Annotated in this window: 55 protein-coding genes and 1 pseudogene (1 of these 56 only partly in view); 26 read left to right on the forward strand and 30 right to left on the reverse strand. The window is 63.6% G+C overall.

What is annotated here, in order from left to right; all coding sequences use genetic code 11:
- The 3 genes from X726_RS153800 to X726_RS153790 all read left to right on the forward strand — a co-directional run.
- Positions 1-1,379, forward strand: a 1,379-nt coding sequence (locus X726_RS153800) for a HAMP domain-containing sensor histidine kinase (RefSeq protein WP_023670158.1), incomplete at its 5' end; no start/stop codon positions are given.
- Entirely contained in the window at positions 1,354-2,142 is a 789-nt protein-coding gene (locus X726_RS153795; protein WP_023670159.1) for a peptidoglycan-binding protein, read from the forward strand. The genes X726_RS153800 and X726_RS153795, both read left to right, overlap by 26 nt.
- A 73-nt stretch (positions 2,143-2,215) precedes the next feature.
- A complete protein-coding gene (locus tag X726_RS153790; protein ID WP_023670160.1) occupies positions 2,216-2,563 on the forward strand; it encodes a DUF1491 family protein in 348 nt (115 codons plus the stop codon).
- On the opposite strand, the gene X726_RS153785 is transcribed toward X726_RS153790, so the two are convergent.
- The 4 genes from X726_RS153785 to X726_RS153770 form a co-directional block, all read right to left on the reverse strand.
- Positions 2,550-3,560: a DUF2336 domain-containing protein gene (locus X726_RS153785; protein ID WP_023670161.1), complete on the reverse strand. Its 1,011-nt coding sequence runs from the start codon at positions 3,558-3,560 to the stop codon at positions 2,550-2,552. The two genes, X726_RS153790 and X726_RS153785, sit on opposite strands and share 14 nt — an antisense overlap.
- Positions 3,561-3,956: 396 nt before the next feature.
- Complete coding sequence (locus tag X726_RS153780) at positions 3,957-4,505, reverse strand: DUF1254 domain-containing protein (protein ID WP_023670162.1); 549 nt, start codon at positions 4,503-4,505, stop codon at positions 3,957-3,959.
- A complete protein-coding gene (locus tag X726_RS153775; RefSeq protein WP_023670163.1) occupies positions 4,498-5,082 on the reverse strand; it encodes a DUF1214 domain-containing protein in 585 nt (194 codons plus the stop codon). Before X726_RS153775 ends, X726_RS153780 begins: the two co-directional genes overlap by 8 nt.
- Positions 5,083-5,153: 71 nt before the next feature.
- The gene (locus tag X726_RS153770; RefSeq protein ID WP_023670164.1) at positions 5,154-7,313 is read right to left on the reverse strand and encodes a penicillin-binding protein 1A; all 2,160 of its coding nucleotides are present in this window, start codon (positions 7,311-7,313) and stop codon (positions 5,154-5,156) included.
- A 72-nt stretch (positions 7,314-7,385) separates the two neighbouring features.
- On the opposite strand from X726_RS153770, the gene X726_RS1000000168955 reads away from it, so the two are divergent.
- On the forward strand, positions 7,386-7,745 hold the full coding sequence (locus X726_RS1000000168955; protein ID WP_245272115.1) for a glycine cleavage T C-terminal barrel domain-containing protein: 360 nt from the start codon (positions 7,386-7,388) through the stop codon (positions 7,743-7,745).
- Positions 7,727-9,280, forward strand: coding sequence for a trimethylamine methyltransferase family protein (locus tag X726_RS153765; RefSeq protein ID WP_023670165.1), 1,554 nt, complete (start codon positions 7,727-7,729; stop codon positions 9,278-9,280). The genes X726_RS1000000168955 and X726_RS153765 overlap by 19 nt, the downstream gene beginning before the upstream one ends.
- A gap of 12 nt (positions 9,281-9,292) precedes the next feature.
- Here the strand turns inward: X726_RS153765 and X726_RS1000000171110 are convergent, their stop codons facing one another.
- The 3 genes from X726_RS1000000171110 to X726_RS153755 all read right to left on the reverse strand — a co-directional run bounded on the left by X726_RS1000000171110 (position 9,293) and on the right by X726_RS153755 (position 11,649).
- Positions 9,293-9,457 carry a hypothetical protein gene (locus X726_RS1000000171110; protein WP_023670166.1) on the reverse strand — a complete coding sequence of 55 codons (165 nt, stop codon included), beginning with the start codon at positions 9,455-9,457 and terminating at the stop codon, positions 9,293-9,295.
- A gap of 136 nt (positions 9,458-9,593) precedes the next feature.
- Positions 9,594-11,222, reverse strand: coding sequence for a chaperonin GroEL (gene groL, locus X726_RS153760; RefSeq protein ID WP_023670167.1), 1,629 nt, complete (start codon positions 11,220-11,222; stop codon positions 9,594-9,596).
- A 64-nt stretch (positions 11,223-11,286) separates the two neighbouring features.
- The gene (locus X726_RS153755; protein ID WP_023670168.1) at positions 11,287-11,649 is read right to left on the reverse strand and encodes a co-chaperone GroES; all 363 of its coding nucleotides are present in this window, start codon (positions 11,647-11,649) and stop codon (positions 11,287-11,289) included.
- A gap of 247 nt (positions 11,650-11,896) precedes the next feature.
- Between X726_RS153755 and X726_RS153750 the strand changes: the two genes are divergently transcribed.
- On the forward strand, positions 11,897-12,160 hold the full coding sequence (locus tag X726_RS153750; protein WP_023670169.1) for a hypothetical protein: 264 nt from the start codon (positions 11,897-11,899) through the stop codon (positions 12,158-12,160).
- Complete coding sequence (locus X726_RS153745) at positions 12,157-12,423, forward strand: DUF1488 domain-containing protein (RefSeq protein WP_023670170.1); 267 nt, start codon at positions 12,157-12,159, stop codon at positions 12,421-12,423. The genes X726_RS153750 and X726_RS153745 overlap by 4 nt, the downstream gene beginning before the upstream one ends.
- Before the next feature lie 43 nt (positions 12,424-12,466).
- Here the strand turns inward: X726_RS153745 and X726_RS153740 are convergent, their stop codons facing one another.
- Both X726_RS153740 and X726_RS153735 read right to left on the reverse strand, forming a co-directional pair.
- Entirely contained in the window at positions 12,467-12,658 is a 192-nt protein-coding gene (locus tag X726_RS153740; protein ID WP_023670171.1) for a hypothetical protein, read from the reverse strand.
- 7 nt (positions 12,659-12,665) lie between these two features.
- A complete protein-coding gene (locus X726_RS153735; RefSeq protein ID WP_023670172.1) occupies positions 12,666-12,875 on the reverse strand; it encodes a hypothetical protein in 210 nt (69 codons plus the stop codon).
- A 217-nt stretch (positions 12,876-13,092) separates the two neighbouring features.
- On the opposite strand from X726_RS153735, the gene X726_RS153730 reads away from it, so the two are divergent.
- Positions 13,093-13,500: a DUF3168 domain-containing protein gene (locus tag X726_RS153730; RefSeq protein ID WP_023670173.1), complete on the forward strand. Its 408-nt coding sequence runs from the start codon at positions 13,093-13,095 to the stop codon at positions 13,498-13,500.
- Between the two features lie 6 nt (positions 13,501-13,506).
- Here the strand turns inward: X726_RS153730 and X726_RS01000000166950 are convergent.
- Positions 13,507-13,894: pseudogene (locus tag X726_RS01000000166950) on the reverse strand (ester cyclase).
- A 280-nt stretch (positions 13,895-14,174) separates the two neighbouring features.
- Here X726_RS01000000166950 and X726_RS153725 point away from each other — a divergent pair.
- From X726_RS153725 to X726_RS153690, 8 genes are all read left to right on the forward strand, one after another.
- Positions 14,175-14,435, forward strand: a complete 261-nt coding sequence (locus X726_RS153725; protein ID WP_023670174.1) for a hypothetical protein — start codon at positions 14,175-14,177, stop codon at positions 14,433-14,435.
- Between the two features lie 81 nt (positions 14,436-14,516).
- Positions 14,517-15,182, forward strand: coding sequence for a response regulator transcription factor (locus tag X726_RS153720; RefSeq protein ID WP_023670175.1), 666 nt, complete (start codon positions 14,517-14,519; stop codon positions 15,180-15,182).
- Positions 15,166-16,584, forward strand: coding sequence for an ATP-binding protein (locus X726_RS153715; protein ID WP_023670176.1), 1,419 nt, complete (start codon positions 15,166-15,168; stop codon positions 16,582-16,584). The genes X726_RS153720 and X726_RS153715 overlap by 17 nt, the downstream gene beginning before the upstream one ends.
- Positions 16,585-16,758: 174 nt before the next feature.
- Positions 16,759-17,202: a hypothetical protein gene (locus X726_RS153710; RefSeq protein WP_023670177.1), complete on the forward strand. Its 444-nt coding sequence runs from the start codon at positions 16,759-16,761 to the stop codon at positions 17,200-17,202.
- 85 nt (positions 17,203-17,287) lie between these two features.
- Positions 17,288-18,427, forward strand: coding sequence for a c-type cytochrome biogenesis protein CcmI (ccmI, locus tag X726_RS153705; protein ID WP_023670178.1), 1,140 nt, complete (start codon positions 17,288-17,290; stop codon positions 18,425-18,427).
- 3 nt (positions 18,428-18,430) lie between these two features.
- A complete protein-coding gene (gene ccmE, locus X726_RS153700; protein ID WP_023670179.1) occupies positions 18,431-18,874 on the forward strand; it encodes a cytochrome c maturation protein CcmE in 444 nt (147 codons plus the stop codon).
- On the forward strand, positions 18,874-20,865 hold the full coding sequence (locus tag X726_RS153695; protein WP_023670180.1) for a heme lyase CcmF/NrfE family subunit: 1,992 nt from the start codon (positions 18,874-18,876) through the stop codon (positions 20,863-20,865). The genes ccmE and X726_RS153695 overlap by 1 nt, the downstream gene beginning before the upstream one ends.
- Complete coding sequence (locus X726_RS153690) at positions 20,862-21,326, forward strand: cytochrome c-type biogenesis protein (RefSeq protein ID WP_023670181.1); 465 nt, start codon at positions 20,862-20,864, stop codon at positions 21,324-21,326. Before X726_RS153695 ends, X726_RS153690 begins: the two co-directional genes overlap by 4 nt.
- Here X726_RS153690 and X726_RS153685 read toward each other — a convergent pair.
- Positions 21,323-21,631 (reverse strand): type II toxin-antitoxin system RelE/ParE family toxin, encoded by a 309-nt coding sequence (locus X726_RS153685; protein ID WP_023670182.1) that lies wholly within the window; start codon positions 21,629-21,631, stop codon positions 21,323-21,325. The genes X726_RS153690 and X726_RS153685 overlap by 4 nt on opposite strands.
- On the reverse strand, positions 21,628-21,897 hold the full coding sequence (locus X726_RS153680; RefSeq protein WP_023670183.1) for a CopG family ribbon-helix-helix protein: 270 nt from the start codon (positions 21,895-21,897) through the stop codon (positions 21,628-21,630). The genes X726_RS153685 and X726_RS153680 overlap by 4 nt, the downstream gene beginning before the upstream one ends.
- Before the next feature lie 191 nt (positions 21,898-22,088).
- Between X726_RS153680 and X726_RS153675 the strand changes: the two genes are divergently transcribed.
- The 5 genes from X726_RS153675 (at position 22,089) to X726_RS153655 (ending at position 29,659) form a co-directional block, all read left to right on the forward strand.
- A complete protein-coding gene (locus X726_RS153675; RefSeq protein WP_023670184.1) occupies positions 22,089-23,642 on the forward strand; it encodes a Do family serine endopeptidase in 1,554 nt (517 codons plus the stop codon).
- Positions 23,643-23,896: 254 nt separating this feature from the next.
- Positions 23,897-24,571 (forward strand): response regulator transcription factor, encoded by a 675-nt coding sequence (locus X726_RS153670; RefSeq protein WP_023670185.1) that lies wholly within the window; start codon positions 23,897-23,899, stop codon positions 24,569-24,571.
- A gap of 107 nt (positions 24,572-24,678) precedes the next feature.
- Positions 24,679-26,154, forward strand: a complete 1,476-nt coding sequence (locus X726_RS153665; RefSeq protein ID WP_023670186.1) for a HAMP domain-containing sensor histidine kinase — start codon at positions 24,679-24,681, stop codon at positions 26,152-26,154.
- A complete protein-coding gene (locus X726_RS153660; RefSeq protein WP_031214955.1) occupies positions 26,154-29,120 on the forward strand; it encodes a bifunctional [glutamine synthetase] adenylyltransferase/[glutamine synthetase]-adenylyl-L-tyrosine phosphorylase in 2,967 nt (988 codons plus the stop codon). The genes X726_RS153665 and X726_RS153660 overlap by 1 nt, the downstream gene beginning before the upstream one ends.
- A 65-nt stretch (positions 29,121-29,185) precedes the next feature.
- Positions 29,186-29,659, forward strand: a complete 474-nt coding sequence (locus tag X726_RS153655) for a hypothetical protein (protein ID WP_023670188.1) — start codon at positions 29,186-29,188, stop codon at positions 29,657-29,659.
- Positions 29,660-29,763: 104 nt separating this feature from the next.
- Here the strand turns inward: X726_RS153655 and X726_RS153650 are convergent, their stop codons facing one another.
- Both X726_RS153650 and pepN read right to left on the reverse strand, forming a co-directional pair.
- Positions 29,764-32,085 (reverse strand): PAS domain-containing sensor histidine kinase, encoded by a 2,322-nt coding sequence (locus X726_RS153650; protein WP_023670189.1) that lies wholly within the window; start codon positions 32,083-32,085, stop codon positions 29,764-29,766.
- A 309-nt stretch (positions 32,086-32,394) separates the two neighbouring features.
- On the reverse strand, positions 32,395-35,034 hold the full coding sequence (gene pepN / locus X726_RS153645; RefSeq protein WP_023670190.1) for an aminopeptidase N: 2,640 nt from the start codon (positions 35,032-35,034) through the stop codon (positions 32,395-32,397).
- A 419-nt stretch (positions 35,035-35,453) separates the two neighbouring features.
- On the opposite strand from pepN, the gene X726_RS153640 reads away from it, so the two are divergent.
- Entirely contained in the window at positions 35,454-36,356 is a 903-nt protein-coding gene (locus X726_RS153640; protein WP_023670192.1) for a DMT family transporter, read from the forward strand.
- A gap of 19 nt (positions 36,357-36,375) precedes the next feature.
- On the opposite strand, the gene X726_RS153635 is transcribed toward X726_RS153640, so the two are convergent.
- The 3 genes from X726_RS153635 to X726_RS153625 all read right to left on the reverse strand — a co-directional run bounded on the left by X726_RS153635 (position 36,376) and on the right by X726_RS153625 (position 39,114).
- Positions 36,376-37,188 (reverse strand): helix-turn-helix transcriptional regulator, encoded by an 813-nt coding sequence (locus tag X726_RS153635; protein ID WP_023670193.1) that lies wholly within the window; start codon positions 37,186-37,188, stop codon positions 36,376-36,378.
- Between the two features lie 225 nt (positions 37,189-37,413).
- The gene (locus X726_RS153630; RefSeq protein WP_023670194.1) at positions 37,414-38,292 is read right to left on the reverse strand and encodes a uracil-DNA glycosylase; all 879 of its coding nucleotides are present in this window, start codon (positions 38,290-38,292) and stop codon (positions 37,414-37,416) included.
- Between the two features lie 267 nt (positions 38,293-38,559).
- Positions 38,560-39,114: a hypothetical protein gene (locus X726_RS153625; protein ID WP_023698594.1), complete on the reverse strand. Its 555-nt coding sequence runs from the start codon at positions 39,112-39,114 to the stop codon at positions 38,560-38,562.
- A gap of 303 nt (positions 39,115-39,417) precedes the next feature.
- On the opposite strand from X726_RS153625, the gene X726_RS153620 reads away from it, so the two are divergent.
- Positions 39,418-41,097: an electron transfer flavoprotein-ubiquinone oxidoreductase gene (locus tag X726_RS153620; protein WP_023670196.1), complete on the forward strand. Its 1,680-nt coding sequence runs from the start codon at positions 39,418-39,420 to the stop codon at positions 41,095-41,097.
- Positions 41,094-41,840 carry a DUF922 domain-containing protein gene (locus X726_RS153615; protein ID WP_348625725.1) on the forward strand — a complete coding sequence of 249 codons (747 nt, stop codon included), beginning with the start codon at positions 41,094-41,096 and terminating at the stop codon, positions 41,838-41,840. Before X726_RS153620 ends, X726_RS153615 begins: the two co-directional genes overlap by 4 nt.
- A 25-nt stretch (positions 41,841-41,865) precedes the next feature.
- Here the strand turns inward: X726_RS153615 and X726_RS153610 are convergent, their stop codons facing one another.
- The 5 genes from X726_RS153610 to X726_RS153595 form a co-directional block, all read right to left on the reverse strand.
- Complete coding sequence (locus X726_RS153610) at positions 41,866-42,867, reverse strand: endonuclease/exonuclease/phosphatase family protein (RefSeq protein ID WP_245272113.1); 1,002 nt, start codon at positions 42,865-42,867, stop codon at positions 41,866-41,868.
- Positions 42,868-43,019: 152 nt separating this feature from the next.
- Positions 43,020-44,480 carry an AMP nucleosidase gene (locus X726_RS153605; protein WP_023731828.1) on the reverse strand — a complete coding sequence of 487 codons (1,461 nt, stop codon included), beginning with the start codon at positions 44,478-44,480 and terminating at the stop codon, positions 43,020-43,022.
- A 277-nt stretch (positions 44,481-44,757) separates the two neighbouring features.
- On the reverse strand, positions 44,758-44,952 hold the full coding sequence (locus tag X726_RS153600) for a hypothetical protein (protein WP_023670200.1): 195 nt from the start codon (positions 44,950-44,952) through the stop codon (positions 44,758-44,760).
- Positions 44,953-44,991: 39 nt separating this feature from the next.
- Positions 44,992-45,144 carry a hypothetical protein gene (locus X726_RS1000000171115; protein ID WP_023670201.1) on the reverse strand — a complete coding sequence of 51 codons (153 nt, stop codon included), beginning with the start codon at positions 45,142-45,144 and terminating at the stop codon, positions 44,992-44,994.
- A gap of 226 nt (positions 45,145-45,370) precedes the next feature.
- On the reverse strand, positions 45,371-45,712 hold the full coding sequence (locus X726_RS153595; protein WP_023670202.1) for a DUF2147 domain-containing protein: 342 nt from the start codon (positions 45,710-45,712) through the stop codon (positions 45,371-45,373).
- A gap of 437 nt (positions 45,713-46,149) precedes the next feature.
- Here X726_RS153595 and X726_RS153585 point away from each other — a divergent pair, with 437 nt between their 5' ends.
- Together X726_RS153585 and X726_RS153580 are read left to right on the forward strand one after the other, a co-directional pair.
- Complete coding sequence (locus tag X726_RS153585; RefSeq protein WP_006199745.1) at positions 46,150-46,416, forward strand: sel1 repeat family protein; 267 nt, start codon at positions 46,150-46,152, stop codon at positions 46,414-46,416.
- Between the two features lie 386 nt (positions 46,417-46,802).
- On the forward strand, positions 46,803-47,924 hold the full coding sequence (locus X726_RS153580) for an ABC transporter substrate-binding protein (protein WP_023670204.1): 1,122 nt from the start codon (positions 46,803-46,805) through the stop codon (positions 47,922-47,924).
- Positions 47,925-47,990: 66 nt separating this feature from the next.
- On the opposite strand, the gene X726_RS153575 is transcribed toward X726_RS153580, so the two are convergent.
- From X726_RS153575 to X726_RS153540, 8 genes are all read right to left on the reverse strand, one after another.
- Positions 47,991-49,952, reverse strand: coding sequence for an acetyl/propionyl/methylcrotonyl-CoA carboxylase subunit alpha (locus X726_RS153575; RefSeq protein ID WP_023670205.1), 1,962 nt, complete (start codon positions 49,950-49,952; stop codon positions 47,991-47,993).
- Between the two features lie 49 nt (positions 49,953-50,001).
- Entirely contained in the window at positions 50,002-50,379 is a 378-nt protein-coding gene (locus X726_RS153570; RefSeq protein WP_023670206.1) for a hypothetical protein, read from the reverse strand.
- Positions 50,380-50,424: 45 nt separating this feature from the next.
- On the reverse strand, positions 50,425-50,799 hold the full coding sequence (locus tag X726_RS153565) for a hypothetical protein (protein ID WP_023670207.1): 375 nt from the start codon (positions 50,797-50,799) through the stop codon (positions 50,425-50,427).
- 120 nt (positions 50,800-50,919) lie between these two features.
- On the reverse strand, positions 50,920-51,450 hold the full coding sequence (locus X726_RS153560; RefSeq protein WP_023670208.1) for an O-acetyl-ADP-ribose deacetylase: 531 nt from the start codon (positions 51,448-51,450) through the stop codon (positions 50,920-50,922).
- Positions 51,451-53,058 carry a carboxyl transferase domain-containing protein gene (locus tag X726_RS153555; protein ID WP_023670209.1) on the reverse strand — a complete coding sequence of 536 codons (1,608 nt, stop codon included), beginning with the start codon at positions 53,056-53,058 and terminating at the stop codon, positions 51,451-51,453.
- Positions 53,059-53,109: 51 nt separating this feature from the next.
- On the reverse strand, positions 53,110-53,892 hold the full coding sequence (locus X726_RS153550) for a DUF1444 family protein (protein WP_023670210.1): 783 nt from the start codon (positions 53,890-53,892) through the stop codon (positions 53,110-53,112).
- Between the two features lie 107 nt (positions 53,893-53,999).
- Positions 54,000-55,163 carry an isovaleryl-CoA dehydrogenase gene (locus X726_RS153545; protein ID WP_023670211.1) on the reverse strand — a complete coding sequence of 388 codons (1,164 nt, stop codon included), beginning with the start codon at positions 55,161-55,163 and terminating at the stop codon, positions 54,000-54,002.
- Positions 55,164-55,229: 66 nt separating this feature from the next.
- Positions 55,230-55,473: the 3' portion of a TetR/AcrR family transcriptional regulator gene (locus tag X726_RS153540; RefSeq protein ID WP_023670212.1), read on the reverse strand. The gene runs 413 nt beyond the window's last position; only the last 244 of its 657 coding nucleotides appear in the window; its start codon lies off the right edge, out of view; it ends in the stop codon at positions 55,230-55,232.

A 55,473-nucleotide genomic window follows, 5' to 3' on the forward strand; every position in this document is an offset into this window, starting at 1 on the left:
GCGGCCTCTCGGCCTTGGCCGCAATGCTGCTGCAGCCCTTTGTCGCCTCTGTCGTCCCGCTCGGCGGGGCGCAAGTCGCGGCGTGGCACTGGCTGCTGCCGCTCGCCTGGGGCCTGACGCTGGTTCCCCGGCTCGCAGCCCTCGGCGATGCCGCACGCGCGCAGCCCGCGCTGCTTCCAAACGACCGCCTTGAAGACATGATCGACGCCGTTGTCCTGCATGTCGCCCGGCATGGCGAGGTCCTGGATGCCTCGGCCAAGGCGCGCACCATCCTGAAGCTGCCGCCGGAACTGCTTTTCGGCGCCGGGCTGTTCGACCGCATCCACCTGTCCGATCGCGTCGCTTATCTCAGCGCGCTTGCCGACATGCGCGATGGCGCCCTGGCGCGCCGGCTCGATTTTCGGGTAAGGCTGCCGCAGGACGGCAGCGCCTCGACGGCCGACAATTACCGGCCATTTCAGCTCGAACTGATGCGTGCCGAAGAGCAGCAGGAGACCTTCACTCTGCTGCTGCGCGAGAACGACGAGACTGCCGAATTGCGCGACGAGCTTGCTGCCGCCAATGAGGCCGCAGCGTCGGCCGAGGTGGCGAAGGGCCGCTTCCTGGCGGTCGTCAGCCATGAGCTTCGGACGCCGCTCAACGCCATCATCGGTTTTTCCGACATGCTGCTGCATGAGATGTTCGGCGGCTTCAAGGACCCGCGCCAGAAGGAGTATGTCGGCCTGGTGAAGGAGTCGGGCCAGCATCTGCTTGCCGTCGTCACCTCCATCCTTGATGTCTCGAGGATCGAGGCCGGCGCCTACGCGACCGAGCCCGAACCGTTCCGATTCATCGAAGCGGTCGAGATGTGCCAGTCGATGATGCAGCTGCAGGCGAATGCCAAGAACATCGGTCTCCAGGCGCAGATTGCGCCGGACGCCGGGGAGATCAATGCCGACCGTCGTGCCGTGCAGCAGATCCTGATCAACCTCGTCTCCAATGCGGTCAAGTTCACGCCCGATAGCGGCAATGTCGTCGTCGGCGCCAAGCGGATCGGCTCGCGGCTGCATTTCTGGGTCAGGGACACCGGCATCGGCATCGCCGAGGAAGATTTTGTCAATCTCGGCAAGCCGTTCATGCAGATCCAGAACGACTATACGCGCCGCTTCGAGGGCACCGGGCTCGGCCTGTCGCTGGTCAAGGGCCTGGTGGCGCTGCACGACGGCACGATGTCGATCGAAAGCATGCCGGGCGAGGGGACGACGGTCACGATCAGCCTGCCGGTGAACGGGCCGAAGAGGAGCGCGACCGAGAGGAACGGCGTGCTGCCGATGCCCGCGACCAGGACGAAAGGCGACGCGAAAGGGGACAGGAATGGCTCGCTCCGCAAAACAGCCTAAGGCGGTCAAGCGCCGCAGCGGCGCGTTCGAGGCCGGCGCGATTGCGCTGGGCGGCGCGATCTCGCGCAATCCGGTCCTGGTCGGCGGCTCGACCGCCTTCCTGGTGACGCTGTTCTACGTTTCCGCCAACGCGCTGTGGTACCAGCCGTTTCCGCATGCCGGCGCCTTCTTCGCCACCCGCAGCATCGAGGGTTTTCCGCACCCCGGCGCGGACGAACCCGAAACCACCATCAACATCCTGCGGCCCGGCCCGGCTCCGGTCAAAAGCGATCCGACCGTCGAGCAGGTCCAGGGCATCCTGAAGGATCTCGATTTCTACACGGGAACGGTCGACGGCATTTCCGGGCCGAATACCCAAAAGGCGATCCAGGCATACCAGCAGAAAGTTGGCCTGCCGGCCTCCGGTGAGATCGACGCCGTCCTGCTCGACCAGCTCGGCGCCAAGCAGACAACAGCTGGCATCCCGCATCCTGTGCCGAGGCCCGTGGATATGGCCGCCGCTCGAGTTGCCGCGCCCGAGGCCGCGCCTGCGCCCATCCCGGTTTCCGCGCCGGTATCCGCCCAGGCGCCCGATGCCCGCATCGTCAAGATCCAGGCCGGCCTGAAGGCATTCGGCAATGACGACATGCAGCTCGACGGCGTCGTCGGCGCCCGCACCAAGGCGGCGATCAAGGAATTCCAGTCGCTGTTCGGCCTGCCGGAAACGGGCGAGCCCGACGAGGTCGTCTACGTCAAGATGCGCGAGATCGGCCTGACCAATTGAGTGGTCAAGACGACCGCTCGCGGATAGACGAAAATCCGGCTAAGACGCCGCGCATGTCCTCCGGAGCCTAGTCATGCGCGTAACCACCGAGTTTTGGGTGTCGGCCCTGCTGCGCCGTGTTTTCGGCGCCGGCGGCTTTGCGGCCGTCGTCAAGCGCGGCGCGACCGAGGCCGGCGCTGTCTTCGTGCTCTCCCGCGGCAGGCTGGGCGACGTCTCCCTGTTCGGCCCGGCGCCCCAGACGAGCTACGATTCGGACAAACCGGATGATCGCTTTTTCACGCTGCTCGGCGCCGGCGACGATGCCGCCGCGCTTGACGCCAGGCTTGAGCGGGAGAAAAAATTCGATCCCGACATCTGGGTGGTCGAGATCGAGGCCGCAACGGTTTCCGTCGAGGAGCTTCTCTCCGTCAAGACGCCTTGAGGCTGGCCCCTAGGCTGGCTTTGTCGACGTCCGGCGCTTGGTCGCCATTCGCGGCGACAGGGGTGTTGCCGCGCACCGCTCGCGACAATGTTTCGGCCTTCCAGCCGCGCACCTTGTCGAGCGCCGCCTCGTGGTGCAGCAGCCGGTATCGGTCGAGGAAGATGCGGATCGCCTGCGGGTGCGGAAACTCCCGGGGGTAAACCGCGACCACGATCAGGAATGCCCTGTCCTCGCTGAGGTCGAGCGCCCGCAGCGCGGCGAGCAGCGAGACATAGCTCGAATGCTCGGTCAGCGACCGCGCCGTGGAGAAGTCGATGTCGAGCGCGTCGGCAAGCGCGGTCTGGAAGAAGGCGGCTTTGCCGGTCAGCGCCGTCTCGCGCAGCTTGCTGTAAGTTGCTGAGCCGACGAAGGGATTGACCGATGTCGCCTCGCCCTCGGCGAGCATCATCGAGCGCAGGCGGCGCCTGGCGGTTTCGGCGGCGCTGCCGGGCAGTTTTGGTGCGCTGGGAGCGGCGGCAGTGGCTTCGGCACCGTTGCCCGCCACGTCGGCGATCGGCTCGGGCTGCCGCACGCGCACCAGGGTCGGCTTTTCCAGCGCCTTGATCAACTGCGCGATGGTCGGGTTCAAATCCTTGCGGCGGGCAATGGCGCGCGCATGCGGCAGGCCGTGGCGGCCGATCAACGCGATCAGGTCGATGTCGCCCAGCGCCCGCGAACGGACCAGCAAGGGCGCGCAGACATCGACCGGCTCCTCGCAAAGCCGCCGCACCAGGGCGGCCGGCGCATATTCGCATTCGGACAGGGCGGCGGCGACATAGCGGCGCGATTCGACCGGCACGCTGTCGAACAGCGGCAGCGTCAGATCCTCGAGCTGGGCGATCTCGCGGCGCGACGGGCGGGTCAGCGAGCAGAACGCCGACACGGCGGCGCGAAACAGCCTTTCGGCTTTTCCCGATTCCGTCCGTATGGCGATTTGCCTGAAATCCGAAGCTGACACGGAAGATACGCCCGATACTCGACACAACCCGGACCATGCTCAACCGCAACTGTGTCGGTTTCGCGCAAGGCCTGGAACAAACATCAAATTAGCCGCGATCCGTTAGCGCTCCGTTAACCCTCTGCCGGCCTTAATCACATTTGGAGGCGTTGCGTTGTGCTCCGGGGCAACCGAGAGGAATACGCGAACCATGGGCATGGTACTGTCTTTCGTGCCGCGATCGGCACCAGTCAATCGAGCAGTTCAGGACACCGGTACGCCGGCGGCGGTGATCATTTTTCCCGGCGTCCGCTACGAGCATCCGCCATTGGCGGGCCAGGCGCGACCGGCGGACCAGCCGGGCACACCACGGACGCCTGTTCCGCACCACTGAATTTGCTGGTCGTCGGGGTGAGGTCAGTAGTCCTGCAGTTCGCAGGAGCTCTGGTCCAGGAACTGCGACACAACCGGCTTCCAGCTGTCGTCAGGCACGAAGGCGCGGATGACGAAGATGCCTTCCTCGATCGGGGCCTCGACGAAGATCGCCCCTTGCAGGTCTTCGGGAAGCTCCCTGCGCACGTCGATCATCTGTGCCGGCGTCAGCACCACGGTGTCCAGCTTGCTGCCGGTCGCCGTGCGGTCGTTGAATGAATAGAAATTGTGGCCGTTGCGGTCATAGACCGACACCGACCAGAACGGCACGCTGCCCGGCGCCTTGATCCGCACCATGCCTTCGGCAAGGTCGAAGCGGCAGGCGGCGGCGTAAAACAGCGGATCCACCGACTTCACCACCGGCGCGCCGCCCGCCTCGGCGTCCAGCCTGGTCATCTTGTAGAGGTCGGACGCCATCGCCAGCCGTGACCAGGCATCGCGCTCGGTAAATTCCGGCACCAGCAAAAGCACCACGATGTGGACGATGCCGGCGCCGAGCAGGCCGAGCAGGATGGCGTGCAGCAACCTACGCATTGCAGCCAGCCTTGACGATCCGGGGCAGCGACACGTCGGAAAGGCCGGTGCTTGAGGCAATCGGCGTGTCGTAGAAGGTGAGCACGAAATACATCCGGCCAAAACCTTCGGTCAGAAGCCAGTTGCCGGGGGCCGGACGGTTGCCGACGGCGATGATCACCGAATTGTCGGGCTGACGCAGCACCTGGTAGGATTGCAGCGCCGCCAGCCTCGGCTTGCCGGTGTCGACCACGCCGAGCGATTGATCCGCGGCATAGAGCGTCCAGAACCGGGCGGTCGGGAAACTGCCTTCGATCCTGTAGTCGCATTGCCGCTGAAGCTCATCGCCGGCCGCATCGCGTTCGGCGATGAAGGACAAGCCTTCCGCCTTGCCGAGCGCCAGCACGCCCTCGCGCGCCACGCGCGCCTTCGAATAGGGGTCGGCATCTTGCGTGCCGATCTCGGGGAAGGCGGTCCATTGGCCGATGCTGATCGCGCCGACGCCGCTCTGCGCCTGCAGCGCATACCAGACGCTGCCGCCGCCGAGGCCGATGGCTATGGCAAGCGAAAGCAGCGTGAAAAAGGCGGTCTTGAGCATGAAGAACCGGGACGAGAGAATTATCGTTGGGGATATAGCGGGGCAGGCCACAGAGCAAGCAGCGCTGTGGATCAAAGCGCCGACAGGGTCTCCGGTGTCTGCGGCGAGCCGAGCACGGGCGCTGTCTGGAACACCTTGGTCATCTCGCGCAGCGTCTGTGTCGTGCGGCTGGACAACACCGCCGGGCGCTCGGCCGCGGCATCGGCGGCTGCCTGATCGGCGCTTTTCTTCTCCGCTTCCTCGGCCTTGGCCGCGATCTCTTCGTCGACGAAGGGCTTGTCTAGGCCGGGGATCGGCTTCAGGTCGATATTCTGGTGCGCGTAGACCATCAGCCGCTGCCACACCATCGCCGGCAGCGTGCCGCCGGTCATGTTGCGGGTCGGGGTGAAGTCGTCATTGCCGAGCCAGACGGCAGCCGTGTAATTGCCGGTGAAGCCGACGAACCAGGCGTCGCGGTAGGATTGCGTCGTCCCCGTCTTGCCGGCGACGACGATGTTGGGCAGCTGCGCGCGCCGCGCGGTGCCGATCGCCGGCACCGCAGCCAGCATGGTGTTCATGTATTTCAGAGCCTGTTCCGACAGAACCCGATGCGGCGCCGGCGCATCCTTGGCAAAGTCGTAGACGACATCGCCGGTGCGGGTGACGAGCTGGGTGATGCCGTGCCGCGAGCCGGCGAAGCCGTTCTGCGCGAACACGCTGTAGCCCGTCGCTTGGTCCATGACCGTCATGCCCGATGTGCCGAGCACCATGGTCTTGTGCGACTCCAGCGGCGATTCCACGCCGAATGATTCGGCCATCGCCTTGATCGGGCCGATGCCGAGATAGTCCTTGGCCAGCCGTACCGGCACGGTGTTGATCGATTTGGCGATCGCCGTGATCAGCGTCACATTGCCGGCCGAGCCGCCATTGTAATTGTGCGGTGACCAGCCGCCCCAGCTGATCGGCCCGCCTGAGACGACGGAGTCCGGGGTGAACCCGTGCTCCATGGCGGTGGCGTAGACGTAAGGTTTGAACGAGGAGCCGGTCTGGCGCAGCGCCTTGGTGGCGCGGTTGAACTGGCTTGCGCCATAGTCGCGGCCGCCGACAATGGCGCGCACCGCGCCATTGGTCTCGATCACCACAACGGCGCCCTCGGTGACGTTGTACTCCTTGCCGAACTGGCGGAGATGGAATTCGACGGATTCCTCCGCCGCTTTCTGGATGTTGGCGTCGAAAGTGGTGTGGGCGACCAGCGAATGCTGGCCGGGCTTGGCGATTTTCTTGACCTCATCGAAGGCCCAGTCGAGGTAATAGTCCGGGCTCTTCTGCTCGCCGCGGTCGACGATCTCGGCTGGATGCAGCCTTGCCTGCAGCACCTGGCCTTCGGTCATGAAACCGGAATCGACGAGGTTCGACAGCACCACATTGGCGCGAGCACGGGCGGCGGGCAGGTTGATGTGCGGGGCGTATTTGGTCGGCGCCTTGAACAGGCCGGCCAGCATCGCCGCCTCGGCGAGGTTCAGATCCTTGACGCTCTTGCCGAAATAGAAATCCGCCGCCGCCTCGATGCCGAACGTGCCGCCGCCCATATAGGCGCGGTCGAGATAAAGCTGCAGGATCTCCTTCTTCGACAGATTGGCCTCCAGCCACAGCGACAGGAAGGCTTCCTTGATCTTGCGCTGGAAGGTCCGCTCATTCGACAGGAACAGGTTCTTGGCCAGCTGCTGGGTGATGCTGGAGCCGCCCTGGACGACGGAATTGGCCCGCACATTCTCGAAGATGGCGCGCGACAGGCCGAGCACGTCGATGCCGTAGTGCTCGAAGAAGCGCCGGTCCTCGGTCGCCAGCACTGCTTTGATGACATGGTCCGGCATCTCGTCGACAGGCACGGAATCGCGCTGGATGATGCCGCGCTGGCCAATCTCGTTGCCGTAGCGGTCGAGGAAGGTGACGGCGAAATCGCCCTGACTGCGCCAGTCGCCGGTGGTGATCTGGAAGGCCGGCATCGCGAGTGCGAGCAGCACGACGACGCCGCCGGCGCCCATCGTAAAACCTTCGCTCAGCACCTCGATGATGCCGCGTCGCCAGCCGGTGACTCGGAAGCGCCGCGAAAAAATGGTCGCCGATTCCCAGAACTGGCCGGCCTTGAAGCCGATTTCGTAGAGCGAGGAATCGATCCACGCGTCCACCGCCAGCAGTGCGGCGGCGATCGGACCTCTTCGTCTTGGACGTCGTTCTAAAGGACTGGCCATTCCCGAAACTCACCCAACCCACCTGAGAACCGCAAGCGGGCAATTTCAGGGCGGGCATACCCGGCGAAGACTATTCTTCCATTTCAGCCCGGCTCACAAGGGCAGCGAGGCCACACCGCACGGTTTGTTGAGCGCCGCCCGGATCGTGACGCTGGAGGTCGACGCCGTCGATGCCGACGCCATGGCTTCGAGCCAGTCTGGCACAAGGGCCGGCGCGTCGGCTTCGTCGCCTCAGCCGGCTATGGCTACACAATAGGCAAAAGCGTCGCGCTGACGTTGCTGGGCGACGAATTCGCCGGGGAGGGGACCGCGCTTTGGGTGCACATTGTCGGCGTCGAGCGGCCGGCGCGAATTATTCCGGCCTCGCCATACGACCCCGAGGGCAGGCGATGCGGCAATGAGGAGTTTTGGCCATGGTCGATGACATTATAAGGGAGACCAGGCGCGAGCGCCGGCGCGGGCACACCGGTGAGGCCGGCAGCGGGTCAAGCCGCCACCCGAACTATCGCTCGCTCAAGAACCCGTTCCTGCCGCAGCCGGTGTTTTCGGACGACCGGGTCGCGGCCATCCACGACACGGCGTTGCGCGTGCTGGAAGAGCTCGGCATCAAGGTGCTGCTGCCGGAGGCACGGGCGATCTACGCCAAAGCCGGTGCGCTGGTCGACGAGGACAGCCGGATGGTGCGCATCGGCCGCGATATCGTCACCGCCGCACTGGCCTCGGCGCCGAAATCCATCCGGGCGCTGGCGGGCAACCGTAGCCGCGATCTCATGCTGGAGCTCGGCTCGATGACGTTCCTCGCCGGAGCCGGGGCGCCCAACGTCACCGATCTCGAACGCGGACGGCGTCCGGGCACGCTCGCCGCTTTCGAAGAACTGACCAAGCTTGTTCAGAATTTCGACGTGCTGCATATGCTCGGCCCCTGGATCGAGCCTCAGGATGTCGACAACCGTTTGCGCCACTATGCCGTCAACCGTGCGCAGCTGACCCTGTCGGACAAGTTTCCCTTCGTCTTCGCCCGTGGCACGCCGCAGGTCGAGGACGGGTTCGAGATGATCCGGTTGGCGCGCGGCCTCTCGCAGGACGAGTTCCTGGCCGGCGTCCATTGCTATACCGTCATTAACACCAATTCGCCGCGCCAGCTCGATATCCCGATGGCGCAAGGCATCATCGACTTCGCCAAGGCCGGCCAGGTGTCCATCATCACGCCCTTCTGCCTGGCCGGCGCCATGGCGCCGATCACCGTCGCCGGCGCATTGACGCTGCAGCATGCCGAGGCGCTGGCTGGTCTCGCGCTGGCGCAGATGGTGCGGCCGGGCGCACCGGTGGTTTACGGATCCTTCTCCTCCAATGTGGACATGAAGTCCGGCGCACCGGCCTTCGGCACGCCCGAGCACGTCAAGGCGACGCTGGGCGCCGGTCAGTTGGCCCGCTTCACCGGCCTGCCTTGGCGGTCCGGCGGCGGCAGTGCGGCCAACATTTCCGATGTGCAGGCGGCGCACGAGACGCAGTTCGCGCTGTGGGGCTCGGTGCTTGCCGGCGCCACGGTCTGCATCCATGCCGCGGGCTGGCTGGAGGGTGGCCTCAGCGTCTCCTACGAGAAGCTGATCACCGATATCGAGGCATTGCAGACGGTTGCCGAACTCTGTGCTACGACCCCCGGCGACAAGGATTCGATCGGCTTCGAGGCGATCGCCGAAGTCCAGCCGGGCGGGCATTTCTTCTCCGCCGGCCACACCATGACGCGCTACCGCACCGCCTTCTACGAGCCGCTGGTCGCCGACTGGTCGAATTTCGGCAGCTGGACGCAGTCCGGTTCGAAGTCGGCCACCGAGCGCGCCACCGGCATCTGGAAGCGGACGCTGGCCGACTTCCAGCCGCCGGCGTCGGCCGTTGCCACATCCGATGTGCTCGACGAGTTCATTGCCCGCCGCACCGAAGAGGGCGGAGCGTTGCCGATGTCGTGAGGTTGGCAGCCGTCACATCGGCCGCTTGTCGCCGGTCTTCGGCGGCTCGCGGCGAATCGGCCCGGCATCGGCCTGCCTGTGCTTGTCGGCGGCAATCCGGCGGATGCGATCGAAGCGGCTCTCCTCCGCCGGCTTGGTCGCGGATACAGCGTTTGGCTTCGGGGCAAATGTGATCATCTGTCGATCTCCCTGTCGTTGCTGACTGGTCTTGACTGACTGACGGAAATTCCTGGCTCGCCGGGGAAATGTCCCCGGCAGCCTGTTCTGATTTATGCCCGCCCAGATTCCCAGGCGGGCAATTTTCGGGCGATGGTCAGTAGCCGCCCATGCCGCCACCGCCGCCCGCAGGCGCCGCATCCTTGGCCGGAACGTCGGTGATCATCGCTTCGGCGGTGATCAGAAGCGCTGCAATCGAGCCGGCATCCTGCAACGCGGTGCGCACCACTTTCGCCGGGTCGACGATGCCGGCCTTGATCATGTCGACATAGACCTCGTTCTGGGCATCAAAGCCCTGATTCTGGTCCTTGCTGTCGGACAGCCTGCCGACGACGATCGAGCCTTCGACGCCGGAATTCTCGGCGATCTGGCGGATCGGCGCTTCCAGCGCCCTGAGCACGATCGAAATGCCGGCGGTCACATCGTCATTGGCGCCGGTCAGGCCGGCCAGAGCCGATCTTGCGCGCAGAAGCGCCACGCCACCGCCGGGCACGATGCCTTCTTCCACCGCCGCGCGCGTCGCATTCAGCGCGTCGTCGATGCGGTCCTTCTTTTCCTTCACTTCAGACTCGGTGACGCCGCCGACGCGGATCACGGCGACGCCGCCGGCGAGCTTGGCCAGCCGCTCCTGCAGCTTCTCCTTGTCGTAGTCGGACGTGGTCTCCTCGATCTGGCCCTTGATCTGCGCGATGCGCGCCTGGATGGTCGCCTTGGTGCCGGCGCCGTCGATGATCGTGGTGGTGTCCTTCTCGATCAGTACGCGCTTGGCGCGGCCAAGCATCTCGATGGTGACGTTTTCGAGCTTGATGCCGAGATCCTCGGAAATCATCTGGCCCGATGTCAGCACGGCGATGTCTTCCAGCATCGCCTTGCGGCGATCGCCGAAGCCCGGCGCCTTGACGGCCGCGACCTTGAGGCCGCCGCGCAGCTTGTTGACGACCAGCGTCGCCAGTGCTTCGCCTTCGACGTCTTCCGAGATGATCAGCAACGGCCTGCCGCTCTGCACCACTGCTTCGAGGATCGGCAGCATCGCCTGCAGATTGCCGAGCTTCTTCTCGTGGATGAGCACGTAAGGCTCTTCCAGTTCGACGCGCATCTTGTCGGCATTGGTGACGAAATAGGGTGAGAGATAGCCGCGGTCGAACTGCATGCCTTCGACGACGTCGAGTTCGGTCTCGGCGGTCTTGGCCTCCTCGACGGTGATGACGCCGTCATTGCCGACCTTGTCCATCGCCTTGGCGATCATGGCGCCGACGCTGGCATCGCCATTGGCGGCGATGGTGCCGACCTGCGCGATCTCGGCCGACGACTTGACCTTCTTGGCCTTCGCCTTGATGTCCTTGACCACGGCGGCGACAGCCTGGTCGATGCCACGCTTGAGGTCCATCGGGTTCATGCCCGCGGCAACCAGCTTGGCGCCTTCGCGCAGGATCGATGCGGCCAGCACCGTGGCGGTGGTGGTGCCGTCACCGGCGAGGTCGTTGGTCTTCGAAGCCACTTCGCGCACCATCTGCGCGCCCATGTTCTCGAACTTGTCGGCAAGCTCGATTTCCTTGGCCACCGTCACACCGTCCTTGGTGATGCGCGGCGCGCCATAGGCCTTGTCGATGATGACGTTGCGGCCCTTGGGGCCGAGCGTGACCTTCACCGCATTGGTGAGGATCTCGACGCCGCGCAGCATGCGGTCGCGCGCGTCGGTGGCGAATTTGATTTCCTTGGCAGACATTTTTTTCAATCCCGTTGGTGTGGTGAAGCAAGCGGCTCGCCGGAGCCTGGCAAAGCCAGGCCGGTCAGGCAGCCTTCTTGGCTTTGACGCTCTTCTCGGTGACGACCGTCCCGCTCTTGCCGGTAGCGGCCGTCTCGCTCTTGTCGATGACGCCCATAATGTCGGCTTCCTTCATGATCAGCAGGTCCTCGCCGTCGATCTTGACCTCGGTGCCCGACCATTTGCCGAACAGGATGAAGTCGCCGGCCTTGACGTCGAGCGGAACAAGCGCGCCGTTTTCGTCGCGTGCGCCCGGCCCAACGGCGATGACTTCGCCTTCCTGCGGCTTTTCCTTGGCATTGTCGGGAATGATGATGCCGCCCTTGGATTTGACATCGCCTTCGGCGCGCCGGATGACGACGCGGTCGTGGAGTGGCCGAAACTTCATGAGAACTTCTTTCTGGGGCCGGCATAGGCGACCGCGCCGTTCTTATAGGCGTGTTGGCACTCGATAGATAGGAGTGCCAAAAATTATTCGTGGCCAAAATTAAATATTAAAAAGTATTATGATGTCTGCAGGGTTCAAAACGTCGCGAGGCGCCTAGATATTTCAAAAAATTGAATTTCGAGGCAAAAGTGACTATTTATATCGTAAGTTCGATTTCACAATTTCAGGCACGAAGGAGATTTAGGCGATGGCCGAAGGCAATCAGAGCATCATGGAAAAAGCTGAAGCCCGCTTCATGGACAAGCAGAAGAAGACGGCCGAGCGCAACAAGGCAACCTCCGACTACATGTCCGAAGCGAGGGCCAGGGAGATCAAGACGGCAAGGCTCAGGGAATTGCGCCTGGCCAAGGAAGAGGCCGACCGCGTCGCGGAAGCCTTGAACCCGACACCGAAGAAGAAGCGGGCGACAGTCAAGAAAGCCGCCGCCGCGCCGAAGGGGGGCACGTCATGAGCCTGACATTCCCCAATCCAAGTCGCTTCTATGACGAGGCCGGCAAGCGCATCCGCTTTGTCGGCCACGACGGCATGTTCCAGATTTCCTTCTCTGTCGCAGCCGATGCCCTCTCGAAGGCGCCATCAGGGACGGCGACCGCGGAAGCCACCTATCTGGCGGCTTTCGACACCGCGTCCAGCTCCATCCATGACATTGCCAGCAAGGCCTACGCCCGCACCCGCAAGAGCATATATGTGCTCACAGCCGCGGATTTCGGTTAGCGCGCGTTCGTCTCGCAATCAGAGCGGCTGAGATCAGCGTGCGTCAGGACTTGCGGTCGGCTTTTGCCCGCCGCTTGACGTCCCGGCTGTTCAGGCGGTCGGCCATCGCTTCCGCATCGCGCAAATTCATGGCCACCATTACCTGTTGCTTAAGCTCGACAGGCTGGCCGGTGAAGATGTCGAAGATAGTCCAGCTCTCGGGCTCGTCCATGCGCAACGCGTAGCGGTTTGCCATATCGGCATCAGGCCCTTGACATGAAAAATGCCGCCGCCAGGATCAGGATTGTCCAGGCCACCACCGACAGCTTCAAGGCCAGGCCGCCATGCATTGAAAGTATCTCGCGCATGCGCAGGGCCACGGTCCTCTTCGACAGGGCGGGTGCTGCCGCAATCGCGACCGGGGGCTTGACGCCAAGCTTTCCAAAAGCCGGCAGCAGCGGTGGCGTTCGCATGAAATGACCTCGAATTGCCGGACAAAACAGGGCTCCTCATAACACCCTTCTTGAAACTCCCCGCATGCCAAATAGAACCCGGTCCGTGAAAGGGCCATGCCGCCCGATTCGCCGCCTTCCATCAGGCGGATCGTCATCTGGCGAAATCCGTGCAACGCGGTTAGGTTGCGCGCGAAACTGAGGTTGTTCAAAGCGTGACAGGCGAACGGAGACGACGATGACGGCGCCCGGCGATTTGCTGCAAGCCTTGTTCATGAGATTGAAGAGCGATGCCTCGCTGACGGCGCTGCTCGGCGGCGCCGGGTTGCGCGAGCAGGCGGCCGACAGTGCCGCCTTCCCTTATGTGACCTATGGCAGGACCAGCGCATTCGATCTGGACACCGGCGCCGACAATGATGACGACCAGCTCATCACGCTGCATGTCTGGTCGAAGGCGCAAGGCGAGGCCGAGACGCGTCTGATTATGGACAGCATCCGGGCGCGCCTTGACGGCGCCGCTTTCGCCACCGGCTCGCGCGACCAGACCCGCCTGTCCTTGGAGTTCGCCGAGGCCCGCTACGACGAGGACCTGGCGCTCTACCACGGGGTGCTGCGGATACGCGCCCTCACCGAGCAAAGTGATTGAAGCAACCTAGATTTGCGCCTGGATCTCGGCCTTGTCGATGACTGACCACACCTCGCGGATGCGACCCTCTCCGAATTCGTAGAAAACATTCTCAGCGAACGACACGCGCTTGCCGTTCACCGGCAGGCCGAACAGCACGCCCTTGGGATGACAGTCGAAATGCAGGCGCGCCGCCACGCGCGGCGGCTGGCAGACCAGCAGTTCGATGTTGAAGCGGAGGTCGGGAATCGCCTCGAAATCGCCTTCGAGCATACGGCGATAACCCGACAGGCCGAGCATTTCGCCATTGTGCTGCACCTCGTCGCCGACAAAGTCTCCAAGTTTCCGCCCAGTCCTGGGCATTCAGGCAAGCGATATAGCCCCGGTAAAGGTCGGCAAGGTCTTTATCCGTCATGGCGCACTCCGATGATTTGGCGTTTCCCGCGCTATTTAGGGCGGCCCTTCAGAATGGTCTCGCCTTGACCTGTTCCCAATCTGGCTGCGAATTGAGAACCTGCGCGCAAACACCATAGCCGCGCAGCCGGTTTTCCGGTTATGAATCCATTGCCCGGTCTGAGGGACTGGGCGGTAGGATCGCATTCATTCGTTGCGCGCGCAGGGGGTATTGCGGGGATGGATTTTCACCCGTTTACCGTTCATTTCACGTTCAGCACAGTTGCGTTACAACGCCGACCATGAAAACGCTTCGCTCTCATGTCAGAACCGCGATACTGGCGCTCACAGCGGCCGGCCTGTTGGCGTCGCAAGCGACGCCGGCAGCCGCGGCGGATTGCTACGCGATCGGCCAGCAGGTTGCCGAGCAGAATGGCGGCACGCTGGCCAAGGCTTCGCAGACGACGCGTGGCGGCCAGGAGGTCTGCGTCATCGTCGTGCTTGTGCCGGGCAAGGACGGCCAGCGTCCGCGCCGCTCCGAGATCGTCGTCCCGGCGAACTGATCCAATCTTCCCCCTTGCAGGGTCGTTTCCCAGACCACCGGAATCGGCCTATAGCTGACCCATCAACAGGCCTGACCGATCATGCGCGTACTCGTCGTCGAAGATGACAAGGATCTCAACCGGCAACTGGCCGACGCGCTGGTCGATGCCGGCTATGTCGTCGACCGCTCCTATGACGGCGAGGAGGGGCATTTCCTCGGCGACACCGAGCCCTACGATGCCGTCGTGCTCGACATAGGCCTGCCGCAGATGGACGGCATCAGCGTCGTCGAGCGCTGGCGCCGCAACGGCCGCAAGATGCCGGTGCTGATCCTGACAGCGCGCGACCGCTGGAGCGACAAGGTGTCGGGCATCGATGCCGGCGCCGACGACTATGTCACCAAGCCGTTCCACATCGAGGAGGTACTGGCCAGGGTGAGGGCGCTGATCCGCCGCGCCGCCGGCCATGCCTCGTCCGAGCTCACTTGCGGGCCGCTGCGCCTCGACACCAAGGCCTCCAAGGCCGATGTCAACGGCGTGCCGCTGAAGCTGACCTCGCATGAGTTCCGCCTGCTGGCGTATCTGATGCACCATATGGGCGAGGTGGTGTCGCGCACCGAGCTGGTCGAGCATCTCTACGACCAGGATTTCGACCGCGATTCCAACACCATCGAGGTCTTTGTCGGCCGGCTGCGCAAGAAGATGGGCATCGACATGATCGAAACCGTGCGCGGCATGGGCTATCGCATGCGTGAGCCGGAGGCGTAAGGCGGAACCGCTCCCCATACCAGCAAGGAAGCCTTTTTCGGCGCGGCTCTGGCCTCGCTCGCTGGCCTTCCGCGTCATCGGCTTTTCCACGATCTGGGCGATCCTCACCCTGATCGTCATCTTCACTCTGATCACCACGCTCTACCGCCAGGCCAGCGAGCGCGGCTTCGACAGCCTGCTGTCGGCGCATCTGTTCAATTTGATCGGCTCCGTCGGCGTTTCCGAAACCGGCCAGCTCACCGGCGCTCCCGACCTTGGCGACCTGCGCTTCTCGGAGCCGAATTCGGGCTGGTACTGGTCGGTGGAGCCGGCTTCCGAAGGCGTGCACGGCAACCTTCATTCGTCCTCGATGACCACGACGATCCCGTCGCCGACCGTTGCCGAGGTGCCTTTCAATTCCAGTTTCCAGCGCAGCTATTCCACCGACGGCATCGGTGACGAGGAACTGCAAGTGTTCGAAAGCGAATTCGTCCTCGATGCCAAGAACCGCGCCGCGCGCTTCCGCGTGATGGGCAACAAGACCGAGCTCGAGCACGAGATCGCCACCTTCCAGGGCCGCCTGTTGACCTATCTCAGCCTGTTCGGCGTCGGCATGATCGCCATCAATGCGATCGCTATCCTGCTCGGCCTCCAGCCCTTGCGCCGGGTTCGCAACGCGCTTGCCCAGGTGCGCGAAGGCACGGCGCAGCGGCTCGATGGCCGGTTTCCCGCCGAGATCGAGCCGCTCGCCAACGAAACCAATGCGCTGATCGAAAACAACAAGCGCATCGTCGAGCGCTCGCGTACGCAGGTCGGCAACCTTGCCCATTCGCTGAAGACGCCGCTCGCCGTGCTGATCAATGAGGGCCGGGCTCTAGGCGGCGCCAAGGGCCAGCTCATCGCCGACCAGGCGGCGTCGATGCAGAAACAGGTCGACCACTACCTGCAGCGGGCACGGGTCGCGGCGCAGCGCGACAGCGTCGTCTACCGCACGCCGGTGACGCCGCTGGTGCAGCGCATGGTGCGCGTGCTGCAAAAACTCAAGCCTGATGTCAGCCTGTCGCTTACGCTGCCGGCGGCCGACATCGTCTTTGCTGGCGAGCGCGAGGATTTGGAGGAACTGCTCGGCAACCTTCTCGACAATGCGATGAAATGGGCGAAGAGCACTGTTGCCGTATCCGTCACGCCGGCCGCAGCCGGCCTGTTCGAGCTATCGATCGAGGATGACGGTCCCGGCATCCCCGAGGACAAGGCCCGCGATGTCTTGAAACGCGGCCGGCGCCTCGACGAGACAAAGCCGGGAACCGGGCTCGGACTTGCCATCGTTGCCGACCTCGTCAACGAGTATGGCGGGGCGCTGGCGCTGGAACGCTCCACGATGGGCGGGCTGAAGGCGGTTGTGCGCTTGCGGAGCTTGCAATGATGTACTGCCCAGGGCCAATCGACACGGCCGAATGCCTGTGTTATGGCGGCCCCTCGATTGCACAAAAGCCGTTAAAAACGGCCAAATTTCCGACAAATGTCAATAGTATGACGTCCTGACGCCCCCGATGACGCGGCCCCCAGCGCATCCCGTTCAAGAAAACCGGTTGTTGGCATGAAGATTCGCGTTGCGCTCGTTTCCGCACTGCTCGCTCTTTCCGGCTGCGGAACGCTGGGCAAGGGCAGTGGCCCGGATATCTCCATCACCAATCCGCCCGCGTCACCTCCCTCGGGTGCCAAGGTCGCGACGACGATCATCTCGGCCATGGCTGGCGGGCTCGTCGGCGGGTCGATCGGCAGCGGCCTGACCAGCACCGAGAAGCGCAAGGCGCTCGAGGCGGAGTACAAGGCGCTCGAATATACCGCGAGCGGCCAGAAGGTGACCTGGAAGGGCGACAGTTCGGCCCATTCCGGCGAAGTCGTCGCGGCCCAGCCCTACCGCGTCGGCTCGCAGGATTGCCGCCAGTACACCCATACAGTGTTTACCGGCACGGGCGGCCAGACCGCGCGGGGCACCGCATGCCGCAACGCCGACGGCAGCTGGACGCCGCTGACCTGAACATTGGGCCGGGGTCGGAATCCCGTCAAAGCGTCGCAGCGACCTCATGTTGTGAGAGCAGGGCTCTCGCTCTATTGGAAGAACCATGCTGTTCTGGGTCATAGCCGCACTCCTCACGCTGGGCGCAAGCCTGGCGGTGCTGCTGCCGCTGACCGGCGGCGGCACGGACGCTCCGACCAGCAGCGACCATGACCTCGAAGTCTATCGCGATCAATTGGCCGAGCTCGAGCGTGACGCCGCGCGCGGCCTGATCCAGCCGGCGGAAGCCGAGGAGGCGCGCGCCGAAATCGCCCGCCGCGTCCTTCGGCTGGGAAATGCCGGCCAGGCCGATGCCGCGACGCTTCAGCAGCCGTCAAAGGCGGCCAGGCTGGTGGCGACATCAGCGGTGCTGATGGTCCCGCTGCTCAGCTGGGGCATGTACAGCCAGCTCGGCTCGCCCGATCTGCCGTCGCAGCCGCTTGCCGAACGGCTGGCCAAGAATCCGGCCGATAGTTCGGTCGATGAGTTGGTGGCGCGCGCCGAGGCCCATCTTGCCGCCAACCCTGGCGATGGACGCGGCTGGGACGTGCTCGCCCCGATCTATCTGCGCCTGCAGCGCTTTCCCGATGCCGTGACCGCCTATCGCAATGCCATCCGCCTCGATGGCGACACGGCTGCCCGCGAGGCCGGTCTCGGCGAAGCGATTGCCAATGCGGCCGGCGGCATCGTTTCGGCCGATGCGCAATCCGCTTTCGAACAGGCGCTAAAACTCGACCCGGCAAACGCGAAAGCCTCGTTCTATTTGGCGATGGCGCTGGCCCAGGAAGGCCGCATACCCGAGGCAACCACGGCTTGGCAGAAAATGCTCGATTCCCTGCCGCAGGATTCGCCATGGCGCGGAGCTGTCCAACAGGCACTGGCCGAGGCCGCCAACCGCAGCGTCGCGTCAGGAGAGCCCGCCAAAGGCCCCGACGCCGCAGCCGTCGATGCCGCCTCGTCGATGGCGCCGCGGGACAGGCAGGCCATGATCGAAACCATGGTCGCCGGCCTCGACGAAAAATTGCGGCAAAATCCGCGCGACACGGAAGGATGGATGCGGCTCATTCGTTCCTATGTTGTGCTGGGCAAGGCCGACCAGGCGCGGGACGCGCTGCATCGCGGTATTGCCGTGTTTGGCGCCGACAGTGAGGAAGCGAAGAAATTCACCGCCTTTGCCGCCTCGCTCGGCCTGACGGCGACGGAGTAGGACATGACGCGCAAGCAGAAGCGATTGTCGGTGATTGTCGGAGGTCTTGCCTTCCTCGGCGCCGCCACCGGGCTGACCTTCTATGCGTTGGGCCAGAAGGCCTCCTATTTCTATATGCCCGCCGATCTGACCACCGCCAGCTTGCAGCCGGGACAGCGCATCAGGCTCGGCGGCCTCGTCGAAAAGGGCACGGTCGTGCGCGGGCAGGGCGCGACGGTTGCGTTCTCGGTCACCGACACGCACAAATCGGTCAAGGTCAGCTATACCGGCATCCTGCCCGATCTGTTCCGCGAGGAGCAGGGCGTCATCACCGAAGGCAGCTTTGGCGCCGACGGCGTTTTCGTCGCCGACAGCGTGCTGGCCAAGCATGACGAGCGCTACATGCCCAAGGAAGTCGCTGACGGGCTGAAGGCCAAGGGCGTGTGGCAAGAGAGCAAGAGCCAGTAATGGTTGAGACCGGACACTTCGCGCTCGTCCTCGCCTTTGTGCTGTCGCTGGTGCAGACGCTGGTGCCGCTGATCGGCGCCCGTACCGGCAACCAGAGGCTGATGGCTGTCGGCGGTCCCGTCACGGTCACAGGCTTCGCGCTCACGGCGCTATCGTTCGCAGCACTCGCCGGCGCCTATGCAAGTTCCGATTTCTCGGTGGCGAGCGTGTGGGAAAACTCGCATTCGCTGCAGCCGCTGATCTACAAGATCACCGGAACCTGGGGCAATCACGAAGGCTCGATGCTGCTCTGGGTGCTGATCCTGACCTTCTTCGGTGCGCTGGTCGCTGTCTTCGGCTCCAACCTTCCGGCGACGCTGCGCGCCAATGTGCTGGCCGTGCAGGGGGCGATCGGCGCCACCTTCTTCCTGTTCATCCTGGCGACATCCAATCCGTTCACCCGGCTCAATCCGGCGCCGATCGAGGGCCGCGATCTCAACCCGGTCCTGCAGGATCTTGGCCTCGCCATCCATCCGCCGCTGCTCTATCTCGGCTATGTCGGGTTCTCTATCTGCTTTTCCTTCTCGGTCGCCGCCCTCATCGAAGGCCGCATCGATGCCTCCTGGGCGCGCTGGGTGCGGCCGTGGACGCTGGTCGCCTGGATGTTCCTCACCGGCGGCATCGCGATGGGCTCCTACTGGGCCTACTACGAGCTCGGCTGGGGCGGCTTCTGGTTCTGGGATCCGGTCGAAAACGCCTCCTTTATGCCGTGGCTGGCCGGCACGGCTCTTCTGCATTCGGCGATCGTCATGGAGAAGCGTTCGGCGCTCAAGATCTGGACGCTGCTGCTTGCCATCCTCACCTTCTCGCTGTCGCTGCTCGGCACCTTCCTGGTGCGCTCCGGCGTGCTGACCTCGGTGCATGCTTTCGCCACCGATCCGACCCGCGGCATCTTCATCCTGTGCATTTTGACGCTGTTCATCGGCGGCTCGCTGGCCCTGTTTGCGCTGCGCGCCTCGCGGCTGACGGCCGGCGGCCTGTTCCACCCGATCTCGCGCGAAGGCGCACTCGTCCTCAACAATCTGTTCCTGACCACGGCCACGGCCACCGTGCTGGTCGGCACGCTCTATCCGCTGGCGGTCGAAGCGCTTTCGGCCGGCAAGATCTCAGTCGGCGCCCCCTTCTTCAACCTGACATTCGGCCCGCTGATGGTGCCGCTGCTGGTCGTGGTTCCTTTCGGACCATTGCTCGCCTGGAAGCGCGGTGACCTCTATGCCGTCGCCCAGCGCTTGATGGCGGCTTTCGGCGCCGCTCTCCTGGCGATGCTGGTCACCGGGCTGTTCATCGACGGCGCGTCGGTGTTCGCCGCCCTTGGTGTCGGCCTCGCCTGCTGGCTGGTCTGCGGCGCGCTCACCGACCTCGCCGTCAAGTCCGGCTTTGGCAATGTGTCGCACGCCATCATGCTGCGCCGTTTCGCCGGCCTGCCGCGTTCGGTGTTCGGCACTGCACTTGCCCATCTCGGCCTCGGGCTGACGACGCTCGGCATTGTCGGCACGCTGTGCTTCGGCACCGAAAGGATACTGTCGATGCATGCCGGCGAGAGCGTCGAACTCTCCGGCCACACGCTGCGTTTCGACGGCCTCTTCCCGGCGCAGGGTCCGAACTACAGCGAGCAGCGCGGCCGCTTTTCCCTGATCGGCGCCGATGGCGGCGTTTCAGCCGAAATCACCTCGGCCAAGCGCTTCTTTCCGGTGCGGCAGACGACGACGACCGAATCCGGCATCGAGACGATCGGCTTCAGCCAGCTCTATCTGTCGCTGGGCGATGAAGGCACCGATGGATCCGTCGTGGTGCGCCTGTGGTGGAAGCCGCTGGTGACGCTGATCTGGGGCGGAGCTCTGGTGATGATGGCGGGAGCCGCAATGTCGCTGCTCGACCGTCGCCTGCGGGTTGGCGCACCCTCGCGCCGCCGCAAGCAGGCAGCCTCCATGCCGTCGGCAGGCGCGCCGTGAGCACCAGGTTCTCGTTGGCCTCGCTCACCCTGCTTCTGGCGCTGCTGTTTGCCGGCGCGGCGCAAGCGGTGAAACCGGACGAGGTTCTCACCGATCCGGCGCTCGAGGCGAGGGCGCGGCTACTGTCGGAAGGCCTGCGCTGCATGGTCTGCCAGAACCAGTCCATCGACGAATCCGATGCAGACCTCGCCCGCGACCTGCGCATCCTGGTGCGCCAGCGCCTGGTTGCCGGCGATACCGACCAGCAGGTGATGGACTATATCGTGTCGCGCTACGGCGAGTTCGTGCTGTTGAAGCCGCGCTTCAGCCCGCGCAACGCCTTGCTTTGGGGCACGCCGGTGCTTCTGCTTCTAGTCGGCGGCATTTTCATTGTGCTGACCACACGCTCCCGCCGCTCGTTGGCAACCAAGGCGCTGAGCGCCGAGGAACAGGCGGCGCTGGACAAGATGCTGAGCGACTAGCTCGGCCATTCCTCCAAAGGCCAGTCCCGCGACGTGTGGATGGCGCGCAGGATAACAATGCTCTGACGGCCGGCGATCAGGCGCAATTCATAGGCAATGATGTAGGGCAGGCGGCCGATGGGCTTCTCATAAGTGCCTGTTACCCGGCCAGGTCGGCCCGTCGCCATATCACCAAGGCCCCGGCCCATTTCACGGATACGGTCCGCGAGGCGTCGGGCGGCGGCAGGATTGTCCTGAGCGATAAAGGCAACTTGCTGCGTGAGATCGTCCAGCGCCTCTCGCGACCAGGTGACGAACCGCTTCACGCCTTGCCTGCGCGCCTGGCTTTCGCTGCTTCGATCACCGCGTCGACCTCCGCCATGGCGTCGTCGTGGGGCACGACGCGGCCAGCCTCTGCGTCGGCCATGCCACGTTTTATGCCTTCGATGATATCCAGCTCGCGATCGACATAGGCTGAGACCGCCTCGGCGGCGAGGAATGATTTACTACGCCTGGTATCGGTAGCGATCTGCTCCAGCTTCAGCTTGGTCTCGGACGAGACTCGAATGGTCATGGTGGTGCTTGCTGTCATTGTGAAAGCCTTGTGCTGAGTTGTGTACACCATAGCGCAGCAGGCGAGCGCAACCAAGCGATTTGTGCGTCCGCCCAACATTACAAAACTTTCATGCTTCGGAAATGGCGCGGTAATGTGCGCCTCTCTATTTCTCTTGTCCGAGGATGCTCTGCCTGAGCCGCATCCAGTGAAAAGAGGATATGAGACCCATGACTATCGCCCCCAACCCATATTCCCGCACCCGCAAGCGCCTGTTGGCCGCCGCCGCTTCGCTGGCCATTGCCGGCGGCATCGGTTTCGGCGCCGTTGCCACTGGTACAGCTCCCGTTCTGGCCGATGCCGTGCGGGTCGAAGCGCCCCAGGTGCCGGGCTTTGCCGATGTCGTCGAGCGCGTTTCGCCGGCCGTGGTCAGCGTCAAGGTCAAGGCCAAGATCGAGCCTGCCGCCGATGACGGCTCCGACCAGTCCGACGATCCGGACGGCATGAACAACCTCCCCGACAATCCGCAGCTGCGCCAGTTCTTCAAGCAATTCCGGGGCTTTGGCGATCAGAACGGCCAAGGCGGCGGCAATCGTCGCTTCAGCCACCGCGACCATAACAACGACCAGCCGCGTCCGGTGGCGCAGGGTTCGGGCTTCTTCATCTCCGATGACGGTTATCTCGTCACCAACAACCATGTCGTCGAGGAAGGCTCCGCCTTCACAGTGGTGATGAATGACGGCAAGGAGCTTGACGCCAAGCTGATCGGCACCGATCCGCGCACCGATCTGGCGGTGCTCAAGGTCGATGGCGTCGGCAAGTTCACCTATGTCGATTTCGCCGACGATTCCAAGGTTCGCGTCGGCGACTGGGTGGTGGCCGTCGGCAATCCGTTCGGCCTCGGCGGCACCGTCACCGCAGGCATCGTCTCGGCCCGTGGCCGTGATATCGGCGCCGGTCCCTACGACGACTTCATCCAGATCGACGCCTCGGTCAACCGCGGCAATTCGGGCGGCCCGACCTTCAACCTCAACGGCCAGGTCGTCGGCATCAACACCGCGATCTTCTCGCCGTCGGGCGGAAGCGTCGGCATCGCCTTCGACATTCCGGCCTCCACCGCCAAGCAGGTGGTGCAGGATCTGATGAAGAGCGGCTCGGTGCAGCGTGGCTGGCTCGGCGTCGAAATCCAGCCGGTTACATCGGACATCGCCGAATCGCTGGGCCTGAAGTCGCAGAACGGGGCTCTGGTTTCGGGCGCCCAGGACGGTGGCCCCGGCAAGAAGGCCGGCATCACCGCCGGTGACGTGATCACCCAGGTCGAAGGCAAGGACGTCGCATCGCCGAAGGAACTGGCTCGTCTGATCGGCGCGTACCCACCCGGCAAGTCGGTCGACGTCACGGTGTGGCGCGACGGCAAGAGCCAGACCATCAAGGTCGATCTCGGCACGTTGCCATCCACTGACAAGCAGGCCTCGGCCGACCCGCAGCAGCCCGCGGCACCGGCAAAGCCCGCCGCGCTGGCCGATCTCGGCCTCACCGTCACCAAGTCGGAAAACGGCAAGGGCCTGGTGGTGACCGATGTCGATCCCGACAGCGATGCCGCCGACCGCGGCATCCAGCCCGGCGATGTCATCACCTCGGTCAATTCGACGGAGGTGAACGGCACCGAAGACGTCGCCAAGGCGATGGCCGATGCGGTCAAGTCCGGCCGCAAGGCGGTGCTGATGCAGATCACCCGCGACGATTCAAACCGCTTCGTCGCGCTGCCAGTCGCCAAAGGCTGACATCACACAGTTTCCAGTGCGGCGGTTTCAACACCCCCGAGCCGCCGCACGGGAAGCAAGGGGCCGAACGCGTTAGTCAGTCATCGTGTTCTGCCCCCGGCGGCAGCGGGCCCCCATCGCCCGCTGCCGCTCTAACATCGAAGCATGTCGCCCAAAAGTGCACGGCGGTTTTTGCAAAACGACATGCTTGAACGAAAGCTTTTGCGCTTATGGCGGCCCCTCAATCTTCCGGCGAAATCGCGTATAACGGCTCTATGAAGATTCTCGTCATAGAAGACGATCGCGAGGCGGCCGACTATATGCAGAAGGCCTTTGCCGAGGCTGGGCACACCGCCCATGTCGCCGGCGACGGCGAAACCGGCTTTGCGCTGGCCGATGCCGGCGACTATGACGTGATGGTCGTCGACCGCATGATGCCACGCCGCGACGGGCTCTCCGTCATTGCCGGCCTGCGCTCGCGCGGCAACACCACGCCGGTGCTGATCCTGTCGGCGCTGGGCGAAGTCGATGACCGCGTCACCGGTCTGCGCGCCGGCGGGGACGACTATCTGACCAAGCCCTATGCCTTTTCCGAATTGCTCGCCCGCGTCGAGGTGCTGAACCGCCGCGCCAGCGCCAGGGAGGCCGAAACCGTCTACAGGGTCGGCGATCTCGAGCTTGACCGGCTGTCCCATTCGGTCAAGCGCGCGGCGCGCGAGATCACGCTGCAGCCGCGCGAATTCCGCCTGCTCGAATATCTGATGCGCCATGCCGGCCAGGTGGTGACGCGCACCATGCTGCTCGAAAATGTCTGGGACTATCATTTCGATCCGCAGACCAACGTGATCGACGTTCACGTCTCGCGCCTGCGTGGCAAGATCGAGAAGGGTTTCGACAAGCCGATCCTGCATACGGTTCGCGGCGCCGGCTATATGCTGAAGAGCGGCTAGAGCATGATCCCAAAAAGTAGGTACCGGTTTTTGGAGAAGATCATGCTCCAACAAAGGGGTAGGTCATGATGAGATTTCAGCCAAATCTCATCATGAGCTAGAACTCGATGGCCCTTTCCCTGCCGGCCATCATGAGGACGACGGCGGCGCGGCTTTCAGCGCTTTATTTCCTGCTTTTCGCGCTATGTGCCGTGTTGCTGGTCTTCTACATGACGTCGTTGTCGGCCCGCATGCTGACCGGCCAGACCCAGCAGACCATCAATGACGAGGTGCTCGGCCTCGCCCGTGCCTATCAGAGCGGCGGCCTGCCGCGGCTGGTGCGCGTCGTCGAGCAGCGCTCGCGCCAGCCCGGCGCCAACCTCTATCTCATTGCCGATGTCAACGGCCAGATCCTCACCGGCAACGTGCAGAGCCTGGCACCGGGGGTGCTCGAGACCGATGGCTGGACGACCGAACCCTTCTCCTATCGCCGTTTCGGCGAAGGTGAGCTCGAACGGCAGCGCAACCAGGCTTCTGACCCGAATGGCGCGCAGCCCGGCGAGACCGAAATTCAGCCCGAGGGCGAGAAGGGCCACAACGCCATCGCGCTGGTGCTGCGGCTGCCCAACCAGATGATCATGCTGGTCGGCCGCGATCTCGGCGAGCCCGAGCGCTTCCGCGCCGTCGTCCGCCGCGCCCTGATGCTGGCGCTGGGCATGATGGGCCTGGGCGGGCTGCTGATCTGGTTCCTTGTCGGCCGCGCCGCGCTGAAGCGCATCGACAGCGTCTCGGAGGCAAGCCGCCGCATCATGGGCGGCGATCTCACGGGACGGCTGCCGGTGACCGGCGCCGGCGATGAGTTCGACCGCCTGTCGGAAAACCTCAACACCATGCTGGCCAGGATAGCGACGCTCAACGATGGGCTGAAGCAGGTCTCCGACAACATCGCCCATGATTTGAAGACGCCGCTGACCAGACTGCGCAACCGCGCTGAGGCGACACTTTCGGGCAAGCACAAGACCACCGACTACCGGCAGGCGCTGGAAGGCACCATCGCCGAATCCGACCAGCTGATAAAAACCTTCAACGCCATCCTGATGATCTCCAGGCTGGAGGCCGGCTATTCCTCGGAGAGCACCAGCAAGGTCGATCTCGCCGCCGCGGTGCATGACGTTGTCGAGCTTTATGAGCCGGTGGCGGAGGAGGCTGGCGTGGTGCTTGAAACTGCCGCGGACGGGAATTTTTCCGTCGATGGCAACCGCGAGCTGATCGGCCAGGCACTGTCGAACATCGTCGACAACGCCATCAAATACTCGACCGATGCGACGGAAAAGCCTGCCGTGCGCGTAGCCCTGCAGCGCGTCGGTCACGAAATCCGCCTTTCTGTTGCCGACAACGGCCATGGCATCCCCGATGACGCCGACCGCGCCAGGGCGACCGAGCGCTTCGTGCGGCTGGAAAAGAGCCGCTCGCAGCCGGGATCCGGTCTTGGCCTCAGCCTCGCCAAGGCGATCATGACTTTTCACAATGGCCGGCTTGAACTTCTGCCTGCCAATCCCGGATTGTCCGTTATCATGAGCTTCCCGGCGCGGGAGGACCATTGATGGCGGTGAGGATGGCTGCGAAACGGATCGAGACCGAATGGCGCCTGCAACTGGCGGCGCAGCTCGCGCCGCTGGATGAGACCCGCGCCCGGCGTGAACTGTCGGAGATCGCTGGCGATGCCAAGGACGAGAACCTGCCGCGGCTGGCGAAATTCCTAGGGGGCAAGGGCGCGGCCCAGGAGTTTCTCGCTGCCGTCTTCGATCTCTCGCCTTTCCTCCGCGATGTCGCGCGCCGCCGGCCGCAAATCCTCGACGCGCTGTTCGATGACAGTGTCGAGGCTCGGCTGCTCGCCATCGCCGAAGCGATCGGCAAGGCCGCCTTTTCCGAGACCGTTTCCGAATCCAGCCTGATGATGGAACTCAGGCAGTGGAAGGGTGAAGCTCACTTCCTGATCGCACTTGCAGACCTCTCCGGCGAGGCCGATGCCGCGCTGACGGTAAGGCGCCTCAGCAATCTCGCCGATGCCTGCACCTGTGCGGCGGTCGACTTCCTGCTGCGCGAGGCGCACAGCCAAGGCAAGCTCAAATTGCCCGATCCCGAAAATCCGTCACGGCAATCCGGCTGGATCGTGCTCGGCATGGGCAAGCTTGGCGCGCATGAACTGAATTTCTCCTCCGACATCGACCTCGTCGTCTTCTTCGATCCGGATGCGCCGGCAATCGTCGATCCGCTCGACGCCACAGAGCTGTTTGCGCGCCTGACCCGCAGGCTGGTCCGCATCCTGCAGGACCGCACCGGGCACGGCTATGTCTTCCGCACCGATTTGAGGCTTCGTCCCGATCCAGGCTCGACGCCGCTGGCGATCCCGGTCGAGGCAGCACTTCGCTACTATGAGGCGCGCGGCCAGAACTGGGAGCGCGCCGCCATGATCAAGGCGCGTCCCGTGGCCGGCGATCTCGATGCCGGGGACGCGTTCCTGCGGGAATTGCAGCCCTATGTCTGGCGCAAATACATGGACTATGCGGCGATCGCCGACGTTCATTCGATCAAGCGCCAGATCCATGCCCACAAGGGTCATGGCGAGATCGCGGTCAAAGGACACAACGTCAAGCTCGGCCGCGGCGGCATTCGCGAAATCGAGTTCTTCGTCCAGACCCAGCAACTGATCGCCGGCGGCCGTTTTCCGGAGCTGCGCGGCCGCGAGACGGTGCCGATGCTGGGTGCGCTGGCGGCGCGCAACTGGATCACCGCCGATGCACGCGACGCGCTCAGGCAGCAATATTGGTTTCTGCGCCGCGTCGAACACGCCATCCAGATGGTCGCCGACGAGCAGACGCATATTCTGCCCGACGATGATGAAGGGCTGGAACGCATCGCCCATATGCTGGGCTTTGCCGATGCCGCCAGATTTGCCCAAACCTTTCGCGCGGCTTTGCATGAGGTCGAGCGCCATTACGCCGCGCTGTTCGAGACCGCGCCTGAATTGTCGGCCGGCGTCGGCAATCTGGTCTTCACAGGCGATGTCGACGATCCCGACACGCTGCAGACCTTGCACGGCCTTGGCTTCCAGCGGCCAAGCGACATCTGCCGCGTCATTCGAGGCTGGCATTTCGGTCGCTATCGCGCCACCCAGTCGGCGGAAGCGCGCGAGCGGCTGACCGAACTGACGCCGGCGCTGCTCAAAGCCTTCGGCCAGACGCGCCGGGCCGACGAGGCGCTGGTTCGCTTCGACGAATTCCTCGCCGGCCTGCCCGCCGGCATCCAGCTGTTTTCGCTGCTGCAGTCGAATCCCGCCCTGCTGAAGCTTATGGCGACGATCATGGGCGCCGCGCCTCGGCTGGCGGCAATCATCACAAGGCGCCCGCATGTCTTCGACGGTCTGCTCGACCCGGCGCTGCTCGCCGAACTGCCCAACCGAGCCTATCTCTCAGCGCGGTTGGCCGCTTTCACCGAAGGCGACCGGGCTTATGAGGACGTGCTCGACCGTTTGCGCATCTTTGCCTCCGAGCAGAAATTCCTGATCGGTGTCAGGCTGCTCGCCGGCTCGATCGACCCGGCGCGCGCCGGCCGCGCCTTTTCCGATCTCGCCGACCTCACCATCGACGCCGCATTGCAGGCGGTGACCACCGAATTCGCGCTGCGTCATGGCCGCATCGCCGGCGGCACCGTGTCGCTGCTCGGCATGGGCAAACTCGGCAGCCGCGAGCTCACCGCCGGCTCCGATGTCGACCTCATTCTGCTCTACGACCACGACGCGAATGCCGACGAGTCCGACGGCGACAAGCCGCTCGCACCATCGCACTACTATACCAGGATGACGCAGCGGCTGATCGCGGCTGTCTCGGCGCCGACCGCCGAAGGCGTTCTCTACGAGCTCGACCTGCGCTTGCGGCCATCCGGCAACAAGGGGCCGGTGGCCACCCACATCGATGCCTTCAAGAAATACCAGCGCCAGGAGGCCTGGACCTGGGAGCACATGGCTTTGGCAAGGGCTCGCGCCATCGGCGGTGACGCGGCCCTTTGCGCCGAGGTCGAGGCCGAGGTGGCGGCACTTCTGGCCTTGCCGCGCGACGCCGCCAAGGTGAGGGCGGAGGCATCCGAGATGCGCGCGCTGATCGAGAAGGAAAAATCGCCGCGCGATCTCTGGGACATCAAGCTCATCTCCGGCGGCCTCATCGACCTCGAATTCATCGCGCAGGTGGCGGTTATAACCGGGCAGGTCGAAGCCGGCCGCAGGGTGACCGCGACCGGCGAAATTCTGGCGCATCTGTCGCCGGATTTCGCCGAGGCTGACGTCAGGCAGCAGCTTTGCGAAGCCTACCAGCTCTATCTGGCGCTGACCCAGATGACGCGGCTTTGCCTCACCGGCGCATTCGAACGCGATGACGTTCCGCCGGGACTGTCGGATCTGCTTCTGGCGGTGACTGACCTGCCGGATTTCGGTGTGCTGGAAGCACACCTCAAGGAGACGTCGCAAAAGGTCAGAAAGGATTTCGACCTTTTGCTTCGTACGAAACGGTTGTGAGGGCGTGAAGCGCTGGCGGCTGTTTCGGATCGCATCGGGGGTGACGATGCAACAGGAGAATACCCATGAGAAAGACAACCGGACTTGCCCTTGCCTTCGTCGCGCTTGCCGGCGCCGTTGGCACCACCGCCTATGCCGAGAACAATGCCAGCGCCAGAATGCGCGAGGGCACCATGATGCGCCTCGACAAGGCGATGAAGGATTCCAACGGCACCATCAGCTTCGACCAGTTTTCCGACGCCATGAACGCGCGGCTGAAGAAGCTGGTCGCCGATAATGGCGGCAAGCTGACAGTCGCCCAGCTCGCTGACGCGCTGGAGAAGGCGCGGTTCGAGGAAATGGCCAAGCGCATCGTTGCCCGCTACGACAGCAAGGGCGACGGCACGCTGACCACGGACGACATCACCGGGCGCGAGAAAAAGGTGTTCGCCATGCTCGACCGCAACAATGACGGCAAGATCGAGCGCAACGAACTCCCAAAGAAAGGCCGCATGGGCCGCCACCACCAATGGGACGGCGGCGACGACAGCATGGAGTGAAATGGCGATATGTCTCCGGCGGCGAAAGCCGCCGGAGCCCTTACATGACCGGGGCTACTCAGTCCTTGAACGCGGCGGAGAGCACCGCTGGCATTGGCGGGCCGTCAGGCCGCCGCCTTCACCGCCGGCTGCGCCTTCTTCACCGGGATGCGCACCGACACGATCGTGCCGACGCCTTCGGTCGAGCGGATTTTCAGCGCTCCTCCTTGCAACTCGGCCAGCGAGCGCGAGATGGCAAGGCCGAGGCCGGAACCGGCGTGGTTCTTCGAAAACTGGTTCTGCACCTGTTCGAAGGGGCGGCCGAGCTTGCTCAGTGCCTCCTTCGGAATGCCGCAGCCATTGTCCTCGATGGTCAGCACCAGCGCGCCTGACGTGTTGCGGGCGCGCACCGAGATATGGCCGCCCTGGCCGGTGAACTTCACCGCATTCGACAGCAGATTGATGGCGATCTGCTTGATCGCCCGGCGGTCGGCGAACAGCGTCATCGTATCGGCGATGCGGGTTTCGACCGTGATCGATTTCTCCGCCGCCTGCAGCGAGATCACCCGCACCGTCTCGCGGATCAGCGGGCAGAGATCGATTTCCTCGCGGTCCACCGAGAATTGGCCGGCTTCGATCTTCGACATATCGAGTATGTCGTTGATGACGCCGAGCAGATATTTGCCGCTGCCGTTGATGTCGTTGGCATATTCCTCGTAGCGCGGCGAACCGAGCGGCCCGAACAGGCCTTGTTCCATCAGTTCGGAGAACCCGATGATGGCGTTGAGCGGCGTGCGCAGCTCGTGCGACATGTTGGCTAGGAATTCGGATTTGGCCCGATTGGCGGCCTCGGCGCGCTCGGTTTCCTTCATATATTCGCGGTTGAGCTCGACCAGTTCCTTGGCGCGCTCTTCCTCGGCCCGGCGGGCGAGGCTGAGGTCGTGGATGGTCGCCATCAGCCGGCGCTCGCTGTCGACCAGCTTTTCCTGGTGCAGCTTGATCTGGGTGATGTCGGAGCCGACGGAGACCGTGCCGCCGTCCCGGGTCCTCAGTTCGTTGACCTGCAGCCAGCGGCCGTCGGAGAGCTGCCGCTCGAAGGTTGCGCCCCCTTGCGGCCCGTTGGTGTTGGCCAGCCGCCGTTCAGAGGCGAAGGCCAGCATGCGCTCTTCAAGCACGGCGCGCGCAGCGCCCGGCATGACGTCGCGGTCCGACAGGCCGTTGTCCTTCTGGTATTTGGAATTGCACATGATCAGGCGCTGGGCGGCATCCCACAGCACGAAGGATTCGTTGATGTTTTCGATCGCGGTCCGCAGGCGCAGGTCGGCCGCCTCCGAGCGCAGCGCCAGATGCCGCTGCTCGGTGACGTCGACGGCAATGCCGATCAGCTGGATCTCAGGCGCTTCCGGGTCGATCACCTGGGCCCTGGCGCGCATCCACACCCACTGGCCGTCGGCGTGACGCATCCGGAACACCTGGTCGATATGGTCGATCTCGCGCTCGACGATTTTGTTGGCCAGCTCGAACAGGTCGCCGTCCTCGGGGTGGATGATGTCGTCGACCTCGCCGAACGACAGCATCGAGTTGCAGGGCTCGTAGCCCAGCATGTCGTACATCGAGCGCGACCAGTACATCTTGCCGCGCACCATGTCCCAGTCCCACAGGCCGCAGCGACCGCGAACCAGCGCCATGTCGATGCGCTGATGGGCTTCGAGATAGATGCGGTCGGCTGTCTGGGCGCGCGATGCCTGGCCGAAATAGGCGTAGAGGATGATGATCAGCACGCCGGCTGTCAGCACAAACAGCGTGACGTTGAGCGAGACGGTCTTGCGCCAGTTGTCGAACACCGCTTCCTGCGGCACCAGCACGGCGGCGGCGTTCTTGCGGTCCCGGGTCAGGCTCACCGCCGCGTACCAGTCCTGGCCGCCGATGCTGACATCCATGACCCCGGCGCGGTCGCCGAACATGAACAGCGGCTGGCCGTCCAGCACCAGGCTGTCCAGCGATCGCCCTTGCCAGCCGGTCGACAGCGGCGACACGGCAATGATCTTGAAGGCGCTGTCGGTGATCACAAGCACATGGCTTCTGCCCATGGCGCCCTGGCGGCTCGTGCTTTCCAGAAGATCAATTGCACCGCTGGATGCCGCGGTCGGGTCGGCCGAGATTGCGTTCGCCATCTGGCCGGCGGCGAGACCTAGCACCGCCTTACCGTCGCGCTCGGCCTCGTCGCGCTCGTTCATCAGCGACAGCACGCGCAGTGCGGCGATGACGATCAGGAAGATGATGATGAGAGCCGGTATCGAACGGCGCAGAAGGGGTTCGGCAGCCAGGAGCCGCCGGTAGGCTGGTTCAGCGATGAGCCGCGTATTGCCGGCGAGGCCGTCGCCTCGCGCCTTGCGCCGCTCAAAAGCCGTCCCTTCGGGCGCGCCCCACGCGTCCGCCTTGGCCATAAATGGCACTCCCCGAATTTCCGTACGCTTGACGATCCGGCAACACCGCACATCCGAATCGTCTGTAAAGAATCAAAGGTGATTCGCCTTGTCCAGAGGCGCGGCCGAAAAACATTAAAAATTGATTGAAAAACGCTGAAATCCCTCCCCTTGAGGGGAGGGTGGCCCGAAGGGCCGGGTGGGGTCCTCGGCGAAGCGCTCGACTCTCTCAATCACGGTCGAAGTTGGTCGAGGTCGCGCACTGCCGCAACGACCCCACCCGTCCATCCGCCTTCGGCGGCTGTCCACCGTCCCCTCAAGGGGGAGGGATCAGGCCAGCGTTCGCTCCACAATGTCCCGCAAATCCGCCGACAGGTTCTCGGCACCGGCGATCGCCAGCAGCGCTTCCCTGGCCTTGGCTTGCCTGCCCGGCTCCAGCGAGCGCCACGAGCGCAGCGCTGTCGCCAGCCTGGCCGCCACTTGCGGATTGCGTTTTTCAACCTCGAGTACGGTCTGGGTAAAAAACCGGTACCCTTCGCCATCGGCGCGGTGGAAGCCGGTCTGGTTGGCGCTGGCGAATGTGCCGACCAGCGAGCGCACCCGGTTCGGATTGGCCATCGAGAAAGCTGCGTGACCAGTCAGCTCGCGTACCGTGTCGACTGTCCGGCGTCCCGGCACGCTGGCCTGGATCTGGAACCATTTGTCCATGACCAGCGGATCGGCGCCATAACGCGCCTCGAAATCGGCCAGCGCCTTGATCGCCTCCGGCGAACCGTCATGGCGGTGCGCAAGGACGGTCAGCGCTGCGGCGCGGTCGGTCATGTTGGTCGCGGTTTCGAAATGCCGGGCGGCGAGCGCAGCACCTTTCGGCAGCAGCGAGAGGTAGTCGAGCAGGATGTTGCGCAGCGCGCGGCGTCCCGCACTTGCCGCGTCGGGGCTGAACGGCCCGTCGCCGGCGAGGCGGCCGTATAGGTCGGTGAACGTTTGCTGATTGGCGCGTGCGATTGCCAGCGCCAACGCCTCGCGAGCGGCAAAGATGGCGTCGGGATCGATGTTCGTGCCGATGTCGCGGGCAATGTCGGCCTCGCCCGGAAGTGACAGCGCCAGCGCCCGGTAGGCAGGTTCCAGGGTCTCGTCGCCGGCGATCTTGCCGGCAAGTCCGGTCAGCCTGGCGGTGAAAGCCGGCTTCGCGCCGCCGAGGATCTGGCGGAAGGCCGCTATCAGCGCATCGGTGAGCAGCGTGTTGAACGCCTGCCAGCGCGCGAAGGCATCGCTGTCATGGCCGGCGAGGAAGAACTGGTCGTCGGCCTTCTGCTCGACCGAAAGCGTGATCGGTGCCGAAAAGCCGCGGTTGAGCGACACCGCCGGCCGCTCGGCAACGCCTGAGAAGCGCACCATGTGACGGCGCTTGCGAATATGGATGACACCGTCCTCGACGGCGGCGCCCTCGACGCCGCCATAGGCAACCGGTTCGCCGCCAGCGCCGACCAGCCCGAAGGCGAGCGGGATGTGCATCAGCCGCTTGCGGCTTTCCGACGGCGTCGGCGGCACCGACTGCTCGATCTCGAGCGTGAACTCGCGCGTGGCCGGATTGTGCGTCGAACTGACGGTCAGGTTCGGCGTGCCCGCCTGGTGGTACCAGAGCGCGAATTGCGACAGATCGCGCCCGGAGGCGTCCTCGAACACTTTGAGGAAATCCTCGATCGTCGCTGCTTCGCCGTCATGGCGCTCGAAATAGAGATCCATTCCGGCGCGGAACGTGTCAGGTCCGAGAATGGTGCGGATCATGCGCACGACTTCCGAGCCTTTTTCGTAGACGGTCGCCGTGTAGAAATTGTTGATCTCGCGGTAGCGGCGCGGCCGCACCGGATGCGCCAGCGGTCCCTGGTCCTCGGGGAACTGGTGTGCCCTGAGCGTGCGCACTTCGGCGATGCGCTTGACCGCGCGCGAGCGCTGGTCGGCGGAGAATTCATGGTCGCGAAAGACCGTCAGCCCTTCCTTGAGGCAGAGCTGGAACCAGTCGCGGCAGGTGATCCTGTTGCCGGTCCAGTTGTGGAAATACTCATGCGCGATGATCGCCTCGATATTGGCGAAATCGGCATCGGTGGCGGTTTCCCGGTCGGCCAGCACATACTTGTCGTTGAAAATATTGAGGCCCTTGTTCTCCATGGCCCCCATGTTGAAGTCGGAAACGGCGACGATGTTGAAGACGTCGAGGTCGTATTCGCGGCCGAAGGCCTGCTCGTCCCATTGCATCGAGCGCTTCAGCGCATCCATGGCGTAGCCGGCAAGCCCCTCCTTGCCTGGCTCGACATAGATGCCGAGTTCGACCTCGCGCCCGGACATGGTGACGAAACTGTCCGCAAACTTGCCGAGATTGCCGGCCACGAGCGCAAACAGATAGGACGGCTTGGGGAAGGGGTCGTCCCAGACTGCAAAGTGCCAGCCGTCGGCAAGCGCGCCGCTTTCGACCGGATTGCCGTTGGAAAGCAACAGCGGCGCTTCGTCCAGCCTCGCCTCGATACGCACGGTATAGACCGACAGGATGTCGGGGCGGTCGAGGAAATAGGTGATGCGGCGAAAGCCCTCGGCCTCGCATTGCGTGCAATAGACATTGCTGGAGCGGTAGAGGCCCATCAGCGCCTCATTGCTGGCCGGCGCGATCTCGGTCTCGAGCAGCAGCTGGAAACGGGCCGGCGGCCCCAAAATGGTCAGCTGGTCCGGCGTGGCGAGATACTCGGCCGGGGCAAGCTCGCGACCGTCGATGGCAATGCGCTTGAGCACCAGCCCGTCGCCGTCCAGCACCAGCGACGTCGAGGCGGCGGCGCCATCGCGGCGTTCGATCGTCAGCACTGCGGTGACACGCGTTGCGTCTGGCGAAAGGCGGAAGGTGAGGCCGGTTTGCGGGATGGAAAAGTCGTTGGGGCGGTAGTCTTCGAGCTTGAAGACCTGGCCGGTATCGGTTCGCATTCCCTTGGGTTTCCCTGTCGCTATCGGAGCCGCTGACGTGTCCTGGCCCATTAATCTAAAGTTGCGCGCTCTTTACACGAAACGGTCACTCGACAAAACTGCGCCAATGCCTATTTCGGGGCGTTCCCCTTCCGCCATCATCGTGAGGCCTTGATGACCGTCGTCAGATCGAAGTTCGGCATGGGCGCCTGTGTACCGCGTCGTTCGACGCGCATCTCAGCGGAGATCCGGGAAGCAACAGAACAGTGAAAGCCGGACCTGGAGACGAAGCGGGCGGGAAACTGTCCGATCATCCCGGCGCGCATCGGCCCAAAAATCGATGTCGATTTTTGGAAAGCACGATGCGCAGATTTAAAGTGTCAGAGCGTCCTTTGCGCGTCGAAGACGACGCGCGGCGCTCTAATGTTCTCACTGGGATCATGCTCAAGGTCATGTCGGTGGCGGTCTTTGTCGGCATGCAAACCTGCATCAAGGCCGCCGGCACTTTGCCGGCCGGCCAGATCGTCTTCTTCCGCTCCTTCTTCGCCATCTTCCCGATCATCGTCTTCCTGGCCTTCAAGAGAAAACTCGGTACGGCGTTCGCCACCAAACGCCCGCTGAACCACATTGCGCGCGGTGTCGTCGGCGTTTGCGCCATGGGGCTCGGCTTCTTCGCGCTGACCCGGCTGCCGCTGCCGGAAGCGATCACGCTGAACTATGCCCAGCCTTTGCTGGTGGTGGTGTTCTCTTCGCTGTTCCTCGGCGAAGCTATCCGCGTCTATCGCTGGAGCGCGGTTGCGGTCGGTCTGGTCGGCGTGCTGATCATCTCGTGGCCGGAGCTGACGCTGCTCACGTCGGGCGCCGCGCTCGGCGACCAGGAGGTGCTGGGCGTCATCGCTGCTCTCTTCTCAGCGGCAATCTCCGCCAATGCCATCCTGCTCGTGCGCAATCTGGTTCAGACCGAACGGACAGCGACCATTGTGTTGTGGTTTTCGGCGACGGCGAGCGTCATGGCGCTGTTTTCGCTGCCTTTCGGCTGGCAGGCGCTGACGCTATTGCAGACCGGCCTTCTGGTCGCCGCAGGCTTCTGCGGCGGGCTGGCGCAGATCCTGATGACGGCAGCCTATCGCCACGCCGAGGCCTCGGTGGTGGCGCCGTTCGAATACACCTCGATGATCCTCGGTGTCGTCGTCGGCTATTTCGCCTTTGGCGATATCGCCACCATCAACACGCTCGTCGGCGGTGTGATCGTCGTTGCCGCCGGCATGTTCATCATCTGGCGCGAGCGCCAACTCGGCCTGGAACGCACCCGAACGCGCAAGGCAGCGCCACCACAGGGGTGAGGAGGTCCGCGGGGTTGGCTCAGTTAGCTTCCGCACGTTCCTTCGCCAGCCGCACCAGCACCGCTCGCGTCTGCTCGTCGGCCGGGAAGAAAGACTCGATCGCCAGTTCCGACAGCGTCACGTCAAGCGGCGTGCCGAAGACGGTGATGGTGCTGATGAAGGACAGCACCTGGTCGCCATGCGCCAGCCGCAGCGGATGGACGATGCCGTTGGGCTCGACCGGCACCGGCCGCGCACCCTTGAGCCCGGACGGATAGGTTCGCAATTCGCGCTCCAGCTCGACCAGGACGGGATCGCCGGCGGCATCGTTCTGGTGTTTCAGCCGCTCCAGCAGATGCGCCCGCCATTCCGCGAGATTGACGATGCGCGGTGCGATGCCGTTCGGGTGCAGGCTGAGGCGCAGCACATTGACCGGCGGCTGGAGCAGCGACGGCTCGGCAACATCGGCCAGAAACGGGCCGATGGCGGCATTGGCGGAAATCAGGTTCCAGTGCCGGTCGACGGCGAGCGCGGGGAACGGCTCATGCCCTTTGAGCACGCTCTCGACCGCGGCAAGCGCCGGCGCCAGCGTCGCATCTGTGAGTGGCCGCTCGCTGAAGCTCGGGGCAAAGCCGGCAGCCAGCAACAGCTGATTACGCTGCCGCAGCGGAATCTCAAGCTGCTCGGCCAGATGCAGCACCATCTCGCGCGAGGGCGCGGCGCGGCCGCTTTCGACGAAGGAGAGATGACGCTGGGAAATCTCAGCCTCCATTGCGAGATCAAGCTGGCTCATGCGCCGGCGCGTGCGCCATTCGCGGATCAGGCTGCCGGCGGAGGTTTGGGCTGTTGTCATGGGAGGATGAGTAGGCCGGGGCGGGCGGTATTTCAATTACCTCTGAGGTCATTGGCGCGGTTCTCCCTTCTCCCCCTGTGGGAGAAGGTGGCCGAGCGAAGCTCGGTCGGATGAGGGGTGTTCCAGGGAACGCCAACGTCTCACTCCGCTGGAACACCCCTCATCCGTCTCGGCGCTGCGCGCCGATCCACCTTCCCCCACAAGGGTGGAAGGAAGAGGCGCGCCTCACCCCACCTCTCGCAACTTCGCTTTCACCTCGAGAAAATCCCGCCACGCCAGTTTCTTGTGCGCCGGCGTCCGCAAGAGATAGGCCGGGTGCAACGTCGGCATGGCCGGAATGGCAGTGCCCGACACCGTCGTGTGCACCTGCCAATTGCCGCGCAGGCGCAGGATGCCCTCGGTAGTGTTGAGCAGGGTTTTGGCCGAAGGGCCGCCGAGATTGACCAGCACCTTCGGATTGACCAGCTCTATCTGCCGCTCGATGAAGGGACGGCAGATTTCGGTCTCGTGCGGCGTCGGCGTGCGGTTGCCGGGTGGCCGCCAGGGAATGACGTTGGCGATATAGACCGAAGTCCGGTCAAGCCCGATCGCCGCCAGCATGCGGTCGAGCAGCCGGCCCGAGCGGCCGACGAAGGGCAGGCCCTCAATATCCTCGTCGCGGCCGGGCGCCTCGCCGACCAACATCACCGAACCTTCCGGATTGCCGTCGGCAAAGACCAGGTTCTTGGCGGTGAATTTGAGGTTGCAGCCATCGAACGACGCCATGTGCTGGCGCAGTTCGTCGAGCGTCGAGGCACTTGCCGCCATTTGCCGGGCCAGGGCCGCCTGTGCCTCGTCGGGCACCGTCGCCATGGCCGGAACGGAACGCGCCGGCGCGTCCGGCACCCGGCTTGCGTCCAGCCCGGGGCTGGCGGCGGCTTGTTCCGGAAACTTGTTTTCGCGAGGCGGCGCGGCAGGCGCCGTTGTGCGCTCGGGGCGCTTCGGTGCTGCCCCGGCAAACCGGTTCACCGGCGCGTCCTCCAACGCTTCGTCGACGCCGGCAGAGGCGTAGAAGGCGAGCAACTCGGCCAGGTCGGATCGGTTGTTGGGGGAGGCGGCAGTCATGCCGGGCACATTCGTCCGCCGAGAGACGATTTGCAAGGTTGGGCGGTTAGTAATCTCCCCCCTCGAGGGGGAGATGTCGCCGAAGGCGACAGAGGGGGTCGGCACGACCGGACGCGGCCTGTCGGCGACAGAGGAGGTTGGCGCTCGACGCGCAGCGACCCCCTCTGGCCTGCCGGCCATCTCCCCCTCAAGGAGGGAGATTACGCGCTCGTCGGCTTTCGCCAATCACGAAGGGCATTTCGTGGCGATTTTCACGGCGTCTGCCGCTTACCCCGTCGGTATCCGCGGATCCTGCACCAGATAGAACGTCCAGCGCGGCGTGTAGTCGGTGATCAGAAACTCGAAGCGTCCCCTCTTCAGCGGGTCGATCTGTCCACTCTTGAACAAGAGCCGGTCATAGGGTTCGAAATCGCGGTCGAAATCGGCGTACGCGCTCGACAGGATGTTGTCGGGCGTCTTGTTGCGCTGGTCGAAGGACAGGCCGTCGCCGAACACGCTCGGCTGGTTGAGTATCTCCTGCAGCTCGAACTGGAACTCGACCCAGGCCTGGCCGCTGTTGTTGAGCACCTCGATACGCATGTACAGGATGCCGTTGGCGAATTCGCCGTTGGTGCTGAACGGCTGGATCGGTTTGGTGGTGCGGATGGTGAGCGTCACCGGCGTCGACGAATTCAGCTCCTCGGAGATGACCAACGGATCTTCCTTGGTGCCGGTGCCCGAGGCGCCGGTGATGTGGAAACCGCCAAGCTCGTCGGAAAAGGAATAGGCGCCGGTCGCCCACACCTTCACCGGCTCGGCCTGAGCGCGAACCGGCGTAAGCATTGAAAGGGCGAGAAGGATCGCTCGGCAGGTCCGGCCGGGCGGAAGGGGGAAGCGCGTCAATGAATAGCCGGACGGCGTGCGCATGGAAATAAGTATGGCCGATAAGAGAGCCGTCGAACAATTAAAATATGGGACGCTGAGCGCGGCCGCGCGCAAAACGCTTGCGGCAGAGTTGTCATCCGCGACTTTTTGTCGAAATCGGCATTGTCACGTCAGCGCCGGTTTCCTGTCGCGGATTGATGCGCTATGCAGCGCAGGAGCCAGCAAAATGCCCGGAAACGGTCGGCCAGTGCGGAGGGGTTGATGAGCGAGATCGAACGCGAGAGCATGGAATTCGACGTGGTCATCGTCGGGGCCGGCCCGGCGGGCCTTGCCGCAGCGATCCGTCTCAAGCAGGTCAATCCCGAGCTTTCCGTCGTGGTGTTGGAAAAGGGCGGCGAGGTTGGTGCCCACATTCTGTCAGGCGCCGTCGTCGATCCCATAGGCATCGACCGCCTGTTGCCGGGCTGGCGCGAGGAAGATGGCCACCCCTTCAAGACGCCGGTTACGGCCGACGATTTCCTGGTGCTCGGCCCCGCCGGCTCGTTCCGTCTGCCCAATATCCTGATGCCGCCGCTGATGAGCAATCACGGCAACTACATCGTCTCGCTCGGCAATGTCTGCCGCTGGCTGGCAACCAAGGCTGAAGCGCTAGGCGTCGAAATCTATCCGGGCTTTGCTGCCGTCAGCCTCGTCTACAACGATGCCGGCGCCGTCACGGGCGTCGTCACCGGCGACATGGGCGTCGAAAAAGACGGCACACATGGCCCGGGCTTTGCGCCGGGCATGGCGCTGATGGGCAAATACGTGCTGATCGGCGAGGGCGCGCGCGGTTCGCTGTCCAAGCAGCTGATCGCAAAATACAAACTGTCCGACGGCCGTGAGCCCGGCAAATACGGCATCGGCCTCAAGGAGCTGTGGCAGGTCAAGCCCGAGAACCACCGGCCGGGCCTGGTGCAGCACTCCTTCGGCTGGCCGCTCGACCTGAAGACAGGCGGCGGCTCCTTCCTCTACCACCTCGAGGATAACCAGGTCGCGGTCGGCTTCGTCCTGCATCTCAACTACAAGAACCCCTGGCTGTCGCCCTTCGAGGAATTCCAACGCTTCAAGACGCATCCGGCGATATCGCGCACCTTCGAGGGCGCCAAGCGCATCGGCTACGGCGCGCGCGCCATTACCGAAGGCGGCTGGCAGTCGGTGCCGAAACTCTCCTTCCCCGGCGGCGTGCTGATGGGGTGTGCGGCGGGCTTCGTCAACGTGCCGCGCATCAAGGGTTCGCACAATGCGGTGCTGTCCGGCATGCTGGCGGCCGAGCATGTCGCGCAAGCGATCGGCTCCGGCCGCGCCAATGACGAACTGTCGTCTTATGAGGACGCTTGGCGCGCGACCGATATCGGCAAGGATTTGAAGAAGGTCCGCAACGTCAAGCCGCTCTGGTCGCGCTTCGGCACCATTATCGGCGTCGGCCTCGGTGGTCTCGACATGTGGCTGAACACGCTGTTCGGCTTCTCGCCCTTCGGCACGCTGAAACATGGCAAGGCCGATTATGCCACGCTTGAGCCCGCGGCCAAGCACAAGAAGATCGCCTATCCCAAAGCGGACGGCGTGCTGACCTTCGACCGCCTGTCCTCGGTGTTCCTGTCCAACACCAATCACGAGGAAAACGAGCCGGTGCATCTCATCGTCGGCGACGTGGAGTTGCAGAAGCGTTCCGAGCATGATGTCTTTGCCGGGCCTTCGACCCGCTATTGCCCGGCCGGTGTTTACGAATGGGTCGACAAGGACGGCAACGCCGCCGCCGATCCGTCTGACAAGGATGTGCGCTTCGTCATCAACGCGCAGAACTGCGTGCACTGCAAGACCTGCGACATCAAGGATCCCAACCAGAACATCAACTGGGTGCCGCCACAAGGCGGCGAAGGCCCGGTCTATCAGGGCATGTGAGCCTCACCGACCGGGGCCGTCTCAACCAGCAAAAATGGCGGCGATGGCCGGGTTTACCAAGGCATGTAAGGCGCTCGGCGCCAAAGATTGTTGAAACCGTCGTCTGCTTGTGGTCTCATTGCCGCGTCCATGGGGAAAATGGCATGCGCGTGGTGGTCTTGTTTTGCGTCGCCGTCGTAAGCGCGGCCTGCGGCGTCGTCGGGACGGCGTCGGCGGGGGTGAAAACCGTCGTCAAGACGCGAACCTATGACATCACCGGCACGACAGGTGCCGGTCTGGTTATCGCCATGAACCGCAGGGGCCCCAAGCACGGTTTCATGACCCACGCCATCGCGCAGACAAGCTACACCGCCGACTGGAGCCTGGACGTGGGTCAGGTCAACGGCGTCTGCCGCCTGCGCCAGGCCAATGGAACGCTCAACATCGCCTACACCTACCCGCGCGTCGCCTCGGCCGTCACGCCGGCGCTGCGCAAACGCTGGAACCGGTTTTTCACAGGCGTTCTCGCTCATGAAGGAACCCATGGCCGTATCGCCGGGCAGATGATGCAGGCTGCCGAGCGGTCGGTTCGCGGCCTGAAATTTGCCAACGATCCGCAATGCAACAAAACGCGCGTCGAAGCCACGCGGCGCTTGCAAGCCACTTCCAAGCTCTATGAGGCAAAACAGATCGCGTTCGACGCGCGCGAGCACAGTGAAGGCGGCCATGTCGAGCGCATCATCGAGGCCTTGGTAGGCTTGTGAAACCGTAAGCCCCGTGGCGTACGATCTAGCCGCCCATGCTGGGCTGGATCAGCGACACAGTCGCGGTAGAATCCTCGTCGACCGGCTTGGTCTCGTCGCGCATCAATGAAAATTCCACCATCACCGGCAGATGGTCGGAGCCGGTCTCTTCCATCTGCGTCGACGACAGGATGGTCACCCCGCCCTTCGAAAACACCTGGTCGATCGGCAGGCCCGCATAGCGCCGCAGGAAATCGGGCAGGGTCCGGTGGATCCAGGTCGGTCCGGCCGACGGCATCACGGTCAGTCCGCCGAGCGAGGCAACGCGCCGTACCGCGGCGCTCCACGGCACGGCGTTGCAGTCGCCGGCCATGATCGCCGTCTCGCCGAGCGAGGTGAGCGTCTCGGTCAACTCGCCGATCTGCCAGTATTGTTCCTTCGGCCACGGCCAGCTCAAATGGATCGCCGCGACATCGACCGGAGTGCCGCCGAAATCGACGGTGGCGGCCGCCATCGCGCCGCGCGGTTCGCAATGCGGCTCGGTGCCGGCCGCAAAGGGTCGCCGGGACAAAAGCGCCACGCCCCACACGCCCTCGGGATGGGCGCACAGGATGCGATAGGGATAGGCGTTCTCGATATAGCCGAGTTCGGTCGCCCACATGGCCGATACTTCGTCGAGCGTGATCACGTCCGGGTTGGTCCTGGCGATCAGCGAAAGAACCTTCTTGGGTGTCGGATTGTTGAAACGCAGGTTCATCTGCAGCAGCCGGTAGACCGGTTCGTTGCCGGGCGCGGCGTCATTGGCGGCCTGCACCGGCCACAGGCGCGGCAAGGTGCTCAACGTGCTGGCGAAGGCGGCCACGGCCAGCAGCAGGCCCACGCCCGCCTGCAGGCGAAACGAGGTGGCGAGCAGCGGCAGCGCAATCAGCCCCATCAGCACGGCAAAATGGATGCGGAAATGGGCGAAGGAATCGAAGGCCGGATGCAGTGCGCCAAAGAACCCGGCTACAAGCGCGGCCGAGAGGCCGAGCATTGCCAGGAACGCCATTGAAGCCATCATCTTTCGCACGCGTGCCATCAGACCGGGTTTTGCCCATAGACCGGGTAATACATTGCCGAGGTATCAGGCCTTTATCGGCTGAAATGCGGCCCAATCAAGATGACGAAACGCCTCGCGGCAAACATTTACGGCAAGCCGGTCTACTGAAAGGCCGTCTCCGAAAAGCTTCTCAGCTTGCGCGAATGCAACCGTTCCATCGGCATTTCCGCCAGCTTCTCCATCGCCTTGATGCCGATGGTCAGATGCTGCGCCACTTGCCGCTTGTAGAATTCGGTCGCCATGCCGGGCAGCTTCAACTCGCCATGCAGCGGCTTGTCGGAGACGCAAAGCAGCGTGCCGTAGGGCACGCGGAAGCGGAAGCCATTGGCGGCGATCGTGGCCGATTCCATATCGAGCGCGATGGCGCGCGACTGCGACAGCCGCTGCACCGGTCCGCGCTGGTCGCGCAGTTCCCAGTTGCGGTTGTCGATGGTGGCGACGGTGCCGGTGCGCATGATGCGCTTGAGATCGTAGCCGGAAAGTCCGGTGACTTCGGCGACCGCCTCCTGCAGCGCCACCTGGATCTCGGCCAGCGGCGGTATCGGCACCCACACCGGCAGGTCATCGTCCAGCACATGGTCTTCCCGGACATAGGCATGCGCCAGCACATAGTCGCCCAGCGCCTGAGTGTTGCGCAGGCCGGCGCAATGGCCGAGCATCAGCCATGCATGTGGCCGCAGCACCGCGACATGGTCGGTGATCGTCTTGGCGTTGGACGGGCCGACGCCGATGTTGACCATGGTGATGCCGCCATGGTTCGGCTTCTTCAGATGATAGGCTGGCATCTGAGGCAGGCGCGGCGCCGCCACGCCTTCGCTGGGCGCGTTTTGCCCTGCCTTGGTGATGACATTGCCCGGTTCGACGAATTCGGTATAGCCGTGGCCGCCTTCAGCCATCTGGGCCCGCGCTCGGGCGACGAACTCGTCGATGTAGAACTGGTAGTTGGTGAACAGCACGAAGTTCTGGAAATGCTGCGGGCTGGTCGCCGTGTAGTGCGTCATGCGGTGCAGCGAATAGTCGATGCGCTGCGCCGTGAACGGCGCCAGCGGCCTTGGTTCGCCGAACGCGACCTCGAAGGTACCGTTGGCGATCTGGTCGTCGGTGCCGTCGAGATCCGGCACGTCGAACAGGTCGCGGATCGGCCGTTTGATGCGGTCGGCGGCGGCGCCATCGACATGGGTTCCTTCAAGGAACGCGAAATGCAGCGGGATCGGCGTGGTCGATTCCGAAACCGTTACCGGCACGCCGTGATTGCGCATGATCAGGCGAAGCTGCTCTACGAGATAGCGTTCGAACAGCACCGGCTGGGTGATGGTGGTCGAGAAATGCCCGGGGGTCGGCATGTGGCCGTAGGCCTGGCGCGAGTCGATCTGGGTGAACGAATTGGTGGTGACGCCGATCTCCGGGTAGAAGGCGCGGTAGCGCTTGCTTTCGTCGCCGCCGGCGGCAAGCGTGGCAAAGGAGTCGCGCAGAAACTTGGTGTTGCGGTCGTAGAGCACCTGCAAGGCGGCCACGGCCTTTTTGGCGTCGTCGAAGCTCTGCTTGCCGAAAGGCTCCGGCATGACGACCGATTCGATAGCTTGTGGGTAGATTCGCTTTTCCATGGCTCAATATAGAGACTTGAGGCCGCACTTGGGAGGGGAGGGTGGCCGCCAAGTGGTCGATTTATTCGTCCACGCCCAAGGTGTGCTGAGATTCAGGTAAGGCTGAGCCGGAGTCGAGGACGGGCGCGAAGCGACCAAACTGGTTGGCTTCGAGAACCGGAGCGGAGCGTACTCGAAGCATGTGAGCACCAAGGCCGCCACTTGCAGGCCGGCATCACCTTAATACCGGCACACCTTACCCGCGCTGCAGACTGACCAGCAAGACAAAGCCGACGCCATGCTTCTTCGTCGCCGGCGCGTCGATCGTCGTGTCGGCATTGGCCCGCATCATTGGCATGGCCAGGACCGGCGCCGACAGCACGACCAGGACGAGCGCCGCCCGCGGCAGGAGCCGAAGGGTCTGGAGGGCGTTGATGGCGATGCGGTTCATGGCTTTTGCTTTTCTGTTTGGATCTATGTCTTTGTCGTCTCAGGGGCGAAAATGGTTCATGCAATCGAATTGGCAGGAACTGGCTGCATCCCAGGAACGGGCCGGACGGCCGGATTCGGCCACGAGGATGGCGAAGAGCATCCCGAACAGGCTCATCAACAGGCAGACGATGGTGAAGCGGCGAGCGAGCATTTGCGGAGTGTCTCCTTGAACACGCCATCAAAATGCCCTGATGCGACTGAACCGGCGCTGATGCCGACGTTCATCTGCGGTTCAAAGTGATTGACGATGTTTTAGGGAGAGCATCGGTTCGGGTTTGCGCCGCCGCAAACGGCACGGTCGTCGCTATGGCGCGGACCGTCCTGCAAAAGAAAACGGGGCCTGTGAAGGCCCCGTTGGTCAACTCAAAGCAGCAAGATCAGAGCTTGTGCCAGGTCTGGCTCTTGCAGATCAGCCCGCCGAGCACGCAGCCGCTCATCTTGAGCGAGGTGCCCGACAGTGTTGCCTTGCCCGAATAGGTCTTGTCGTTTGCCGGATCGGTGATGTTGCCGGCATATTTGTTGCCCCCGGCCGCCTTGAGCGAACCGATGGTCTTCCCGGCATATTTGCCGGTCTTCAGGGTGATGGAGAATGAACCGCTGCCGCCGATAACTGCTGTGTCGCCGGCTTGTGTCTTCCAATTGCCTTCGATCGGATCGGCCCAGGCCGCACCAGCCATCATCACGGTGGCCGCCAGGGCCAAGCTCACTTTGCGAAACATATCTGTCCTCCCTGGTTTAGATGGGGCAGCCGCCTCTCTGCCCCTTACGCAAACGTAAGCTAATCCAGCTCCCGGCAAAACAAAAGCGTGCCGCGACGGAAGGTTTCGCAATTTTCATGCGGGGTCGGGAGAGTGCAGCCCGTGGAAATGAAACGATCGAGGCGTTGGCTTTGGTTCGCGTGGTTAGCAGAGTGTTGATCGGCGCCTTGCAAATTTTCGTCAAATCGGTCGAGAAACGGCGGGATTGCTGACTTTGTATCCTTAACGAATTTCCGCGTTTACCTCTTGTTTTAGCTTTGTTTTCTCCAAATTAAGCACGCCATTTAACGACGGATTCAAGGCTCGGCCTCATTCTCGGAAGCATCGAAAGAGCGGCTCCCCAGGGAACACCGGGGGACAGAAGAGGCCCGCTCTCGGGAGCCAGACAGGGGACTAAAATGGCACGTTTTGAAATGCTTGAAGCCGGCTTCGGCGCCATGGGGGCAACTGCCCAGGCCGACATTCTTTTCGAACTGGGCATGATGTATGCGACCGGCCGCGATTGCGAGACCGATGTCGTTGCCGCCCACAAATGGTTCAACATCGCCGCCATCAAGGGCTCGGTCCGCGCCGCGGAACTGCGCTCGGAACTGTCGGCCGCAATGTCCAAGGTCGAGATCGCCAAGGCGCTGCGCGAAGCCCGCGAATGGATGACGATGCACTGAGATCGCGAGCAGATTATCGCAGGCAGATTATCGAAAACAGGGAAGCCCCGGGATCAAGACCGCAAAGACGGTCGGAACCGGTGAAACGACAAGGCCGCGACAAGACGGCCGACCATGAAAGAACAAGAACGCGGCAGGCCGGCACGGTCCAGTCGTGCACAATGGGGACGGCGGGCAGGTTTTCGTGGCGCGGGGGCGCATGGGCACTGCTACGAGCAAAAAGCCACGACCGGCCGGAACAGGCTGGCGTGGCTTTCTGCGTTGATGAGGCCCAATCGAGCGGCGCCGATGCGCCTAGACAGGCCCAATGAAGGATGAAATTGTCCCGCCTTCGGAAAGAAGCGCGGCCAGAGCGGCTGCGCGAGTGTGGGAGGAGTTCTATCACCATGAAAAAAATGGGTATTTTGAGCGCGGCCGTATTTGGCCTGATGATGAGCGCGCCGGTTGCCTTTGCCGATGACATCACCATTTCGGTGGTCGGCCCGATGACCGGACAGCTCGCCACGATCGGCGACCAGTTCAAGCAGGGCGCAACGGCAGCCGCCGACGCGATCAACGCCGCCGGCGGTGTCAACGGCTCGATGATCAAGCTCGACATCGAGGACGACCAGTGCGATCCCAAGCAGGCGGTTTCGGTGGCCAACCGGATCGTTGCCAACAGCGTCAAGTTTATTGACGGCCATGCCTGTTCAGGTTCGAGCATCCCGGCTTCCGCCGTCTACGCTGAGGCCGGCGCGCTGATGATGAGCCCGGCCTCTTCAAATCCCGAGCTGACCGATGCCGCCGCCAAGGCCGGCTGGCCGACGATCATGCGTCTCTATACGCGTGACGACGCGCAGGGCGCCTTCATTGGCCCGTGGATCGCCAAGAAATATGCCGGCAAGAATGTCGTTATCCTGCATGACAAGAGCGCCTACGGTCAGGGCGTTGCCGATGCCGTGAAGGCGACGATGAATGCCGGTGGCCTCAAGGAGATCGACTATGAAGGCATCAATGCCGGCGAGAAGGATTATTCGGCTCTCGTCACCAAGCTGAAGGACCTCAAGGCCGACGTTGTCTATTTCGGCGGCTATCACCCGGAAGCCGGGCTTATCCTGCGTCAGTCGGCCGAGCAGAGCGTCAAGTTCCAGCTGATCATGCCGGATTCGATCGCCTCGCCAGAATTCTGGCAGGTCGCCGGCCCCGCCGGTGAAGGCACCCTGTTCGTCTTCCCGTCGGACCCGCAGGCCAAGCCGGAAGCCAAGGAGGCCATCGCCAAGATCAAGGCGGGCGGCTTCGTGCCGGAAGGCTTTACGCTGTTCTCCTACGCCGTCGTTCAGGCGTTTGCAGAGGGCGTCAAGCGCGCCGGAACGGACGATCCGGTCAAGGTAGCCGAAGCGCTGAAGAACGGCACGCCGTTCAGCACCGTGGTCGGCGACGTGACCTTCGACGAGAAGGGCGATCTGAAGAACGCCAGCTACGACATCAACCAGTGGCACGACGGCAAATACGCACCGATCGCGCAGTAATCGTCCGCGTACTCATGGCAATGGCCGGGCTTGTCCCGGCCATTTTTCATTCAAGCCTCCAGCCGGCTATGAAGCCTCTTCAACGAAGCGCACCAGCACCGTTCCGTCGGTGACCTGCGCGCCCTCGGTGGCGATTTCCGCGATCACGCCGTCATGGCTGGCCGCGATCGTGTGCTCCATCTTCATCGCTTCCAGGATCAGTAGCGGCTGGCCCTTGATCACCCTTTCGCCCTTTGCCGCGCGCACCAGCTTGACCACGCCTGGCATCGGCGCGCGCAGGCTGCCGGAAGCGGCGGCCGCCTCGTCGGTGCGCGCCAGCGGATCCGGGACGAGGAAACTGTAGCCGACCGCGCCTTCGAATACGGTGACGTGGCCTGGCCAGCGGGCAAGGCGAGGGGCGGCGCGAAGATCATGCGAATTGACGCTGTCATAGGGCGCGTCCAGCGCCACCTCGAAGCGCCCGTCCGGCCGCACTGAAACACGCGCCAGTATATCGTCCTCGCCATGGCGCAGGCGCGTGCGGCGCGCAATGCTGTGGAAATGCGTATAGCCGGCAAGCGACGACCACGGATCGTTCGACGGCGGCAAGGCACCGGCGCCCGCTGCGGCAAGGGCCGCCGCGGCAACGATCTCGCTGCGCGGCGGGGCGACCGCGGTCAGCGCTTCCTGATGCCTGCCGATCAGGCCGGTATCGACATCACCGGCCGAAAAATCGGCGTCCGCGGCAAGTGCCGCGAGAAACGCGGTGTTGACGGTCGAGCCGGCAATCTCGGTCTGCGACAACGCAGTCCCGAGCGCATCGAGCGCCGCCTGCCTGTCCTTGGCGTGGACGACCAGCTTGGCGATCATCGGATCGTAGAAGGGCGAGATCGCATCGCCGGCCCGCACGCCGGTCTCGATGCGCATGCTGGCGCCTTCGGGCGCGTTGTCGGGAAACGCCAGGTGATGCAGCGTGCCGGTCGCCGGCAGAAACCCTTTCGCCGCGTCCTCGGCATAGATGCGCGCCTCGAAGGCGTGGCCGGAAAGCGTGATTTCGCTCTGCGTCTTCGGCAGCTTTTCGCCGGCGGCTACCCGCAACTGCCATTCGACGAGGTCGGTGCCGGTGACCATTTCGGTGACGGGATGCTCGACCTGCAGGCGGGTGTTCATTTCCATGAACCAGAAACGGTCGGCCTTCAGCCCTTGCGAGGCATCCACGATGAATTCGATGGTGCCGGCGCCCGAATAGCTGATCGCCTTGACGGCCTTGACCGCCGCTTCCGTCATCGCCTTGCGCAGCGCCGGCGTCATGCCGGGCGCCGGCGCTTCCTCGATCACCTTCTGGTGGCGGCGCTGCGCCGAGCAGTCGCGCTCATAGAGATGCACGGCATTGCCAAAATTGTCGCCGAACACCTGGACCTCGATGTGGCGCGGCTTGTCGACATATTTTTCGACCAGCACGCGGTCGTCGCCGAACGCGGCCTTGGCCTCGCGCCGCGCGCCTGACAGCGCTTCCGAAAAATCTTCGGGATGTTCGACGCGGCGCATGCCCTTGCCGCCGCCGCCTGCGCGCGCCTTGATCAGCACGGGATAGCCGATCTCACGCGCCTTGGACGCCAGCAGCACGATCTCCTGCGCCTCGCCATGATAGCCCGGCACCACCGGCACGCCGGCCTTTTCCATCAGCCGCTTGGCCGCATCCTTCAGCCCCATGGCGCGGATCGAGGCGGCCGACGGGCCGATGAATGTGAGCCCCGCCGCCACCATCTGGTCGACGAAATCGGGGTTTTCCGAGAGGAAGCCGTAGCCGGGGTGGATTGCTTCGGCGCCGGTCGCCAGCGCCGCCGCAACAATCCTGTCGCCGCGCAGATAGCTTTCGCCGACCGGCGAGGAACCGATATGCACTGCCTCGTCGGCCATTTCGACATGCAGGGCCTTGGCATCGGCGTCGGAATAGACGGCGACGGTGCGCACACCGAGCCTGCGTGCGGTGCGGATCACACGGCAGGCGATCTCGCCGCGATTGGCGATCAGGATCTTGGCGAACATGGAGCCTCCCGGGTTTGTCTCGGGCGGCGCCGGTCTGGCAGGAATGAGCCTATTTCGAAGCCGCGATTTTGCAGCCGCCGCTCGCGATCTGAACCTTCCACTTTTTCAGGCCAACCTGACAGCTTCGCAACGCCAACTCTTCCGCGGCCTTCTGAGATGGCGCGTTCAGCCGCGCACCGCAGATGATGTAAAGATCGTCGACGCGCGAGTAGAATGTGGTCGCGTAGGCCGAGTGGCCACTCGCCGCGACATAGGCGTTGTACGACTTCGTGCAGGGCTCCTTTGGATTCAGTGACAACGGAGGCCAGAATCGGGTGTCTCCCTTGCTGCCCGCCAGCGATCCAGCCGCCCCGATACCGGGTGCCGTAAATACGAGCAGGCCGGCAAGCATCGATACAGTAATTCGTTTGATGCGTGTCGATTTCATCTTGCGCCGCCCATTTGAAAAATGCCCAAGCCGATGCTTGTCGGCCTACTTCGATGCCGCAACTTCGCAGCCCGCCCCTGTAATGACCTTGTAATGGCTGCGGGCGGACTCGCAGGATTTCATCGCCCGTTCTTCGGCAGCCTTCTGTGACGGTGCATTCAAGCCCGAGCCGCAGATGATGTACAACGAACGGATCCGGGCATAGGGCGTGGTCGCATAGGCCGAATGGCCGCCGGCGGCCACATAGGCGTTGTAAGCCATGGTGCACTGGTCTTTCGGGCTTTTCGGCAAATACGGATAGAAATGGATGTCGCCTTTGCTTCCCGCCAGCGATGCCGCGGCGCCAACGCCGGGTACCGCAAATATAAGCAAGACTGCAAGTACCGACGCAGTCGTTTTTCCCGAATATTTCGGCCTCATCTTTACCCCATCCCCGTTGCCCAATGCGGAATGAACAATAGCGTCTATTCTCCAGTGCCGCCAGCCTGCTCACCGAAAATTTATTTTGCGTAGGTGGATGAACCATCTTATCCATGCAGACTAGCATCCTTCAATGGCAGCAACGGCTTGTCGGTATAGTTGAGCTGTTGGCTCGTCGAAGCAGCAGAAAATAACTGTTTCGGGCGTTGAGTTCTGTCCGACGAAGGTACCTGCGATGCCAACGGCAATCTGCGTCGCCTCATTTTTCGGATAACGGTAGATGCCGGTGGAGATCGCCGGAAATGCCACGGTCCGGCAATCCCTGGCGGCGGCGATTTCGAGCGACCTGATATAGCAGGAGGCGAGCAGCCCGGCTTCGCCTTTTCCGCCGCCTTGCCAGACAGGTCCGACCGTGTGGATGATGTAACGTGCCGGCAGGTGATAGCCCTTGGTAAGCTTTGCTTCGCCGACCTTGCAGCCGTTCAGCATCCGGCATTCGAATTCGAGCTCCGGGCCTGCGGCGCGGTGAATGGCGCCGTCGACGCCGCCGCCGCCCAGCAGCGAGGAATTGGCGGCGTTGACGATGGCATCGACCGCAAGCCTGGTGATGTCGCCGGTGTGGACATGTATCCGTTCGCCGAACTTGCTCATCTACATCCTGAACACGCCGAACTTCGTTTCTTCGATGTCGGCGTTGAGCGCGGCCGAAAGGCTGAGCGCGAGCACTTCGCGCGTTTTCCCCGGATCGATGATGCCGTCGTCCCACAGCCGCGCCGAGGAGTAGAGCGGGTGGCCCTCATGCTCGTATTTCATCAGGATCGGCTTCTTGAATTTCGCTTCCTCGTCCGCGCTCCACTCACCGCCCTTGCGCTCGATGCCCTCGCGCTTGACCACCGCCAGCACGGTCGCCGCCTGTTCGCCGCCCATCACCGAAATGCGCGCGTTCGGCCACATCCACAGGAAGCGCGGCGAGTAGGCGCGGCCGCACATGCCGTAATTGCCGGCGCCGAACGACCCGCCGATGATCATCGTCACCTTCGGCACCTTGGCGGTGGCAACCGCCATCACCAGCTTGGCGCCGTCCTTGGCGATGCCGCCGGCCTCGTACTTTCGCCCGACCATGAAGCCGGTGATGTTCTGCAGGAAGATCAGCGGGATCTTGCGCTGGCAGCACAGTTCGATGAAATGCGCGCCCTTCACAGCACTTTCGGAAAACAGCACGCCATTGTTGGCGATGATGCCGACCGGCATGCCCTGAAGATGGGCAAAGCCGGTGACCAGCGTGGTGCCGTAATTCTGCTTGAACTCGTCGAACTCGGAGCCGTCGACGACGCGCGCGATCACCTCGCGCACATCATAGGGCTGGCGCAGATCCGTCGGCACGATGCCGTAGAGTTCCTGCGCGTCATGAAGCGGCGGCATGGGTTTCTGTAAGGTCAAGCTTACAGTCTTGCGCCGGTTGAGGTTTTTGACGATGCGCCGGCAGATGGCCAGCGCATGTTCGTCGTCCAGCGCATAGTGGTCGGCGACACCGGACAGCCTGGTGTGCACGTCGGCGCCGCCAAGCTCCTCGGCGCTGACATCTTCGCCCGTAGCCGCCTTCACCAGCGGCGGGCCGCCGAGAAAAATGGTCGCCTGGTTGCGCACCATGATCGTCTCGTCCGACATTGCCGGCACATAGGCGCCGCCCGCAGTACATGAGCCCATGACGCAGGCGATCTGCGGAATGCCGGCCGCCGACATGTTGGCCTGGTTGTAGAAGATGCGGCCGAAATGCTCGCGGTCGGGAAACACCTCGTCCTGGTTGGGCAGGTTGGCGCCGCCGCTGTCGACCAGATAGACGCAAGGCAGATTGTTTTGCAGCGCGATCTCCTGCGCCCGCAAATGCTTCTTCACCGTCAGCGGATAATAGGTGCCGCCCTTCACCGTGGCGTCGTTGACCACGACCATCACCTCGGTGCCTTCGACACGGCCGACGCCGGCGATGAGGCCGGCCGAGGAAATCTCCTCGCCATACATGGACCATGCCGCGAACTGGCCGATCTCGAGGAAAGGCGAGCCGGTGTCGAGCAACTGCGCCAGCCGCTCGCGCGGCAACAGCTTGCCGCGCGAAACATGACGCTCGCGCGCCTCCTCCGAGCCACCGCGCTCGACGCTTGCCGCCTTGTCCGCAATGTCGGCAACCAGCGCCCGCATGCGCTCGGCATTGGCGAGGTAGGTTTCGGAGGAGGGCGAGATCTGGGTTTGGAGTACGGCCATATCGATCTCTACACCTGCGCTAGGAGTTTGCCGTTGCGGCGTTCGAAAATTTTATCGGATAGCAGATTGAAGCCCATCCTCGAACGTGACGTCGATCATCTGTCTGGCCGCGCTTTGGGCCTTCGGATTGCTCGCATCGAAGATGAACAATTGATCCCGGCGCGGCAGCGCAAATAAAACATCGCCGGGAAACTGTGCTTTGATCGACAGCCAGAACTCGTCGAGCAGCACAAGGCTCGTGGAGAGCATCGTATTGCCGTCGACGTAATAGAGATAAAATGTGCCAATCTGGCCGTCGGAGACAATTTTCGGCAGCCATTTCTTCACATTGCCTAGTGCGACATCGCGCAAATCCGAAAGCGCCCGGCCGGGGAAGTCCTTCGGAGCAACAGGTGAGACTGAATCGGGAAGGTCGGCCATGTATACGACCGCAATTTCACCAACCAGCGGTTCGCACAATAAATCCAGACCCATCGATCTGAGGTGCTCGACATACTGCTGGGTCCGTATCACCGCGATCAGACTTTCTTCACTCGCCCTAGGTCGTATTTCGGCGAGGCCTCGGACTAGCCTGCGTATGGCCGCATCGGCGTCTTCGTCGGGGTATGAGTTCAAGTGCCCGAACACGTTTGTGACGTCTGCCGTCACTTCTGCGCCATCGAGTTTTGCACCGATTTTTGCAGGATCCGATGGGTCTGCGACAGCGCTATCGACACCTGGCTGCCGTTTGAGTTCGGCAATTACGAGCTCTCTGAATTCCGCCATATTAGAAAAGCGACGCTTCTGAGCCTTCGCGCGCCCGAGAAAGCCAGCGATTGTGGAAAACAAAGCCATCGCAAATATCCCCCGCCTTGTGACTGGATGTCCCGATGACGTAACCATCTATCGCCCTACTTGTCTCTCGATACCCGCAAAACAACAGCCTGCCATCTTGGCAGGCACTAAACCCCCTCCGCCATGATCTCGCGTCCGATCAGCCAGCGGCGAATCTCACTGGTCCCGGCGCCGATCTCGTAGAGCTTGGCGTCGCGCAACAGCCGGCCGGTCGGGTACTCGTTGGTATAGCCGTTGCCGCCAAGCAGCTGGATGGCGTCGAGCGCCATCAGCGTCGCCTTTTCGGCGGCAAACAGCACGCAGCCGGCAGCATCCTTGCGTGTCGTCTGGCCGCGATCGCAGGCAGCCGCGACAGCATAAACGTAAGCGCGCGCGGCGTTCATCGTCGAATACATGTCTGCAAGTTTGCCCTGCACGAGCTGGAACTCGCCGATCGGCTGGCCGAACTGCTTGCGCTCATGCACATAGGGGATCGCCACGTCGAGACAGGCCGCCATGAGCCCGAGCGGTCCGCCGGCGAGCACGGTGCGCTCGTAGTCGAGGCCCGACATCAGGACCTCGACGCCGCGGCCCTCCTCATGCAGCACATTGTCATAGGGCACCTCGACATTGTCGAACACCAGTTCGCCGGTGTTGGAGCCGCGCATGCCGAGCTTGTCGAGCTTTGGCGATGCCGAGAAGCCGGCCATCGTCTTTTCGACGATGAAGGCGGTGATGCCGCGCGATTTCCGCTCGGGATCGGTCTTGGCGTAGACCACCAGCGTTTCGGCATCGGGGCCGTTGGTGATCCACATTTTCGAGCCGTTGAGCACATAGCGGTCGTTGCGCTTTTCGGCGCGCAGCTTGAGCGAGACGGCGTCGGAACCGGCGCCCGATTCCGACATGGCCAGCGCACCTGTCCTTTCGCCCGAGCACAATGCCGGCAGGAATTTCTCCTTCTGCGCCGGCGTCGCCCAGCGGTTGATCTGGTTGACGCAGAGGTTTGAATGGGCGCCGTAGGAGAGGCCGACCGAGCCCGAGGCGCGCGAAATCTCTTCCACCGCGATGACATGGGCGAGATAGCCCATGCCGCTGCCGCCGAAATCGGGATCGGCGGTGATGCCGAGAAGGCCGAGCGCGCCCAGTTCTTTCCACAGATGCGTGGGGAATTGATTGCTGCGGTCGATCTCGGCAGCAATCGGCGCTATTTTCTCCTGGGCAAAGCGGCGCACCAGATCGCGCAGCGCCTCGATGTCCTCGTCATGCCCGAAGCTGAGTGTGTTCGTGTACATGCCGTTCCCTCCTGCCGCATGACCCCGAAAATCGACTTCGATTTTCGGAAAGGATCATGCGCAAACTCAAAATGCTACAGCGTCCTTTGCGCGTCCGAAGTGACGCGCGGTGCTGTAGGTCTTGTATTCGATCTTCGCGCCAACCAGGCGCATTGTCATTGAAAGATATGTCGCCGTGACTTCAGCCATCGACAGCCGCTCGCCCGGCCGGAACCAGACGATGACGCCGGTCATCATCTGGATCAGGGCCATGGCAGTGAGCCCGGTGTCATCGACACTGAAGGCGCCGGCCTCCGCGCCGTCGCGCAGG

Origin of the sequence: Mesorhizobium sp. LSJC285A00 (assembly GCF_000503155.1) — a bacterium.
In the GTDB taxonomy this organism is placed as follows: Bacteria; Pseudomonadota; Alphaproteobacteria; order Rhizobiales; family Rhizobiaceae; genus Mesorhizobium.

Excerpts from the sequence above, each read along its gene's own strand:
- X726_RS153595 (WP_023670202.1), bottom strand. The coding sequence starts at position 45,712 with ATGTTTCGCAAAGTGAGCTTGGCCCTGGCGGCCACCGTGATGATGGCT.
- X726_RS153575 (WP_023670205.1), bottom strand. The coding sequence starts at position 49,952 with ATGTTCGCCAAGATCCTGATCGCCAATCGCGGCGAGATCGCCTGCCGT.
- X726_RS153730 (WP_023670173.1), top strand. The coding sequence starts at position 13,093 with ATGACGGCGCCCGGCGATTTGCTGCAAGCCTTGTTCATGAGATTGAAG.
- X726_RS153565 (WP_023670207.1), bottom strand. The coding sequence starts at position 50,799 with ATGAGGCCGAAATATTCGGGAAAAACGACTGCGTCGGTACTTGCAGTC.
- ccmE (WP_023670179.1), top strand. The coding sequence starts at position 18,431 with ATGACGCGCAAGCAGAAGCGATTGTCGGTGATTGTCGGAGGTCTTGCC.
- X726_RS153710 (WP_023670177.1), top strand. The coding sequence starts at position 16,759 with ATGAAGATTCGCGTTGCGCTCGTTTCCGCACTGCTCGCTCTTTCCGGC.
- ccmI (WP_023670178.1), top strand. The coding sequence starts at position 17,288 with ATGCTGTTCTGGGTCATAGCCGCACTCCTCACGCTGGGCGCAAGCCTG.
- X726_RS153725 (WP_023670174.1), top strand. The coding sequence starts at position 14,175 with ATGAAAACGCTTCGCTCTCATGTCAGAACCGCGATACTGGCGCTCACA.
- X726_RS153765 (WP_023670165.1), top strand. The coding sequence starts at position 7,727 with ATGGTCGATGACATTATAAGGGAGACCAGGCGCGAGCGCCGGCGCGGG.
- pepN (WP_023670190.1), bottom strand. The coding sequence starts at position 35,034 with ATGCGAACCGATACCGGCCAGGTCTTCAAGCTCGAAGACTACCGCCCC.
- X726_RS153735 (WP_023670172.1), bottom strand. The coding sequence starts at position 12,875 with ATGCGAACGCCACCGCTGCTGCCGGCTTTTGGAAAGCTTGGCGTCAAG.
- X726_RS153750 (WP_023670169.1), top strand. The coding sequence starts at position 11,897 with ATGGCCGAAGGCAATCAGAGCATCATGGAAAAAGCTGAAGCCCGCTTC.
- X726_RS153550 (WP_023670210.1), bottom strand. The coding sequence starts at position 53,892 with ATGGCTTTGTTTTCCACAATCGCTGGCTTTCTCGGGCGCGCGAAGGCT.
- X726_RS153665 (WP_023670186.1), top strand. The coding sequence starts at position 24,679 with ATGGCCCTTTCCCTGCCGGCCATCATGAGGACGACGGCGGCGCGGCTT.
- X726_RS153620 (WP_023670196.1), top strand. The coding sequence starts at position 39,418 with ATGAGCGAGATCGAACGCGAGAGCATGGAATTCGACGTGGTCATCGTC.
- X726_RS153775 (WP_023670163.1), bottom strand. The coding sequence starts at position 5,082 with ATGCTCAAGACCGCCTTTTTCACGCTGCTTTCGCTTGCCATAGCCATC.
- X726_RS153600 (WP_023670200.1), bottom strand. The coding sequence starts at position 44,952 with ATGAACCGCATCGCCATCAACGCCCTCCAGACCCTTCGGCTCCTGCCG.
- X726_RS153770 (WP_023670164.1), bottom strand. The coding sequence starts at position 7,313 with ATGGCCAGTCCTTTAGAACGACGTCCAAGACGAAGAGGTCCGATCGCC.
- X726_RS1000000171110 (WP_023670166.1), bottom strand. The coding sequence starts at position 9,457 with ATGATCACATTTGCCCCGAAGCCAAACGCTGTATCCGCGACCAAGCCG.
- X726_RS153755 (WP_023670168.1), bottom strand. The coding sequence starts at position 11,649 with ATGAAGTTTCGGCCACTCCACGACCGCGTCGTCATCCGGCGCGCCGAA.
- X726_RS153580 (WP_023670204.1), top strand. The coding sequence starts at position 46,803 with ATGAAAAAAATGGGTATTTTGAGCGCGGCCGTATTTGGCCTGATGATG.
- X726_RS153795 (WP_023670159.1), top strand. The coding sequence starts at position 1,354 with ATGGCTCGCTCCGCAAAACAGCCTAAGGCGGTCAAGCGCCGCAGCGGC.
- X726_RS153605 (WP_023731828.1), bottom strand. The coding sequence starts at position 44,480 with ATGCCGGAGCCTTTCGGCAAGCAGAGCTTCGACGACGCCAAAAAGGCC.
- X726_RS153720 (WP_023670175.1), top strand. The coding sequence starts at position 14,517 with ATGCGCGTACTCGTCGTCGAAGATGACAAGGATCTCAACCGGCAACTG.
- X726_RS153560 (WP_023670208.1), bottom strand. The coding sequence starts at position 51,450 with ATGAGCAAGTTCGGCGAACGGATACATGTCCACACCGGCGACATCACC.
- X726_RS153635 (WP_023670193.1), bottom strand. The coding sequence starts at position 37,188 with ATGACAACAGCCCAAACCTCCGCCGGCAGCCTGATCCGCGAATGGCGC.
- X726_RS153790 (WP_023670160.1), top strand. The coding sequence starts at position 2,216 with ATGCGCGTAACCACCGAGTTTTGGGTGTCGGCCCTGCTGCGCCGTGTT.
- X726_RS153680 (WP_023670183.1), bottom strand. The coding sequence starts at position 21,897 with ATGACAGCAAGCACCACCATGACCATTCGAGTCTCGTCCGAGACCAAG.
- X726_RS153675 (WP_023670184.1), top strand. The coding sequence starts at position 22,089 with ATGACTATCGCCCCCAACCCATATTCCCGCACCCGCAAGCGCCTGTTG.
- X726_RS153570 (WP_023670206.1), bottom strand. The coding sequence starts at position 50,379 with ATGAAATCGACACGCATCAAACGAATTACTGTATCGATGCTTGCCGGC.
- X726_RS153670 (WP_023670185.1), top strand. The coding sequence starts at position 23,897 with ATGAAGATTCTCGTCATAGAAGACGATCGCGAGGCGGCCGACTATATG.
- X726_RS153640 (WP_023670192.1), top strand. The coding sequence starts at position 35,454 with ATGCTCAAGGTCATGTCGGTGGCGGTCTTTGTCGGCATGCAAACCTGC.
- X726_RS153545 (WP_023670211.1), bottom strand. The coding sequence starts at position 55,163 with ATGTACACGAACACACTCAGCTTCGGGCATGACGAGGACATCGAGGCG.
- X726_RS153610 (WP_245272113.1), bottom strand. The coding sequence starts at position 42,867 with ATGGCGTTCCTGGCAATGCTCGGCCTCTCGGCCGCGCTTGTAGCCGGG.
- X726_RS153555 (WP_023670209.1), bottom strand. The coding sequence starts at position 53,058 with ATGGCCGTACTCCAAACCCAGATCTCGCCCTCCTCCGAAACCTACCTC.
- X726_RS153660 (WP_031214955.1), top strand. The coding sequence starts at position 26,154 with ATGGCGGTGAGGATGGCTGCGAAACGGATCGAGACCGAATGGCGCCTG.
- X726_RS153780 (WP_023670162.1), bottom strand. The coding sequence starts at position 4,505 with ATGCGTAGGTTGCTGCACGCCATCCTGCTCGGCCTGCTCGGCGCCGGC.
- X726_RS153745 (WP_023670170.1), top strand. The coding sequence starts at position 12,157 with ATGAGCCTGACATTCCCCAATCCAAGTCGCTTCTATGACGAGGCCGGC.
- X726_RS153740 (WP_023670171.1), bottom strand. The coding sequence starts at position 12,658 with ATGGCAAACCGCTACGCGTTGCGCATGGACGAGCCCGAGAGCTGGACT.
- X726_RS153585 (WP_006199745.1), top strand. The coding sequence starts at position 46,150 with ATGGCACGTTTTGAAATGCTTGAAGCCGGCTTCGGCGCCATGGGGGCA.
- X726_RS153695 (WP_023670180.1), top strand. The coding sequence starts at position 18,874 with ATGGTTGAGACCGGACACTTCGCGCTCGTCCTCGCCTTTGTGCTGTCG.
- X726_RS153625 (WP_023698594.1), bottom strand. The coding sequence starts at position 39,114 with ATGCTTACGCCGGTTCGCGCTCAGGCCGAGCCGGTGAAGGTGTGGGCG.
- X726_RS1000000171115 (WP_023670201.1), bottom strand. The coding sequence starts at position 45,144 with ATGCTCGCTCGCCGCTTCACCATCGTCTGCCTGTTGATGAGCCTGTTC.
- X726_RS153650 (WP_023670189.1), bottom strand. The coding sequence starts at position 32,085 with ATGGCCAAGGCGGACGCGTGGGGCGCGCCCGAAGGGACGGCTTTTGAG.
- groL (WP_023670167.1), bottom strand. The coding sequence starts at position 11,222 with ATGTCTGCCAAGGAAATCAAATTCGCCACCGACGCGCGCGACCGCATG.
- X726_RS153630 (WP_023670194.1), bottom strand. The coding sequence starts at position 38,292 with ATGACTGCCGCCTCCCCCAACAACCGATCCGACCTGGCCGAGTTGCTC.
- X726_RS153655 (WP_023670188.1), top strand. The coding sequence starts at position 29,186 with ATGAGAAAGACAACCGGACTTGCCCTTGCCTTCGTCGCGCTTGCCGGC.